We start from the raw sequence: 57671 nt of genomic DNA on the forward strand, positions 1-57671 counted from the left end.
TCTCCGCAATTTTTGTAATCGGCTCCATTGTACATTCCTGTGCAATTTCAATGTCAGTTTTAAATCCCATTCTAAAACCTCCCTTAATGTTTTATTTCACATGGCTCTGCGGCATCTGCCTCTCCTGTATAATTCCCATAGACATGCTCTTTTTAAGATAAGCGGTCAAAGGGCTTTTATAGAGTAACAGTACCAGAACCGTATTGACTGCTGTCAGCAAAACTGTCTGGATGATACGAGTGCTGTAAAGTACCACCCAAGGGGTTCCGTAATAAAAGTGAAGACCGATGCAGGTGAATCCCAGAGACCCCACAAGTCCATTTAAAATCGTAATGCCCAATATCTGGGGCAGACCTATGGATTTCTTAAATAACCACGCTGCAATTCCCGGAAGCGCTCCCGTCAGAATCGCAGAAATGGAAATGAACGGGTTTGGCGCATAGCCCTGCAGCAGACTTCCAATCAAGTCACCCAGGAATCCGCAAAGGCCACCTACAACAGGTCCAAACCAGAAACCAGCCAGATACATCGGTGTCTGAGAAACCGTGATTCTCAGCGTTGGGCCGATGGATATGGACAGTATTCTGGACAATACAATATTCATGGCAATCAAAACAGCCGCAAATACCATGATTTTTACTTTACTTACTCTTTTCATTTGTAATAAATCCTCCTCTTTTGCTGTCCGAAACAGCATTTACAGCAATGATACGGCATAGTAGTTTACTACACCAAAGAGAAGAATTTATCAAATCCTTAATGTAGTAGCGGACGCAATATTACATCGTGGCGAATCCAAAGATAACCAGATTACCTTCGTTCATGGACAACTTCCCATCCCATGACACTTAACGCGCAATATCTACTCTACTAATACTTCACATTCTTAAGACAGCTTTTTTTCCAGTGCTTTCATCATATTGATGGAAATATCTCCCACCACAGCTAAATCTTCTGCTGCAAAGCTTGCCGCAAAATTATCAGAGAACAAAATCTGCGAAGACGGTGGAAACTCGTCGTCTCCGGCCCAGAGGATAAATTTAATAAAAAGGTTGTCCATAAACTCAAGTTTATAGGAACAATCTCCCTCCTCTGATTTCTCTGCTCCCAGATGTTCCATTACTTTCGCAAACATTTCCAGTTTATTTCCGTAGGAAAAAGCAAAACGCATGAGACATCTGCCCTGGAATTGCCTGAAATACACCTCACCCCATGGAACCTCATGATAAGTGATAAACTTACCGGAGAAAGGTGTCTGAAAACGTTCCGCCATATACCGGATAATCAGAATTTTTACATTCATGGCCTCTGTAAGAGGATACACACCAATCGTATCTTCTACAGGCTGAATCTCATAGTCCGGGAATGAAACCAGATAAGTGCTTCCCATGAGACGGACAGTAAAATTGCCGGTTTCCTCGTCATAGGGAAAGCCCGTTCTCTCACTGATTTCCTTTGGGTCCATACTTTTATAGGCACTTAAATAATGCTCATAGGGGCGCTGTTCCTTACTGTCTTTTGCATAATCAAAATTCATATTTTCACCTCGGATAATTTTAGTCAAAACTCATGATTCCTGTACACTGGACGGAAACAGAGCGGTATCTGTGTGCGGAATAAAACAGCACGCCACAAATTCGTCCATGTAGGACGGCACTGTGGACAGTTCCAGATACGTCATGTTCGATGCCAAATCATAGCATTTTCTTTCTGCGTCTCTTGAAAGAAGCATGGTATAAGCCCCCGCAAGAGAAGAATTTCCAATATAGTGGAATTTTTCAATAGGAATATCCGGGAACATACCAATTCGCACAGCATTCTCCATATTGATTCCACTGCCAATGCCGCCTGCCACATAGACATCATCAATCATTTCCACTTCAAAATCTATGGAAGCCAGCATGGTGCGGATAGCAGAGAAAATTGCTCCTTTTGCACGAATAAAGTTATCAATATCCACTTCATTGATTTCTACGTCCTTGACAGAACCTGCTTCTTCTTCAAAAGCCAGAACATAACTGCCCATGCCGTATTCATCGTGACGGATACGTTTTCCTTCCCGGACAAACTTTCCTTTCGGATTGATAATTCCGGTGCGGAACAGTTCTGCAATGACATCAATAATACCGGAACCGCATAAACCAATGGGTTTTTCACCTTCTCTTCCAATAACGCTGTAGGAAGGTTCCATGGTTTCTTTATCAATGGTACATGCCTCAATGGCCCCATCTGTAGCACGCATACCGCAACTGATATCACCGCCCTCAAAAGCAGGACCTGCAGAACATGCACAGCTCATCATAAAGTCTGAGTTGCCGAATACAAGTTCGCCATTTGTACCAAGGTCAATAAACAGGGAAAACTCCGGCCGGTTCCAAAGCATACTTACCAGAGTACCTGCTGTAATATCTCCGCCTACATAGCTTCCAATATTGGGCGCTACAATGATATGGGCATCCCGGTTAATGCAAATCCCAATATCTGAGGCAAAGAGGGAATTGGTTTTATAAAAAGTAGGAATATAAGGCTCCATACGGATGGGGTCGCCTTCCATTCCTGCCATGAGATGATTCATGGTTGTATTGGCTGCTACTGCCATGCGGTAAATGTGTTCCGGCAGAAAACCGCTGGCTCTGCACATCTGCTCAATCAGCGGATTGATGGTTTCTCCAATAATGGCGTCCTGCAGTTTTTTACTGCCTCCCGGTTTCATAGATTCAATAATACGGTTGATAACATCTGCACCGTAGCGAATCTGTCCATTTCCGGCAGACGCTTTTCCGATAATTTCACCCGTCAGCATATCAATCAAAAGCGCAGATACTGTGGTTGTACCAATGTCCACAGCCAGTCCTCCGATTACTACTTCGGCATCTTTTGGATACACATCATAAACAAAAATGTTTCCGGCAGAAGAAGTCCGCACCACACAGCGCACCTGAAAGCCGCTTTCCCGGAACACTCTGGCTATCTTCGTCAGCACCTGGAAGGGCAGACGCACAGATGAGGCACCTGTCTGTTTCTTAATGGCCCGAACCAGACGTTCATTATCCGGCATGGTGTCGTCCAGGGTAGGAATCTCCATGGACACATCCAGAATCTCCATACTGTTTTTTAAGGCAAGACCTGCCGTTTCCAAATCGTTTTTTGCGTTTTCAAAAATGGCAATCTCTTCTTTGGAACTTAAATCTGCAACTTTCATTCGGCTGCGGTAAGCAGATGCTATATCGGGTACTTCTACCGCAACGTCACCCGTAATCTTACTTACACATGCCAATCTCCAGCCGCTTTCATACTCCTCATCTGAAATATGCCGTGTTTTGGGAGAATCCAGTTCCCCGTTCACAAATTTTACCTTGCATTTCCCGCAAGATGCATTTCCACCGCAGGGAGCGTCAATCGCTACATTGGTTTTGCGTGCTACGTCTAAAAGGTTCTCACCTTCCTGGGCAAAGGTCGTGACATCCTCGCCGCTTCCGAATTTAAAAGTCACTTTAAACATAGAAACTCTGCCTTTCTCTTTCTTGTACACAGGGGCTGTCACATCAAACAATCCTCGCTTAATGCGACACCCCCTGTATAGGAATCTTATTTCGTCTGTCTGCAGATATTAGATTTCCAGATAAGAATCTGCATATAAAGTATTGTTTTTGAATACATCACAGGATTTGATAGTTTCCATTAATCTTAAATCACATGGATTTACGATAGCGGAAGTCAGACCCTGCATCATACACATCGCTACTAAAGCGGAATCCATGATTGGACGGATGTGTTTTGGCATACCGTTGGAGTTATTGGAAAGACCACCTGTAGAGTTCAGACCCATATCGCTGAACATTTTAATTGCTTCCAGAACTTCCATCTGTTTGTCCTGCATACCTTTTACAACCAGGAATAATGGGTCGAACCATAAATCGGTTGGTTCCATACCTAACATCATACCTCTTTCCAGCATGTTCTGGCAGTGCATCATACGCTCGTCGTTGTCTGCTGCAATACCTTCTGCTGAACAAAGTGCGATAACGATAGCATCGTTTGCTGCAGCCAGGTCGATATTCTCGATTCTTCCGCCTGCATCAGCAGAGTTTACGATTGGTTTTCCTTTGCTTCTGTTGTATACAGAAATACCAGCTTCAATCGCTTTTTTATTAGCTGTATCCAGAGCCAGAGGAACGTTGTCGAAGTTAGACTGAATCAACTGAACAGCCCATTTCATTAAGTCTTCACCGTCGTTTTCAGCAGGTCCAATGTTTACGTCCAGGTATGTAGCACCTGCATCTAACTGCTCTTTCGCACGTTTTAAAATTGGTTCAGGGTCACGCTCAGCCATTGCTTTGCGGATAGATGGGGAAATACAGTGAATTCTTTCACCAATTGTAACAAATTTAGCCATAATACTTCTCCTTTTATATAAATTAATATTTTAAGCTCATTGTTTTCTATCTATTCAACTCCTATTTCCCCTTTTTGAAAACAACTTCAAAAAGAAACGGGGAATACAGAAGAGAATTCAGATTTACAGAGGCGGGACAGTTCCCAAAAGGAACTGCCGCCTCTTAAGAAATGGAAGGTGCTTTCCTTCCTTTCAGACAGTCTGCCAAAGCTGTCCTATGCAAACATTAAGCTGTTAAATCTTTCAGGAATTTTACTAACTGTACAGCTTCCAGAGGAGCTACGATGATTTCCCAGCCTGGAAGTTTTGCTTCGATGTCGCCCTTTAATACAGCAACCTTACCCGGGATAACCAGTTTTCTGGATTTTACTTTACCTTCTACATTTTCCTGAATGTAGTTTGCTACAGATGTAGAAGATAATTTACCTGCAGCCCATGCAGTTAATACGGAGAGTCCGCCTGCATCGGAGATAATCAGGTTACATGGCACACCAGAACGTTCCAGTTCACCGGATACCACGAAGTATGTAAGAGCAAAGTCTACGGTTGTCAGGCAAATAGAGTTTTCATCTGCACCATTTAATGGGTAGATGCCCGGCTCTACTTTCATTGGTTTCTGCGGGTCTGTAAATACGTTCTGTCTTAAACCGAATAATGGAAGTGCTTCTGCATAGTCCAGAGTTTCCATAACAACGATAGAACCGTATTTTACAGTAAACAGAGAAGCCAGAGCCTGCTGTAATGTTCTGTCACCGTGAGCCAGTGCAGCAACATTTACGATAGTCGGGTAACCGAATGTTCTATCCTGGTCTTTTACAGATGCACGACGAATCTGTACTGCATTTGCATATGCTTCTTTTACAGATGTGCCGGTTGCGTCGATAACCAGGTTTTTGTTGCCTGCTTTTTCTAAAGCTGCAACCGTATCATAAGTCTCATTTAAGTCTGCACCTGCAACACCAAGTACCACGCCTGCTGCTGTAGCAACTTCGCTCATTGCTGCGTAGTTTGCTGCTGTAGCGCCGTTTAATACCGGTTTGCCGTCTTTGCATACTTCCAGAGCTGCTTTTGCAACTTCAACATCTTTACATCCAAGGATTAAAGTTCTGCCAAGAGCTGCTGCTTTTTTCACCATTTCCACATAACGGTCTTTGTCTGCTCCGTCTTCATAATTTACATAAATCATTTCAACGTGCATTCTTTCACCGATACGGTCGTAGTCTACTTTCTGGATTTCTGCCAGCTTTGCATCTACTGCTGCGTCATCCATGCATGTGCAAAGAGAAACAGCGTATCTTGTTTTGCTTACAAATGTTTTTTCATGTCTGAATAAAACAGTTTCACCGCCCAGGCTGTATTCGTTTTCGCCTGCACCTACTTTGATTGTTTTCATTGGCGGTGCTGTAGCTTCTGATAATTCAGCTAAAGCTTCGTCAGACATATGCGGACATTTGGAAATTTCCAGAGCACCCTGAGCCACTTTCATGGCAAACGCCATACAAGTAGGACAGCCGCATTCTTTACAGTTTTTCTTTGGTGTCATTTTAAAGATTTGAATACCTGTTAATGCCATTTCTATTTATCCTCCTGTTTTACGATTACATTAATTCTTTAATCATTTTTGAGATTGCTGCAACAGACTGAGGATGTTTCAGAATAACAGCGTCAGAGCCAGATGCTAATACAGCAGCTGCTGTCTGCACTTCCATACTGATACCTCTGTCTTCCAATGGACCCCATTCAGGCATATCTTCTTCAGATGCCATAGCTTCTTTTACACTCCAGGATTCATCAGCTACAGTTGTGATAATCGGCATCTGTAACATGTTATCGTTCTGAGATAATGCAGCGCCTTTGATACGGTCCATAGTAGATACTACGTATTCAAATCCGTAACCAACAGCAGCAGAACCAACGTTCATAACAATATCCTGTGCCTTAACACCTAACTGTGTCATTACAACGTTTAACTGTTTTGCAAGGTTGATATCTACAGCAGATTCAGCGCCAACCTTCTGGTTGTAAGCAAGTCCTGCAGCAGCACCAACTGCTTTGTAGTTTTCTTCTCTCGCAGAAAGAACCAGAGCATTTTTGCCCTGTAATACTTCGGCAACTTTAGGAAGTAATTCAGAATCTTTTTCGACATTTTTGCAGCCTTCTACCACTAACGGGCCTGTAACTGCTTCCGCAACTTCTTTTACTACTGCGACTAATTCATCAACAGATTTGTCTGCTCCGTTTGGGTCTCCGCCTTCCAGACGTAAGCATACGAAATCAGCGCCTTCCATAGCTTCTGCTTTTTTAGCGATTTCAGCCATTGTAGAAGCGCCTTCATAAAATTTCTGAATACCAGGGATTTCAGATAATCCCATATCTGAGATTTCCACACCTACTTTTGGTGCATTTTCAAGAGGAGCATCAAAAGTATAGAAAGGAAAAGTACATTCTCCTCCTAATTTGATTGCTTTGTCCCCGTAGCCAATTTCAACTGTGTTAATGTTTGCATTGAATTTCTGTGGTTTCTGATTAAACGGCATTTCCATTAGCCTCCTTCATATTTTTTATAACCGGCAAATGCTTATGGCAATCCGCATTTACCGCCTACATTATACTACAATTCAGGTAATATTGACAAGTTTCCCCGGTAATATTTGGCGAAAACTTTCATCAAAATCTCTGAAAATCACCTGCGTTTTTTGTAGAAATTTAGAGTATTTTTATCAACTTTCTCTAATGTGGGAAACGGGAGTTTTCCTCTTTTGGACAAACTCCCATTTCCTGTATACAAAACATACATTTATGTTTTTGTTTCTCAATTACATCATTGGCTCCATAGAAAGTGCCGGATGGTTCTTTTCTGTCAGAAATGCAACCAGTGTTTCCGGATCAGTTGCGATTGTTTCATCACCAATCATGTCTGTGAAATTGTCAATTCCGTAGAGTTCTTTTGCTGTAGCGTTAACTCTTTCAGCAACGGTGTCTTTCAGCTCTTTCGGCATCCATACGATACGTTCAATACCGCCTTCTGCTTTCATGAACTTCTTGGAACCGATAAAATGTTTACCATGTCCCATGAAACCAGGAGTCTGTACACCGCCGCCTGTCATGGAAGCCAGTTCCGGGAAGGTCATTCCAAGAGGAGTCATACCTGCATACTCACGGTTTGTGATAACAACACCGTTGGAGAATGGCTCAATACCACAGATGCATTCAAAACATCCACAGGAGGTCATTGGTTTTTCCATGATGGAGTACAGAGATACATCCTGCAGAGCGCCCTGGGAGAATTTCTGTACTGCTTCGTTTACGTCTTCGTACTCACCGATTCTTTCGTCGATTGGTCTTTCTTTTGTGATAACCTGACAAGGACCGTTCGGGTCAAGTTCATTCGTCGCTTTTGCATCTAACCATGAAACCGCACCGCAGAGTCCCAGACGTTCCGGTGTAACCACACATACATGAGATGGTGAGAAAGCCTGGCACAGAATACAGCTGTAGTATACGTCTACAGATTCATCTGTCAGAGATTTCAGACGGTCATCACGTTTGTCAAAAGTAGGAATAGCCACTTCGTGACGGATTCTTGTACATTCAGCCGGGTCTGTGTAAATAACAACTTCACATTTATCAACAACAGCGTCAAATTCATTCTTAACAGACGCATATAATACTTCACCGATATGTTTGATACGGAATCCTGCATTAAAAGCGTCTTTGCTGATACGGATACGCTGCATATCACGCTGTCCTGTATGGTAAACACCTTCGATACAGTTGATGTAGTTGTGGAATTTACGCTCAATAACCGGCTCAAAGTCTGGCTGCATATTCTTTCCTGCAACTTTTACAACGTATGCAATGCTGTTCTTGCTTCCCAGTTCCATTTCATCTGCTTCCGGACCAACCACTGTAATCTTGTGATCTTCGATTTCGGATGCATCTACAGTCTGTACTAATTCTGCACAGTCTACACGGGAACCATCGAACTCTACCTGCATATCGCCGCGACGGATAATTTCGCCTTCAAATGCAGAAGCGAAAGCAACCGGAATGTCGATGTTTGTAATTTTGATTTTGATATCGCGTGCTTCCAGAGAAGTAGCGTTGAATTTGCTTACGTCTGTCTGAACGATTAAGCTCTTCGGTACTTCGGATACGCCTTCCTGGTTTGTGATAACCGGGAATCCAAGAGCGATAGCACCTGCGCCGCATGCAACGATAACATCGTTTAATGGTGCAAATGCATTTACGAATGCAGGAACACGTTCCATGGTGTATTTCATTAAGCTGCCTGCATCACCTGGTGTGATGTTACCAAAGATAAGAGCTGCTCTTAATGCAACAGATACAACGTGGATAACTGCGGTTACGTCTTTTCCTAACGGAATCACACGAACGTTAGCGCCTGTCTTCATACCTGCTTCTGCAAGCTGATCAATTACATCGCCCACCAAGGTTACCAGAATACCCTGTGCCTGGTAGCTCTTAACCAGTGCAACAGCATCTTCTGTTGTAGGAGCTTTTCCAAGGATAACAGCAACACCTGGGATGTCGCCTGTTACAAGAGGAACACCAAGTTCACGAATAACCGCGTCAGCCAGATGTCCGTAGCATGGTTCTTCGTATGGAGCAGCTCCGTCAATGTATTTTAATACTTCGATAAATTCAGCGCAAAGAGCAGTTGCAACACCGGACATAAAGATGTCATGTGTTCTCATTTCTCTTGTCATAAGAGTTTTTACAACGCCTAATGCTTCTTTTAATTCTCCTAAAGTACCAACCTTTACACCTGTTACAGCGTAGTAGCATGGTAAGCTGTATGCTGTATTGGGAAAGCTGATAGCTTTGTCAGCGCCGTGCTGTTCAATAGCAGCGTTGATAGCGCCTTCTGTCAAACCATAGACAGCGTCATTTCCACTAAATACTGTTTCAAATAATGTCAATGTCTTTTCCTCCTAACATTCTCATAATCCTTTATCGATTATGTCTTTGATTTTTGTGATTTCTTCTTTTACTGTATTGCTGAAATCGTAAGGGGATTTTCCCTGACGGTCAGCGTCCATAACCTCGGTGTTATAGTGAATGAAGCCCAGAAGGTCTTCCACTGGAATCCGGCTTCTCACAAAGTCTTCATCTTCCTGGTTTCGCACCTTATTTGCCACTACACGAACCTGCTTCACGCCCAAATCCTCTGCCAGACGTTTTACATTTTTATAAGTCTGTACGCTTCTCGCACCTGGTTCAATCACCACAATAAACTGATCCACAGACTCTGTGGTTCCTCTTCCCAAGTGTTCCAATCCGGCTTCCATATCCAGGATTACTACATCATCTCTGTGCAGAACCAGATTATTGATGATTCTTCTCAGCATTACATGTTCCGGGCAGACACAGCCGCCGCCGCCTGTTTCCACGGTGCCAAGAACCAGAAGCCGCACACCGTTTACCATTTTGGAATAGGTATCCGGGATATCGCTTACCTGAGGGTTCAGTTTATAAAACTGATTGTCCTCTCCGCTGCCGGTTCTCTCTTCAATGAGTTTTCTCATCTTTGTAATGGGAACAATGGAATCCAGGGTTTCCTCGTCGAAGCCCAGCGCCAGTCCCAGATTTGCGTCCGGGTCCACATCTGCTGCCAGCACATGCTTTCCTTCTTCCGCATACAGACGAGCCAGGGTTGCCGCAAAAGTGGTTTTCCCTACGCCGCCTTTTCCTGTAACTGCAATTTTCATGTCATTCACCTTTCCTAGTCATGTTTTCGGAAAGCTTCCCCTAAAACAAGAAGCTTTTCCGATTTTGACGCTCTTAGATACCAAGGGCAGCTCTCTTCTCTTCGATTCTTGCCATCATGGCATCGCCTAATTTTTCAATATCTTTTTCTACAGTAAATGCTGCTTCACACCACTGTCTTGTGCCGTTTGTGAGGATTTCAACCATTTCGCTGGAACCTGAAGCATATGGGTCAACACCCAGGAAAGTATCCAGACCGGAACCAATTACATAGTTACCGATAGATACTGCTTTTTCAGACATCCATTCAGGTGCACATCCTACAACCGGAAGCTGGGAAATACGCAGGCCTGCATCTTTTGCAAGAGTTGCAGCCAGAACCAGCATACGGGAGATATCCACGCAGGAGCCCATGTGCAGTACCGGAGGAATGTCAGCCAATTCACAGACTCTCTTCAAACCGTCGCCGCAGATATCTTTGGCAGCTTTATCCATAAGACCTGCTTTCGCAGCAGCCTGTGCAGAACATCCGGAAGCGATAACGATGATATCGTTTGCCAGCATTTTCTTCATCAGTTCGATATGAGCCAGGTCAGGACGAACTCTTGGGTTGTTACATCCAACCATAGCAACAGCACCGCGAAGTACACCGGAGGTAATACACTGTAACAATGGTTTTGTAGTTCCCAGTTCATCAACCTGTGAGTTGGTAACACCATCCAGAACTTTTACGATAGCTTCTGTAGAATAACCTACGGTAGCTTTCTGTTTCATCTGTGGAATGTATACCAATTCCGGCTTTCTGTTTTTGAAGTTCTCGATTGCCAGTTTTACAATCTGTGTAGCTTTTTCCAATGCTGTATGTGCATCAAAACGGATGAAATCAGAATCCGGCATCTGAGCGATTGGAGAAGTTGTGATAAACTTTGTATGGAAACATTTGCTTAAAGGTCCAAGTGCCGGGAAGATACACTGTACGTCTACGACGATAGCTTCACAAGCCCCTGTCAGAACCACGTTTTCCTGCTGTAAGAAGTTACCGGCCATTGGAATACCGCGGCGCATTGCAACTTCGTTGGAAGTACAGCACACACCGGAAATTGTAATTCCCTTTGCGCCCATTTCTTTTGCATATGCAACCATTTCCGGGCTGTCTGCAACTTCGCAAATCATCTCAGAAAGACTTGGGTCATGTCCGTGAACAACGATGTTTACGTTTTCTTCTACCATAACACCAAGGTTTGCTTCTGTTTCGATTGGCTTTGGAGTTCCAAATAAAATATCAGAGAACTCTGTTCCCATCATGGAACCGCCCCATCCATCGGAAAGTCCGGCACGGATAGACTGTTTTACCAGCGCTTCCGGTTTGGAAGAACATCCCATATGAGCCATATGTAAAGAACGGGAAACTTCTCTGTCGATTGCGTGAGGAGCCAGTTCATTTTCTTCCCACAGTTTCTGCTGTGATTCCGGAGCTCTCTTTAAGAATCTCTGTGTTCCAAACGGTTTACCATATTCCATCAGACCTTCCAGAGCCACTTCGTGTGCCAAATCATAGATATCTTTGCCTTCTGTTTCGATATCCCATTCTTTTGCAATACGAACCAGTTTTTCAGGGTCTTTTACTTTATAGCAGCCATCTGCTGATGATTCATATAAGGTATGGCAGATTTCACGACCATGGTCTGAATGGGTAGCGGAACCGCCTGCTGTAAATTTCAGGTAGTTACGTCCTACAATACCGTGTACGTCGCAGCCGCAGATTCCTCTTGGCGCTTTCTTTGTAATACGGCATGGTCCCATTGTACAGATACGGCAGCAAATGCCCTCTTCACCAAATTTACAATGTGGTGTCTGATTTTTCACACGAGCCTGCCAGGAATCAGCGCCGACTTTTGCGCCTGTTTCCAGAAGTCTCGCAGTAGCAGCTTCAAATTCTTCTACTGTAGTTAATCTGAATTCACTCATGAATATCCTCCTTTTATTGTCGCCTCTTTTTCAAATATTTTAAAGTGGCTTGCCTCGTTCAAGCAGGCGGATTCTGTACCCCTATCCGCCCCAGGGGGTTATCAGCTTTATAAAAAATCCTCTCTCCCCAGTGCAGTTGCCCCAGACAGAGAGGCCAAAGCTTGCGCTTTTAAAGTCCCAGTTTGTCAACAATCTCCCGTACTGCTTTTTTCACCGGAGAATTCTCCGGAAGCGTCACAGTTGGAGTTCCTTCACAGTCATATTCAAACACGGTTTCATCCTGAGGCACAACACCCAGAAGTTCCAATCCCTGTTTTTCAATCTCTTCTCTGGTTCCTTCGTTTAATACGCCGCCAGGTGCGCGGTTAATAATCAAACCTATTTTCTGAGGGTGCATATCGCACTCTTCAATCAGCTTGGCAATCCTTCCTACAGCCTGTACGCCTCTGCGTGAACAATCACTGACTAAAATCGCTGTCTGCATGCTGGGCAGCACGCCCCTGCTGATGTGTTCCATACCTGCCTCATTATCCACGATAATATACGGATAATGTCTCTGAAGTTTTTGTAACTGCGCCTGTAAAAGTCCATTTACAAAACAATAGCAGCCTTTCCCCTGTGTCCGTCCCATAACCAGCAAGTCGAAATCATCATCTTCTACCAGCGCATCATCAAACTTAAATTCCATATAATCCGCTTTGGTCATTCCTGCCGGAATCGGATTGTCCTTTGCCATTTCTGACCTGGCCACCTCTTCACGAACTTCTCCCAGCGTAGCTTCTACTTCTACACCGAGAACCTCGTTCAGATTTGAGTTTGCATCTGCGTCTACTGCAAGAATCGGACCTTTTCCCTTTTCACCAAGATACTGAATGATAAGTCCGGTCAATGTTGTCTTACCTACGCCGCCTTTTCCGGCAACCGCAATTACATGCGCCATAAAGGGCACCTCCCAAATTCTATACTATACTGTTTCAAATTACACTAATGTACGAAGACCGGAACGGTCAATGATTTCAGATACGTCTTTCCATTTGTTCAGAGCGTACAGGTGGATACCTTCGATACCGCATGCACGATATTCATCAATCTGACGGATTGTGTATTCAATGCCGGCTTCTCTGAATCTTTCTTTCTTGCCTTCTACATCTGCATCGAATGGATCTTTTACGAATGGGTTCGGGAAAATCCAGTTTCTGGAGATGATTTCGCAAAGTTCACGAGGCATTACGCACGCGTTACGGGACAGAGCCATGTTAATGGTAGCAGCCTGATCTAAGATAGGCATGATACCAACATCTACAGGCATTGTGATTCCTGCACAGCGGATAGCGTCTAACCAGTATTTGAACTGTTCCATATCCCAGCAAAGCTGTGTCATGATGTAGTCAGCGCCGTTGTCCTGTTTCTGTTTCAAAACAGCGATATCAGCTTCCAGGCTGCGGCAGGAAATATGTCCTTCCGGTGAACCTGCTACTGCGATTTCGATTTTATCACCAAACTCTTTACGAACATATGCCACCAGGTCTGTTGCATAAGCGAAATCGCCGCCGGTACCTGTCCATCCGAAAGGAAGGTCGCCGCGCAGAGCCAGCATATGGTCCACACCGTTGTCCAGGTAATTCTGCAGCTGTTCTTTAATTCCTTCTGCAGTGTTTCCGATACAGGTAAAGTGTGTTACCGGAATCGTTCCTGCGTCTTTAATCATCTTACAGACATCCATGTTCTTTCCAACGTTTGTACCGCCGGCACCGTATGTACAAGAAATATATTCCGGTTTGTACTTGCAAAGATGTTCGATTGTACCTGGAAGATTTTCCATTCCTTTGTCTGTTTTTGGCGGGAAAAGCTCAAAGGAAAGGAGCATTTTCTCTCTCATTGCATCTGATAATTTCATAATTTCTACCTCCGCATATTGTAATATATTATTTTAAGGTTTTACCCTTTAAAATCATTACTCGCAATCCAGCTTTACAAGGCTGTTTGCCAAATCTACCATCAGGATTTTTCCTTCAATCACTTTGGTTTCGCCCATAATATCCCGGAGTATTACTTTATCTCCGTCCACATCAATACGGCTTACCATTTTACAGATTACGGTATTGTCACTTTCTTTCTGAACAGTTGCAAGACACATATTTTAAGCCTCCTTTAAATGTTCTTTTACCAGTGTCAAAGCCAGTCCCAGACGCATATTTCCTTTTTGGAAGTCTGCCACGCCTTCTTTGATTGTCTTTGCCGCATCCTCCATACCCATCTTTTTCAGATTTTCAGCCATCTGGTCCAATTCCTCTGCATGGTGTTCGTTGTGAGACAGCATATAATTCAGCAATGCCACAACTTCGTCTGTGCAGTTTCCGGAACAGCCGTCTTCACAGCTGCCGCAATGCTCATGGTTATGACTATGGTCGTGATGATGTTCATCTCCTCCATGAGGAATCACATTTCCATTTTCATCTTTAATTAAATGCATATTCCTATCCTTTCTGCGCCCGTTTTTTGGCTTTGGACGCAATGAATGACAATAATTTATCAATTGTTCTCATTATACCTGTTTTCCATATTTTTATCAAGATATTTTATGTTTTTTTCTGTGTCCAACCCGTAAATTTTTTCAAAAATTCCCTCTTGACATCTTGCATTTTGTGCATTTCCCCAAAACTGTTTTTTCTTCTCCCGTTCTCTCTTTGTTTTGTCTGCCCTCCCTCTCCTTTGTATTTCCACCGCCATACGGCAGTTTTCCCTTATTTTCCCCACGAATTCTGTATATTTTTGAACAATCTTTTTTTCATAAAGGAATTTAATAAAATCGTATCACATTTTTCACATTTTCGTGGTATACTAAACAGGAGTTTTTAAGGAGGGTTCGTTTATGTCTTTTGACAACCATGTAATTCAGTTAAACGATACGAAAGAAATGCCCATGCTTGGACTTGGGGTTTATAAAGCAACCGATGACGGAGAATTGAAACAGGCTGTCAGCTCTGCTGCAGCTTTGGGATACCGCTTAATCGACACAGCTTCTTTCTATAAGAACGAAGAGGGCGTTGGAAAAGCCATAAAAGCCCTGGACATTCCCCGTGAAGAATTATTCGTCACTACAAAAATCTGGAATACCGCACAGCGCATTGGAGATATCGAAGACAGTTTCAACCGGAGCCTGGAACGGCTGGGGCTGGACTATGTGGATTTATACATGATTCACTGGCCTGTACCCGGATGCTTCTGCGACACCTGGAAAACCATGGAAAAGCTCCAGGCTGCAGGAAAAATAAAATCTCTTGGTGTATCCAACTTTTCCATACAGGATTTAGAACTGTTAAAAACCGTTTCTGATGTGCTTCCTGCCGTAAACCAGATAGAATTTCACCCCCTGTTCAATCACCCGGAACTGCTTGCTTACTGTCAGACAAACGGTATCGCTATGCAGGCCTATGCCCCTTTAGCAAGAGGCGCCTATCTGCAGAGTCCTCTGATGCTGGAAATCGGCAAACGGTATCAGAAATCTCCGGCCCAGGTAGGTTTGCGCTGGCTCGTCCAGCAGGGAATCGCCGTTATCCCCAAATCTGTACATCCGGAACGTTTAAAAGAAAACAGCGAAATTTTCGATTTTTCTCTTTCTAAAGAAGAGATGACTGCTATCGCTGCCATGGATGCCGGTCAGAGAGTTGCCGGAATCCCCGAGGATATGGTTCCGTACATAAAATAAACTCTGCCCCGTCAAAGCACACACCAGGATTTCTTCCCATATGTGCTTTAACGGGGCAGAATTTTTATATTTCTATCCCTATTCCCAGGCGCTTTCCCAGGATTCTATTTTTTTATCTCTTACCATAAGTTCTCTCACTGCTTCTGCAGGATTTTTTCCCTCAAACAGCACTTTGTTTACCTGATGGATAATCGGCATTTCCACCTGGTACTTCTGGGAGAGTTCCAGCCCCGCCTTTGCAGAATAAACGCCTTCTACCACCATGTTTACTTCTGCCATGGCTTCTTCCACGGTCTTTCCCTGTCCCATGAGAAAACCGGCTTTCCGATTGCGGCTGTGGCGGCTGGCGCAGGTTACAATCAAATCCCCGATACCGGACAGCCCGTAAAAGGTATCGGCTCTGGCTCCCATGGCAATTCCCAGACGGGAAATTTCCGCAATCCCCCGGGTGATTAAAGCCGCCTTGGTATTGTCACCGTATCCCAGTCCATCTGCCGTTCCCGCTGCCAGGGCAATGACATTTTTCAGCGCTCCGCCCAGCTCAATACCCAGAATATCAGGACTGATGTATACCCGAAAAATAGGATTCATAAAAATATTCTGCAGATATTCTGCAATTTCCCGTTTCTTTGCACCTACTACACAGGTGGTAGGCAATCCCCGGCTCACTTCTTCTGCGTGGCTGGGTCCGGAGAGAACGCAGGCCTGGGCACCGGGAATCTCTTCTTCTATCATATCCGTCAGCGTGGTGAGTGTATGGGCTTCAATGCCCTTTGCCACATTGACAATGAGTTGTCCCTGTTTGATATAAGGACACATGCGCCGCGCCGTACTCCGCACAGCTACAGAAGGCACAGCAAGCACCAGCACATCCCGGCCTGTCAAAGCCCTCTCAAAATCAGCGGTAATTTCCAGTTCTTCCGGAAGGGTGACTCCCGGGAGTTTTGCCTCATGCTCCCGCTTATTGGCAAGTTCTTCTGCCTGCTCCTGTCTGTGAGACCACAGAATCGTTTCATGACCATTTTGGGTCAGCAAGACAGCAAGGGCTGTCCCCCAGCTTCCTGCTCCAAGTACACTTACTTTTGCCAAAGCATTCACCTCTTTTTTCCAAGAAAAATTTTGTTTTCATTTCCGTGAAGCAGACGCACAATATTCTGTCTGTGTCTCCAGTATGCCAAAAGCATAAGTCCTGCCGCTACAACATACATTTCGTAAAGCGCCCTCTGCGTACAGTCATAAGTTCCCATCTGTCCAAACACAATCAAGGCAATGACAAATCCCAGATAGGCCAGCAGGGAGCCCAGGGACACATAATGGGTCAGGAAAAACGCACCGAAAAACAGCACCGCACAAACCAGAAACAGTCTCCAGTCAAGAGCCAGCAAAAGTCCCACAGAAGCCGCAATTCCTTTCCCCCCTTTAAAGTTCAGATAAAAAGGAAAGTTATGTCCCAGAATACAGCCAGCTCCCGCATACAGCTCCAGCAAAAGCAAATCACTGCCTCCGTGAGAGGCAAAAATCAGACGGATAATCCAGATAGCCGCTACACACTTTAGACAGTCTCCCAGAAGCGTCAGCGCCCCCGCCTTCTTTCCCAGTGTCCGAAGGGCATTGGTGCTTCCCGCATTGCCGCTGCCGTGTTCCCGGATATCAATCCCCTGCTTTTTTCCATAGATATAAGACGTCTGAAACAGTCCGCATACATATCCCACTGCCAGACAAATCATTCGCACCAACATTTCTTTTTATTCTCCTTCTTTGCGCTCGCGAATAATAAATTTCAGGGAAGTTCCTTTAAACCCAAAGGCTTCTCTGATTTTATTTTCCAGATATCTGGTATAAGAAAAATGCATTAATTCTTTGTCATTGACAAAAATAACAAAGGTCGGCGGTTTGACAGCTACCTGTGTGGTATAGAAGATTTTCAGGCGTTTCCCCTTGTCAGACGGCGGCTGCTGCATGGCAATAGCCTCAGTGACGATTTCGTTTAACACGCCTGTCTGAATTCGCAGCGTCTGGTTTTCCAGCACCATATCAATCGTCTCAAATAATTTTGGAATTCTCTGTCCCGTCTGGGCGGAAATAAACATAATTTCTGCATACGGCATATAGGAAAGAGTCTCCCGCACTTTATTTGTAAATTTATAGATGGTTTTGTCATTTTTCTCAATGGCATCCCACTTATTTACGGCAATGACTACACCTTTTCCCCTGTCATGGGCAATGCCGGCAATCTTCGCGTCCTGCTCTGTCACCCCCTCTGTAGCGTCTATCATCATAACCACCACATCGGCCCGTTCTACAGCAGTGACAGTACGGATAATGCTGTAACGCTCCAGTTCTTCCTTAATTTTGTTTTTCCGGCGAAGACCTGCCGTATCAATAAAAGTGTATTCTTTCCCATTGTACTCTACCAGGGTATCAATGGCATCTCTGGTAGTGCCGGCGATGTTGGAAACAATCACGCGGTCCTCTCCCAGAATTTTATTAATCAGGGAAGATTTTCCCACATTGGGTTTTCCCACTACGGCAATTTTCGGAATGTCGCTCTCCTCTTCCTCTCCTGCGTGTTCATCAAAATGGGCCACTACTTTTTCCAGCATATCTCCCAGCCCCAGCATGGAAGCTGCGGAAATCGGCACCGGTTCTCCAATACCCAGATTATAAAATTCATAAGTATCCATCATAAACTTCTGAAAACTGTCCACTTTGTTGACTACCAGCACTACAGGTTTATTGCTTCTTCTGAGCATGTCTGCCACCTTGGCGTCTGCATCTACCAGTCCCTGTTTTACATCTGTCATGAAAACAATCACATCTGCGGTGTCAATGGCAATCTGTGCCTGTTCCCGCATTTGAGATAGAATAACATCCTTGCTTTCCGGCTCAATACCACCGGTATCTATCATGGTAAAAGTCTTGTCCAGCCAGGTCACTTCTGCATAAATCCGGTCTCTGGTCACACCTGGGGTATCCTTTACAATAGAAATCCGCTCTCCTGCCAGTGCATTAAACAGCGTGGATTTTCCTACATTAGGTCTGCCAACAATTGCTACTATCGGTTTGCTCATACATTTGTCTCCTTTTCTGTGTTCTTTCTGTTTCCTGTTCCAAAACTGCGGCCACGAAATCTGCGCCGCTCTCTTCTACAATTTTTACAGGAACTCCCAATTCCTGCTCAATATCCCCTACGGTCTTATCATCCAGAAAAACCTCTTCCCCGCTTCTTAAAAGATTACAGGGCAGAAGCAGATACTCTCCCAGTTCTTTTCCCCTTAGCTGAGCCGTAATGTCCTGTCCCGTAAGAAGACCGGATACCGTAATTTTTTCTCCAAAAAAGTCATTTCGTATTTCATACCCTTTTATCTCCATTCCCGGATACTTTTTCTGAATCTCCCGGGCATACCGCGCGATATAAGGGTAAGCCAGACGTCCTGTGGCAAAAGAAACCGTTCTCTGCCGCCCGTCTCCGTCTCTGGCTTCCAGCGCCTCCTGCACTTCTTCCTCCAGAAGCCTAAGCATGCCCACACCGTTTTCCAGCTGCAGATACCCGTCATAGCGGTCTGCTTCCGGCAGTTCTCTTTCTGCCAGCAGATACCACTCATCACTGGCATGCACAAAGTGCAGCCCATACTGAGGGAAAAGCTTCGTCTGCCACGCTTCAATGGTATCTATCACCTGCTCTGCATCTTCTTTTGTGAAGGGCTCTAAAGGATAGAGTCCGTCTCTGTACTTACTCAGTCCCACAGGGACCACAGAAACGCTCTTTAAATGGGGCAGATATTTCGCAAGGTCCGAAATACTGCGCTCCAGTTCTTCCCCGTCATTTAAGCCCCTGCACAGAACAATCTGTCCATTCATTTCAATACCTGCTTCAAAAAGCCGCTGCACTTTTGGAAAAATATCTCCCGCAAAGCGATTGTGCAGCATTTTGCAGCGAAGCTGGGGATTGGTGGTTTGAAAAGAAATATTAATAGGAGCCAAATGATAGTGGATAATCCGGTCAATATCATGGTCGCTCATATTGGTCAGCGTCACATAATTTCCCTGAAGAAAAGACAGGCGGGAATCGTCATCTTTAAAATAGAGAGTTTCCCGCATACCCGGAGGCATCTGGTCAATAAAGCAGAACACACACTTGTTTCTGCAGGAACGGTATTCGTCCATCAGACTGTTTTCAAATTCCAGTCCCAAATCCTCCTCAAACTCTTTCTCTACTTCCAGCTCCCACTCTTCTCCGTCTGGTTTGCGCACCAGAAGTTCTATATATTCGTCATTTACCAGGTAATGGTAATCAAACACATCTTCTATTGTTTCCCCGTTAATGGAGAGCAGCTCATCTCCCGGCTGCAGTTCCAGTTCCCAGGCAATACTTCCTTCCTTTACCCGGCTGATTTTATGTCGGCAATCTTTCATTTTCTTCCTCCTGCAAATGCCCGTTATTTCTTATAATACCAACATTACAGAAAAAAAGCAATAAGTTTTCCTTGACGGTTGTACTTGTCGAATGTTATAACTTATTGTGTAATTGTGTTTTATTCTATCAAATTATGTTAAAAAACCGAAAATGGAGGTCACTATGGTTAATATCAGTTTGCTGGAAAAGTCCATTCCCGTAGCGCCTATTAAGATTGCCGCTTTGGAAAGCTGCTCTCATCTGGCTGCTCAGGTGGATGCTCATCTGGTACAGTTTCGTAAAGAATTAGATTCCCACAATCAGTCAGGTCTGAATTTCCGTGGGTATGCTGAGAACACCTTTTTAGTTGATTGCAAATGCCCGCGTTTTGGCTCTGGAGAAGCCAAGGGTGTGATGAATGAATCCATCCGCGGCGCGGATATGTTCGTTATGGTAGACGTGTGCAACCACAGCTTAACTTACAATATGTGCGGTCATGTAAACCACATGTCACCGGACGACCATTATCAGGATTTAAAGCGAATTATCGCTACGGCAGCAGGAAAAGCTCACCGCATTAATGTGATTATGCCTTTCCTGTATGAGAGCCGCCAGCACAAGAGAAGCAAAAGAGAATCTCTGGACTGTGCTTTAGCTCTGCAGGAACTGGTGGGTATGGGTGTATCCAACATCATCACTTTTGACGCCCATGATCCCCGTATGCAGAATGCGATTCCGCTGTCCGGTTTTGATAACTTTATGCCTACTTACCAGTTCTTAAAGACATTATGTGCTTCTATTGATGACTTTAAGATTGACAATGAACATCTGATGATTATCAGCCCGGATGAAGGCGCCATGCAAAGAGCCGTGTACTTCTCCAATATTCTGGGCGTGGATATGGGTATGTTCTACAAACGCCGGGACTACTCCACGGTAGTAAACGGCAGAAACCCCATTGTTGCTCATGAATTCCTGGGAGATTCTGTGGAGGGCAAAGACGTCATTGTCATCGACGATATGATTTCCTCCGGCGAAAGTATGTTAGACGTAGCCAAAAAGTTAAAAGACCGCAAGGCAAAACGCGTCATTGTATGCACAACTTTCGGATTGTTCACAGACGGTCTGGAAAAATTCGATGAGTATTATGAAAACGAATATATTTATCGTGTTATCACCACCAACTTGAACTACCGGAATCCGGAACTCTTAAAACGTCCGTATTATCTGGAAGCTGACATGAGCAAATATCTGGCAAGTATCATGGATATTTTAAACCATGACCTGTCTGTGGAAAAAGTCCGCAGCACCACTGATAAAATCAACCGTCTGTTAAACAGATATTAAAGTAAAAAAAGAAGGCCATCGGCCTTCTTTTTTTATGTATGATTTTAGTTTATCTGATAAACATCAGCAGAACCCCTTCCGAACTGCAAGGCTTCTTCATGACTGTTGAAGAAAATATCCACATGTCCGTATGGAACTCCCCTGTCCTCAACGGTATACACGTTGCCATTAATCAACAGCTTGGTTCCAAATGGAACACCGCCCATGGCAATCGTTCTTCCCTGTACCGGTGTAGTTCCACTGGCTGTCAGTCCGCTGGAATGACCTCCGCACTTCTCACAGTTACAGTAACCTGTCAGTGTAAATTTCCCCAGATATTTTCCCTGGGAATTGTCCTGCTGGGACTCATTCTGACTGTCTTCCTGCTGGACAGGCGGTGTAGTGCTTTCCTCCTGCTGCGACTGGGAATTCTGATTCTGGCTGTTATCCTGAGATTCCGGCGCGCTTGGCTGTGCTGTCTCTTGTGAGACGCCGGAATTATTCTGGGATGAAGCAGAATTCTGTTCCTGTTTTTCAGCCAGAATCTGTGCAGCCTCTTCATCTTTTTGCTGCTTAATCAGATTATCAATGGTATTTTTCTGACTTTCGATTTTGCTGAGCAGTGCTTTCGCACTGGTCTGTTCTGCGGAAATCTGGCTTTCGTAGGTTTCAATCTGACCTCTGGTGCTTTTTACCACGGCTGTAATTTCATCCTGCTTGTCCAAGCTTTCCTGTTTCAGGTTTTCCAGTTCTTCCTGTTCCTTTTTAATGCTTTCTTCTTTTTCCTTGATTTCTTCTGTGGTTTCTTTGTACTCTTCCAGCATCCTGCGGTCATACTTTGTCATTTCCGTCATATTTTCCGCCTGACTTAAAAAGTCTGTAAAGCTGTCAGCTTCCAACAAAAGTGTCATATAGGAATTGTCTGAGTTTTCATACATGTACTGGATACGAAGCTTCATGCTGTCATACTGCTCTTTTTCTTTTTCCTGAGCCTTTGCCAGTTCCTTCTCGAGCTTTTCCAGTTCTGTCTGTTTCTCCTCTGACTGAGTCTGAATCTCCTGTAAATTCTCCCCTAATTCACTAAGCTGTTGATTCAACTCTTTCAAGTACCCTTCTAAATCGTTTTTCTTGGATTCCAAGCTATCGATTCTCCCCTGGGCATTGTCTAACTGTTTCTGGTTTTCCTGCTGCGTATTCTGTGCTGCTGAAATCTTTTTCTGAGTAGCAGAACCGTAACAAGGGGCCGCAACCAGGCTGGTCGCTAACAGACCCAAAAGCAGGCTTGTACTTGTTTTTTTCTTCATATAATCAAAGCTCCTTTTCACTAACGAAACTGATTATAACACAAAAATTCAAAAAAGAACAGCATTTTTTTAACTTTTCGTAACATTTATGTAATACTACTTTATCTGTCCTGTAAATTTTATGCACTTCTCCTATTGATTTTTTATTCCGAGAAAGGCGCAGAGGTTTCCTCTTTTCCCCTTACTGGCCCGATGGGAAAACAGCAATTCGGGATTGCAGCAGGTGCAAAGGTCAGGAAAACTCAGATTTCGGGGACGTATCCCTGCCTCTGTCAGCACAAGTTCATTGGCACGCCACAGATTCAGCTGGTATTTTCCATTCTCTTTTTTGTAAATCAGGGTTTTGTCCTCCCGGTAAGGAGCAAATTCTGCCAGGAACTGTTCCGCTACATCCCCGCTGACCTCATAACATTTCTGACAGATGGAAGGGCCTATGGCCGCATACACGCTTTCCGGGTTGGTGCCGTACTGCTTCTCCATAACCTCCAGCGTCCTCGCTCCCATACGGCCTACGGTACCCCTCCATCCGGAATGAGACAGCCCTACGGCGCGGTTTACCGGGTCTATGAAAAACAAAGGAACACAGTCCGCATAAAAAGTAGCCAGCGTCACTCCCGGCACATTCGTAACCAGCCCGTCTACCTCTTGATAATCTTTTGGCCTTGTCACCCCTTTTCCCCGGTCTTCCTCCGTTACCACTCGTACCCTGGTGGTATGGGTCTGGTCTGCGCATACAATGCTGTCCGCAGAAAAGCCAATGGCTTCTGCTATTCTCCGGTAATTCTCTCTCACATCCTCTTCCTTGTCTCCTCTGGTAAAACTAAGGTTCATAGAGGCATAAATCCCTTTGCTTACCCCTCCCTTTCTGGTAGAAAAGCCATGATAAAATCCCGGCAGTTCCGAAAAAGCCGGATAAGACAAAAAAAGGACACCATTTTTTTCTTGTAATTCCATACTTCTATCCTCTGAATTCAAATGCATTTTTTATGAGTGTTGTCCCTGTGGGCGTTATCCCCACCACATCAAAGCGGCAGGGTGTCTCTGTCCCATATCCGTGTCTGGCGAGATAATACAGGGCGGTTCTGGATATCCGCTGCTGTTTCCGAAAATCCACTGCAGAGAGGCTGTCTCCCCATCTGGCTGTACCGCGGTATTTCACTTCCACAAAGCACAGATAACAGCCCTCTTTGGCTACAATGTCAATTTCTCCCTGCCTGCAGCTAAAATTCCGGCACAAAATCCGGTATCCCTGGTCTTTCAAGTAGCGGACAGCCTCTTCTTCATACTGAAATCCCAGCTCTCTTTTGGAGCCGTTCTCTTTTTCTCCTGTCATTCTTGTTCTCCCAGCACATTATGGATAAAAGAACGCCTGTGAATAGGGGTGGGACCGTATTTTTGAATGGCTTCTATATGTGCTTGGGAACCATAGCCCTTATTAGAGGCAAAACCATACTGGGGCATGATTTTATCATATTCCCGCATAAGCCGGTCTCTGGTAACCTTTGCCACAATACTGGCCGCTGCTATGGAAATGCTTTTTGCGTCTCCCTTGATAATGGGCACCTGGGGAATGTCAATTCCGGGAATGGTCACCGCGTCGTTTAAGAGAATCTGGGGCTTTACAGGCAGCTTGGAGACAGCTTCCCGCATGGCCTCGTAGGTTGCCTGAAGAATATTGATTTCGTCAATTCTGGCAGGCGAAGCATATCCCACTTCTGCAGCTACCGCCTTCTCCAGAATCTCTTCATACAGTTCTTCTCTTTTCTTCTCCGACAGTTGTTTGGAATCATTGATATAGAGAATCCGGCAGTCCCTGGGCAAAATAACTGCGCCTGCCACCACAGGACCTGCAAAAGGCCCTCTTCCCACTTCGTCAATACCGCAGATATATCCCAGATGACCGTACTGTTCTTCATACGCTCTCATAGCTTCTATACGCTGTTTTTCCCGCTCCAGACGCTCCAGACGTTTCTTCGCCTGCTGCAGAAGGCTCTGAACCCCTTTCCGTCCGTCTTCCTGATAAAGAGCGCAAAGCGCCGGAAGTTCCTCCTCCGGCGCTCTTTTCAGTTCTTCTTTTATTTCCTGAATACTTTTCATTTCCTGTTTCCCCTCTACTGCTCTGGTCTTTCCAAAGTGATTCTTCCGATTTTTCCGTTTCGGAATTCTTCCAGAAATATGTTGGCAGCTTTTAAATAGTCCAGTTCATTTCCCTTCTGAATACACTTCCGGTTCTCCGCAATCTGTGTCAGCATAGATAAACGGTCATCGGATTCTGTCAGTTCATATCTCTTCTCCAAAAGCCCTTTGTAAAATTCATGAAGGCATCCGAGAAGCTCCAGCGAAAGTTCTTCCAGATTCAAAATTTCATCCTTTATAGAGCCCACCATAGCCAGCTTGGCACCTACGCTCTGGTCTTCAAACTTGGGCCAGAGAATTCCGGGCGTATCCAGAAGCTCCACATTTTTATTAATGCGAATCCACTGTTTTCCTTTGGTAACTCCCGGTTTATTTCCGGTTTTTGTGCAGGCCTTTCCTGCAAAGGCATTGATAAACGTAGATTTTCCCACATTTGGAATTCCCACTACCATAGCCCGGACAGGACGGTTTTTAATTCCTCGTTTCCGGTCTCTCTCCAGCTTTTCCTGACAGGATTCCATAATCGCAGGCAGAACGTTTTTAATGCCTGCACCGCTTTTTGCATTGAGTTTTACCGTGTAATAGCCCTTCTCCTGAAAATACTGAGCCCACTTTTCATTTTCTCTTTCGTCCGCTAAATCCGCCTTATTTAAAAGTATGAGTCTGGCCTTATTTTTCCCCAGCTCATCGATATCAGGATTCCTGCTGGAACGAGGAATTCTGGCATCTACCACCTCAATAATCAAATCTATCAGCTTAATATTTTCCTGCATCATACGTTTGGCCTTTGTCATATGGCCGGGATACCATTGATAATTCATACTTATCCTCTCTTTTCTGTCAGTCTTTTAAAAATCCCATAGAATCAAAGGGCGAAATCCGAAACCAGAGTTTCCCTAAGATATATTTTTTCTTTACGTTTTTCACTTCCGCAAAACGGCTGTCCTCGCTGTTATTCCGGTTATCTCCCAGGACGAAATATTCATCCTTTTTCAGCGTCACCCCTTCATCAGCCAGACCGGCATTGCTGATCTGCGACAATTCCTTACTTTCCTCATACAGCTTTCCGTCAATATATACCTGTCCGTCTTTAATCTGTATGGTTTCTCCAGGAAGACCAATCACTCTTTTGATGTGCACTGCCGCATTATCCTTGCCATCCTTGGTAAAAGCAATCACATCTCCCCTTTTGGGGTCTCCCAGCTTATAGACCACCTTGTTGATGAAAAACCGCTCACCGGTCTGGAAGGTTGGCTCCATACTGCTTTCCTGCATACTGATACTCTGGAAAAAGAAAATCGCCACTACAGCCGCAAGAGCAAGGGCCACTGCAATCTGAAACACCCAGCCGAACACCCGGCGTCCCGTTTCGCTTCTGATAAATTCCAGCGCCAAATCTTTTTGTTCTTCTATATTGATATTTTTTTTCTTTCTTTTTCTGCTCAATCCTGTCACCCCGTCCCCGCATAAATTCATCCGCATGATGAACAAACAGAGGGTGCCACTACTGCAACACCCTCTGTCATGCTTACGTTATTATTTTACTAATTCTTTAACCTTAGCTGCTTTACCTACACGCTGTCTTAAGTAGTTCAGTTTCGCACGTCTTACTTTACCGCGTCTGATAACTTCTACTTTTTCTACGTTAGGGGAATGTAATGGCCATGTTTTTTCAACGCCGATTCCGTTGGAAGTTTTTCTTACTGTGAATGTTTCACGGTTGCTTCCGCCCTGTTTCTTTAATACAACACCTTCAAAAATCTGGATTCTTTCACGGTTTCCTTCTTTGATTTTTCCGTGAACTCTTACAGTGTCACCTACGTTGAATTCCGGTGCTTCAGCTTTCATCTGAGCAGCTTCGATGTTTTTAATAATTTCGTTCATGATTTTTCTCCTTTTATCCTGGATGTTCTTAATGCAATCAGCAACAGAGGACCATCTCTTTTTACAACAGGTTTGATTATACTATGCCTGTCTGCTGTTGTCAAGGTTTTTTCCTTGCTGAATTTTTTTACAGGAAATACTCCACTTCTCTCGGCGCAGCATAATTGCTTTCCAGATAGTCCCGCACCTGACCGGCCTCAAAAGTTCTGGCACCTGTGGGACAGACCTTTGTACACCGCATACAGTTTAAACACTTGTCCGGCTGGATCTCCAGCGTTTCCATGGAAATGGCGTTTACCGGACATTTCTGCACGCAGGCCTGACAGCCCGTACACGCTTCCCGCGCAAAGCTTTTTTCCACTGGTTTCATAGCTTTGGGCTCAGGTTTTGGATTTCCCGGTACGTCTGTTTCCAAAAGCACACTATTTTCCGCTTCTTCCAGCTTTTTTTTCACAGCAACGGCAAACTTCCGGAAGATTTCCAGGTCTTTGTCATCCGGTCTTCCCATTCCCAGCTTCGCTGAATAAATGTGCGGAATCACCGGAGCTATGGCGCCAATACAAACAAACCCCTGTCTTGTGAGAATTTCCTTCATCTGAGCCAGTGTATCCTCGTAATGGCGGTTGCCATACGCAGCTGCCAGAATACAGGGCGTCCTGTTTCCCTGCAGAGAAGAGAAAATACCACTCTCTACCTGAGGCAATTGTCCTCCGTATACCGGAGCCGCAGCCACCAGAAGCTCCTGCTCTTTAAATACATGCTTCTGTTTTCGGAATTTCCTTCTGGTCAAGTCCAGATACGCCGGATTCTGGGTCAGACAGCTCATAAGCAGTTCTGTGGCCCTTTTCGTCCCCTCTGTGGGACTGAAATATGCCGCTGTCACGGGTCTGTTTTTAGAAAGCAGGTCCGGACGGCGCTCTTTTGTTCTTTTGACAGACTGCTTAAGCCTCCACGCCTCAATTTTGCTGTGGTCGCCTGTAAGGAGCACTTTTGGCACCTTTTTCCCATTCCACTCTTCCGGGCGGGTATAGTGTGGATATTCCAACAGATTGTCCTGCATGGACTCAAATTGAGAGGATTCCTCATTGTTTAACACACCGGGTACAAAACGGGAAATAGCGTCAATCATAACAGAGGCCGCCAGTTCTCCCCCGGTCAGCACATAATCCCCGATGGACACATAATCTGTCACCACTTCTTCCAGTACCCGCTCATCAATTCCCTCGTAATGACCGCAGAGGAAAATCAGTTCTTCCTCCATAGCCAGTTCCTCTACCATGGTCTGGCGGAATACCTGTCCCTGAGGCGTCAGGTAAATACATCTGGGCTTTTTTCCCTGTCGGGCTGCCTGGGATTCTTTTCGCACAGATTCATAAGCTCTGAAAACCGGTTCGGCCTGCATAACCATACCGGCGCCTCCGCCATAGGGATAATCATCGACCCGCATGTGTTTGTTATCAGCAAAATCCCGGATATTTACCGTATGAAGAGAAATTTTTCCGCTTTTTAAGGCCCTCCCCGTAATGCTGGTATTTACGGTATTTTCAATCATTTCCGGAAACAGCGTCAATACATGATACTTCATGATTTCCCTCCTAGCACAGTCCTTTCAGCAGATGAATGATCATTTTATTCTGCTCTACGTCTACTTCTTTGACACAGTCTTTGATAGCAGGAACCAGTACCTCTTTTTTATCTGTGGTGTGAATCACATACACATCATTGGCCCCGGTCTCCATGACATCTTTTAAAGTACCGAAAAGAGAGCCGTCCTCCAGAAATACGTCCATATCTATTAAGTCTGCAATATAATATTCATTTTCTTCCAAAGGTACGGCAAAATCTCTGGTGACATAAAGACTTTTTCCCTTGTAAGGCTCAATATCGTTAATATTGTCCACATCACGGAATTTCAAAATAACAAATTGTTTGAAATACTTCACCCGCTGGATTTCCAGTTCACACAGTTCTTTTCCTGTATCCAGAAGCACACTTTCCAGATAGTCAAATCTGTGGGCGTCGTCTGTGGTGGGGTATACTTTTACCTCTCCGCGAATACCGTGGGTTGTGGTAATCACGCCTACCTGCAATAAATCTTCCATCTATATTATATACTCCTCTTTCTCCCGGTCTTTGGGCCCGGTATGATAAAAAAGGGGCTGTCACACTGCTGTTCATGCGACAACCCCTTTCATGATTGTTATTACTGTAAAATATCTACGACAACCTTTTTCTCACCTTTGGAAGACGCGGCCTTTACCACAGTACGGATAGCTTTGGCAATGCGGCCCTGGCGGCCAATTACTTTCCCCATATCCGCAGGGGCAACCTTGAGTTCCAAAAGGATAGCGTCGTTTTCTTCTGTTTCTGTCACAACGACTTCTTCAGGAGAATCTACGAGAGATTTTGCAATTACTTCTACTAATTCTTTCATTACAAATTACCTCCCGGATTATTTTTCGATACCAGCCAGTTTGAAGATTTTAGCAACAACCTCTGTTGGCTGAGCACCGTTTGCAAGCCATTTTTTAGCTGCTTCTTCGTCTACTTTGTATACGCTTGGTTCCTGAGTTGGGTCATATGTTCCAATCTCTTCGATGAATCTTCCATCTCTTGGGGATTTGGAATCTGCAACAATGATTCTATAGAAAGGAGCTTTCTTCTGTCCCATTCTTCTTAATCTGATTTTTACTGCCATTTCTTTTCACCTCCTGGTTTTTTCATAAAGTTTCATATATGTTAAAAGGGAAGTTTGAATTTTCCTCTTTTACCACCTTTGCCGCCCATCAGTCCGGGCATCTGTTTCATCATTTTCTTGGCCTGTTCAAACTGTTTGACCATACGGTTGACTTCCGCCACATCCACACCTGCGCCTTTGGCAATCCGGTTCTTTCTGGAAGGGCTTAAAATTTCGGGATGAGAACGTTCTTTTGGGGTCATGGACAGAATAATCGCTTCTTTTCTCGCCATATCCTTTTCATCTACCATGCTGTCAATGTCCTTAATCTGGGAACCCACACCCGGAAGCATATTCAGTACACTGGACAAACCGCCCATGTTTTTCATCTGGTTCATGCTTTCCAGATAGTCGTCAAATCCGAAAGAATTTTTGCGGAACTTCTGCTCCATTTCTTTGGCTTTCTCTTCATCCAGATTGGCCTGTGCCTTTTCAATCAGGCTCATGACATCCCCCATCCCTAAAATACGGGACGCCATACGGTCGGGATAAAACTGTTCCAAATCGGACAGCTTCTCGCCCATACCCACATATAAAATCGGCTTTCCGCTGATGGCCTTAATGGAAAGCGCCGCACCGCCTCGGGTGTCACCATCCATCTTTGTCAAAATGACTCCGTCGATTCCAACTTTTTCTCCAAAGGTCTCTGCCACATTTACCGCATCCTGTCCGGTCATGGCATCTACCACCAGAATGGTCTGGTCTACGTCAATGGCTTCTTTGATTTGGGCAAGTTCCTTCATCATATCTTCATCAATGTGAAGACGTCCTGCCGTATCCAGAATCAGCACATTATACTTCTCATTTTTTGCATGCTCATAAGCTGCTTTTGCAATGTCCACCGGGCTGTTTTTATCTCCCATGGCGAAGACTTCCACACCCTGTTTTTCTCCGTTTACCTGCAGCTGTTTGATTGCAGCCGGACGATAGACGTCGCAGGCAGCCAGGAGAGGCTTTCTTCCTTTGGACTTCAGCTTTCCTGCCAGCTTTGCAGTGGTTGTAGTCTTACCGGCACCCTGAAGTCCCACCATCATCAAAACGGTCACTTCATTGCCGGGCTTTAAGGCAATCTCTGTTGTTTCACTTCCCATTAAGCGGACAAGCTCTTCATTTACAATCTTAATGACCATCTGACCCGGATTCAGACCAGACATAACGTCCTGTCCGATAGCACGCTCCTGCACAGCCTTCATAAACTGCTTTACTACCTTGAAGCTGACGTCCGCTTCCAAAAGCGCCATCTTTACTTCTTTTAAGGCAGCCTTTACATCGGCTTCGGTCAAACGGCCTTTTTTTCTTAAATTCTTAAATACATTCTGAAGTTTGTCTGTTAAGCTCTCAAATGCCATCTGTTATAACTCCTCTAAGATTTCCTGAGAAATACTTTCCACCTGGGAAACCAGTTCCTGTCTGCTAAGATTTTCACATTCTCTGCTCAGCTTGTGAATACGATGGACCTTTTTTTTAATATTCACAAACTTTTCTACCAGATGCAGCTTTGCTTCGTAATCCTGCAAAGCCTTGTTGCAGCGCTTGATATTATCATGCACGCCCTGCCGGCTGATACCCAGCTCGTCGGCCACTTCACTTAAGGAGTAGTCATTTAAAACCACATCTTCGTAGATTCTTCTCTGGTGAGCTGTCAACAACTCTCCGTAGAAATCATACAGCAAAGTCTGTTCTACAAATTTTTCCATTCGTAATCACCTTGGTTATCATACAACAGGATTCTACGGCTGTCAAGTATTTTTTCTTGACAATTTTATATTCTCTATTTTTTCCTTGCACACAACTCCCTCATATGTTTATATAGTAACAGAACACAATTTTTACAGAAAGGATTTTACCATGAAAAAAGCAGTCGGAATCATAGCGGAATATAACCCTTTCCATAAAGGACATGCCTATCACATAGAAAAAGCCAAAGAACTGACCGGAGCAGACTATGCTGTAGTCGTTTTAAGCGGTGATTTCGTCCAGCGGGGCACTCCTGCTGTTTTTTCCAAACATTTGCGGACAAAAATGGCGCTTCTGGGAGGGGCTGATGTGGTGCTGGAACTCCCCTCTTATTACGCCTCCTCCAGTGCAGAATATTTTGCCAAAGGCAGCATAGGAATTCTAAATGCTTTACATGGTATAGATTTTCTCTGCTTTGGCAGCGAAAGCGGAGAACTCTCTCCCTGTATGGCCACGGCTGAAATTTTGTCGAAAGAACCGGAAGCCTTTCAGATTTCTTTAAAAGAAAACCTGAAAAAGGGCCTCTCTTTCCCCTCAGCCCGCAAAGCTGCACTCTTAGAATACGGCGCAAAATTCCTTTCCGGTCCATGGAACAACGAATTTTTAGATACGCCAAACAATATTCTGGGAGTCGAATACTGCAAAGCGCTGCTTTCACTGAAAAGTTCTATACGTCCGGTAACACTGAAACGGGAAGGCAGCGCCTATCACGCCGAAAAACTGGAAAACAGCTATCCCAGCGCCTCCGCTGTCCGCAGAAGCCTTTCCCAATTACAGGATACGGACTCCAGAGAATTTCTCCCGGCTCTTTTATCACTTTTCACCCGGACACAGCCGGAAATGGTAGCCTCTCTGCCCCACAATCTGACAAAAGAAGACATGATGACCGAGGACGATTTCTCCCTGCTGCTAAAATACAAACTGATGCGCAGTACCCCCGACAGCCTTTGTCAGTATGCCGACATGTCCCCGGAACTGGCCAGGCGAATCTGCAACCGTTTGAATGAATTTATGTCCTTTTCCCAGTTTGCAGGACTTTTAAAAACAAAGGAACTGACCCGTACCAGAATTAACCGCGCCCTGCTCCACACGCTCCTGGAAATTCCGGCAGACCTGCCTTCCCATGCTCCCGGTTATGTGCGGCTGCTTGGCTTTCAAAAGAAAAGTTCCGAATTTCTCCGGCTTTTACAGAACAACAGTACGATTCCTGTCCTCACAAAAGCCGCGGACTACAAAAAACGGCTGCCTAAGGAAGAAATTTCTGCTTTTGAGACAGATATTTTTGTCTCCAACCTCTACCAGTCCGTACTGCATATAAAAAAACAGACCGCTTTTGTTCATGATTTGCAAAAGCCGCCTGTTCTTTTGTGAACAACGGTTTTCTTTTGCTCTGCAGGAAGCAGGTTCTGATAGCGGTACACGCTGAGCAGAAGTCCCAGAACCACATAAGATACCAGAAGGTTTGAGCCGCCGGAAGAAAGGAAGGGCAGAAAACTGGTCGTTCCAGGGAAAAATCCGGCAGCTTCCCCTATGTGAAAAAGTGTCATAAAGAGGAAAAATAATGCACCTGCATAACCAATCATCATTCCCAGCTGATTTTTCTGTTTCTTTGCCACATGCAGCCCTTTCATGGCCAGAATCAGCACCATAGCAACCACAACCACAGCGGCTATGACACCATAACTGGCGCTTAAAAACTGAACCACATCATATCTGCCATTTTCTCTTATCACTTCTGTTGAAAATCCAGAAATATGTCCCAGTCGTCCAAGATAATACTGTATTCTGTCTATCTGATAAGGGGCAAACCAATGAAGTTTCACCCCCAACACGGCAATCCCTGCCGGGAGCGCCAGCGTTATTCCCCAGAACATTCCTAGAAAAACTCCCCTTTTCACCTGAAACCAGCCTTTCCATACCGCATAACTCAAGAGAACCCCCTCCACCAGAAACAAAAATCCGGCCTGAAAAAGATGTGGCATACGGTAAGCCAGATAAACCGGAATCAGCAGCCACAGAAGACATTTGCCAATTCCCCGTATTCCCTGTCCATAATACTGATATAAAATTCCTCCATAAAGAGGAATCGCCAGATACAACATGGAAGATATGGAAAACGTTCCGATTCCGGGAAGCGTTATCCAGCTATTGGCGCCATTCACAGATACAGGGAAAAACTCTGCCTGCAGGAAAAGGAAAAGTCCGCCCAGTCCTGCCAGAAATTTTGCATATTTTCCCAGAAAACTGTAGTCCAGGCGGTATACGCCCAGCATCAGGCCAAAGCCCAGCACCACATGAAAAATATAGCGGATAATGTGGCTGTTTCCCAAGGTTCCATCGCTTTTTCCAATCACGGTCTGAATCACAATTCCCAGAAAACTGATAAACCCTATGAGGATAATCATAGACCAACACATCTGTGGTCTGTGAAGGGCATCCAGAGAAATTCCGGTTTCTACAGGGCTTCCCATATCCTCTACCGCCCTTTTCACTGCCTCGTCCCTGTCCATGCCTTCCAGAAGATTGTCTGAAATCTGCTCTTCCAAATGTCCCCGCAGTTCTTCTTCCACCATTTTTCGGGCCTGCTTGCAGCGTATCTGCTCCAGTACTTTTTGTAAATATTCTTCCATTTGTCACCCCTCCAATCCTAAGACACTGGTTACTGCTCCGGCATATTCCCGCCACTCCGCCTCTTTCTCAGAAAGCATTCTGCGGCCTTCTCTGGTAATGCTGTAATATTTCCGCATTTTCCCCTGGATTTCCTGCTCATAAGATTGCAGAAGCTTCTTCTCCTCCATGGTGTGCAGCAAAGGATAGAGGGTTCCCGCTTTCAGCTCAAAAACATTTTGAGAACGCTGCCGTAATGTTGAAATCATTTCATACCCATACATATCTTTTTCCGACAGCAGCTTTAAAAGCAACATCGTCATACTGCCGGAAACCATTGTTTTACTGATTGCCATTTTCTACCTCCTTGTGTCAGACATTTTCAAACAAAAATATAGCATATAGTTTTTCGATATATCGATTAACTATATACTATATCGGTTATCTATATATGTCAAGGATTTTTATTCCCATTCTTCACTGCGGAGAATATCCCGTATCGTCTGCATGGACACATCCACCGAAGCAATTTCATCGGCGCACCGTTTCAGTTCCTGTCGGATGGTGGTTTCATATTTCCCATTTGCGGCAGGCGGCCCAGAGAACTTCTGCCTGGTCTGTCCGCACAGAAACTGCCAAATATGGAAACGGACCTGTAGACAGAGGCTATATTGGCCATAAATCCGCTAAAATGATGAAACGTGCAAAAACGATTGAAGCCCGGCAGAAACAGGCCATAGAAGAAAAATCCGGCCTTTTGAAAAATGCAGAATATACGGAAAATTTAAAGCTTTTCCCTCAGAAATATCATACAGATACTCTGGCTTCCTTTTCCCATATCTGCATTTGTTATGACCGGAAACCTGTCTGCGGCCCGCTTTCCTTTTCTGTACAGCAAGGGGACCGTCTGGTGCTGCATGGAAAAAACGGCAGCGGCAAAAGCAGCCTTTTAAAACTTTTGACCGGGATATCTGTTCCTCATACAGGCACAGTTACCGTAGGTTCCGGGCTTCAAATTTCCTATGTTCCACAGGACACTTCCCACTTAAAAGGCACACTTTCGGACTTTGCGGCCCAGAACCAGATAGAAGAAACCCTGCTGAAAACCCTGCTGCGGAAAATAGACTTTGCCCGTACACAGTTCCTGAAAGATATGCAGGATTTTTCAGAAGGCCAGAAAAAGAAAGTGTTGGTAGCCAAAAGTCTCTGTGAGCAGGCTCATCTCTATGTATGGGATGAACCCCTGAACTTTATTGACATCTATTCCCGTATGCAGATAGAAGAACTCATACTGGAATTTGCACCCACCATGATTTTCGTAGAACATGACCGCACATTCCGCCAGAAAATAGCAACGAAAACCATAGAAATCTAAAATTCCAGCGAAAAAGAGCAGCATCCAGAGATGCCGTACTCTCCAGATTCTGCTCTTTTCACTTTTCTTATATTCTTTTTATTTTCTGGTTCTGTTTATTTCTGTATTTCAGATTGTTCCGAATACGTCCCCCGCAGCCTGCGCAGAACAACAGCACAAACACCATGACTACAACCATAGAAAGCTGCCCTGTTGTCCACGCCGCAACAAATGCATACACATTCAGAAGCAGCAGCAAAACGCCCCAGTACAGGCATACCGTGCCCTCGCCTCTGCACCATGCCCGGTTTTCTTCTTTTTGGGTTTCATCAAATCCCGCGGTGAGAAACTTTTTCTTACGGAACATATACATGCCGCGAATCACATAAAAAATACCAAAAACCCCGGAAAATTGTATGACAATACTCAGTACCGACCAAAGAGATTCCATTTCCTCTTCTCCTTAGTTCTTAAAGCTGTGAATCGGCGCCGGGATTCTTCCGGTTCTGTTCACAAAGTTTTCGCAGGAATAGGGATTCACCGGCATAACCGGCGCATAGCCCAGAAGACCGCCGAATTCCACCGTTTCTCCCACGCCTTTGCCGATAACCGGAATCACACGCACGGCTGTAGTTTTCTGGTTTACCATACCGATGGCACATTCGTCTGCAATAATGCCTGCAATCGTGGTTGCTTTTGTATCTCCGGGAATCGCAATCATATCCAGCCCTACGGAGCAGACACAAGTCATAGCCTCCAGCTTTTCAATGGTCAGGGCATTCGCTACAACTGCGTCAATCATACCCTGGTCTTCGCTGACCGGAATAAAAGCACCGCTCAATCCGCCTACATAAGAGGAAGCCATCACACCGCCTTTTTTCACCTGGTCATTTAAAAGAGCCAGAGCAGCCGTGGTTCCCGGCGCGCCTGCATATTCCACACCGATTTCATGGAGAATATCTGCCACACTGTCTCCAATAGCCGGAGTCGGCGCCAGAGAAAGGTCGATAATACCGAAAGGAATCCCCAGACGTCTGGACGCCTCCTGAGCCACCAACTGTCCCACGCGGGTAATCTTAAAGGCCGTCTTTTTAATCGTTTCGCAGAGCACTTCAAAATTCTTGCCTCTCACCTGTTCCAGCGCCTTTTTCACAACACCCGGACCGGATACGCCTACATTGATAACCGCGTCTGCCTCGGTCACTCCGTGAAAAGCACCTGCCATAAACGGATTGTCGTCAGGAGCATTGCAGAATACCACCAACTTTGCACAGCCCAGAGAATCCTCTTCCTTGGTAGCCTGAGCCGTTTCCAGAACAATACTGCCCATAAGGCGCACGGCATCCATGTTGATTCCTGTTTTGGTAGAACCCAGATTCACAGAACTGCATACCCGCTCCGTAGAAGCCAGCGCTTCAGGAATAGAACGAATCAAAAGCTCGTCTGCCGCTGTCATGCCCTTACACACGGTGGCAGAATAGCCCCCGATAAAGTTGACGCCCACCTCTTTCGCCGCCTTATCCAGCGTCTTTGCCAGACTGACAAAATCCTCCGGTGTCTTGCAGGCTGCACCGCCTACAAGTGCAATAGGGGTTACAGAAATTCTTTTATTGACAACCGGAATTCCGAACTCCTTGGAAATATCATCTCCTGTTTCCACCAGATGTCTGGCCAGTCCCGTAATTTTTTCGTAAACCTTACGGTTCACCTGCTGTAAATCGGAATCAATACAGTCCAGAAGACTGATACCCAGCGTAATGGTGCGCACGTCCAGGTTTTCTTCCTCAATCATTTTATTTGTCTCATTGACTTCATACATGTTAATCATAGGTGATTTTCCGTCCTTTCTGCCTGCTTCTTAAATCCGGTGCATTTTTGTGAAAATGTCTTCTAACTGCACACGAATCACCACGCCGATTCCATTTCCAATCTCTTCCAGTTCTTCGGAAATCACATTGAGTTTTTTTGCAGACATGCTGGTATCTGTAATCATCATCATATTGAAATATCCGTCTACAATCGTCTGAGAAATATTCAGAATGTTAATTTTGTTCTCTGCCAGGTAAGTACATACCTTTGCAATAATTCCTACGGTGTCTTCTCCCACAACGGTAATAATGGTCTTCTTCATGATTAGCTCCTCATTTCTTATTTTATTTGTAAAATGTTTCTTTCTACCTGCTGTCTTTACACAGTTACCAAATCCGACACCTGCTCCCGGTGTGCCACAGCAATTTTAAAATCCGAAGATTTCCAGGGATTTTCCCCCATAGTCACCTCGGAGCAGACCGTTTCATAAGCCAGCGCTTCGTAATTGTTCTCCCGACTTAAATGTCCCAGAAAAACAGCTTTCATCCGCTCATGCAGCAGACGGCACAAAAGGCGGCCTGCCGTTTCATTGGAAAGGTGTCCCCGGTTTCCCAAAATACGCTGCTTCAAATAATAGGGATAACTTCCCACTTGCAGCATATTTACATCATGGTTGGCTTCCAGCAAAAGCACATCTAGTCCGGAGAGATTCTGCACTATGTAATCATCATAATATCCCAAATCCGTGGCAATGCCTGCAGACTTTGTACCATGATTTACCCGGTATCCCACCGGTTCTGCCGCGTCATGAGAAATGGCAAAGGGCTGCACCTGTAAATCCCCGATTTGAAATTTTTTGTCTGCCTCTATGGGACGGAAAAGCCCTTCCGGCATTTTCCCCAGGCTGCTCATGGACTGCATGGCCTCCATGGTTCCCCTGGTGCAGTAAATGGGGATTTTGTGCTTTCTGGAAATCACCCCAAGACCTTTGATATGGTCGGAGTGCTCATGGGTAATCAAAATACCGTCGCAGTCCCCGGTGGTGTGGTCAATGCTTCGCAGTCCCTCTTCAATGCGTTTTCCGCTGATTCCTACATCTACCAGCAGGCTTGTGGTATCACTTCCCACATAGATACAGTTTCCGCTGCTACCGCTGGCTATACTACAAAGATTCATAATATGTCCTCATTTTCCGTTCAATCTGAAGATAAGTATGAGCTACATCTTCATCATTATATAATTGGAAATCACAGCGCTCTTCAAAGACCTCTTCCGGAAGCTGGTTGTCCATCAGCTTTTTGATTTTCTCATCTGAATAGCCTCTGTCTCTGCGCAGTCTTTCCATGCGTACTTCTTTTTCGCAATAAATATACCATATCTCATCACAAATTTCATCATATTTTTCTTCCAGAAGCAAAGCTGCCTCAATAAAAAAAAATTCCGTCTCTTCTTTTCTGGACCGTTCAATTTCCCTTAAAATGTATTTTTTTACTTCCGGATGTACAATATCGTCCAGCTTTTTCAGCATTTCGGGATTATCAAAGACAATGGATGCAATGGCTGCCCGGTCCAAAGAGGTGTCCTCCCTTACCACCCAGTCCCCGAAAAGCTGAATCACCGGTTCATAGCACTCTCTTCCAGGCATCATCAGCATATGCCCCACTTCATCTGCCTTTACCACTCTGGAGTCGAAATGTTCTTCCATATAATTCAATACCGCGCTTTTGCCGCTTCCCACGCCGCCGGTTACTCCTATAATCCTCATAGACACTTCCTCCTTTGTAACGCATTTCTCTATTTATTTTGCCTCATACCAGCTTTTGCCGGTGTGCATATCAATTTCCAGGGATACGGATAACTCCGCCGCTCCCTTCATTTCCTGCTCCAGAATGGCGGAAACCTGTTCCACCTCATCCTCTGCCGTTTCAATCAGCAGCTCATCGTGTATCTGCAGAATCAGTCTGGATTTCAGATTTTCCTCTTTCAGGCGGCGGCTGACCTGAATCATGGCAATTTTAATAATATCTGCTGCCGTGCCCTGAATAGGGGAATTCATGGCTACCCGCTCCCCAAAGGAACGCTGCATAAAGTTGCTGGATTTCAGTTCCGGCACAGGACGGCGGCGTCCGAACATCGTACTGACATATCCCTCGTCCTTGGCCTGCTGTACCAGATTATCCAGAAATCCCTTTATCTTCGGATAAGTCTCAAAATAATTTTTAATGTACTGCTCTGCCTCTTTTCTCGTAATGCTCAAATCCTGGCTAAGTCCGAAAGAGCTGATACCATACACAATACCGAAGTTGACGGCTTTGGCATTCCGTCTCTGCAGAGGAGTTACCTCTTCAAAAGGAATGTGGAACACCTGAGAAGCCGTCATTCTGTGGATATCCTGGGCTTCCCGATAAGCCTGTATCAGCTTTTCGTCCCCGGACATATGAGCCAGAACACGCAGTTCAATCTGGGAGTAGTCTGCGTCCAAGAACACATACCCGTCTTGGGGAATAAATACCTTTCTAAGAAGCCGTCCCAGTTCTGTCCGCACCGGAATATTCTGCAGATTGGGCTCTGTGCTGCTGATACGCCCTGTGGCAGTAATCGTCTGGTTAAAAGTGGAATGAATTCGGCCGCCTTCATCAATATAGCCCGCCAGACCGTCCGCATAGGTGGATTTCAGTTTGGTAAGCTGGCGGTATTCCAGAATATCCGATACAATGGCATAATCTGCAGCCAGCTTTTCCAGTACATCTGCCGCCGTGGAATATCCGGTTTTCGTCTTCTTTCCTCCCGGCATCTGCAGCTTTTCAAAGAGAATCACTCCAAGCTGTTTGGGCGAATTGATATTAAATTCTTCCCCTGCCTGCTGCCAGATACTTTTCTCCAGTTCTGCAATCCGCACCTGCAGCTTTTCTCCATACTCCTTCAATTCTTCTGCATTCACCCGGATTCCCTCTTTCTCCATATCGGAAAGGGTAAACAACAGAGGCATTTCCATATCTGTATACAGCTTTTTCATCCCTGCTGCTTCCAGAGCCTCCAAAAGAGGCTGTCTGGCTTTTAAAGCCGTATAAGCCATATAGCAGACGCTTTTTGCCAGTTCCTCTTCTTTCTCTGCCGCTGCCTTGGAATAAGAAAGTTTTCCCAGCAGGTCTTCCTTTGCAGGGAGCATTTCTCCCAGATATTCTCTGGCAATATCGTCATAAGCATATTCGGATTTCAAGGGATTTAAGAGATAGGCGGCTATCTGGGCGTCAAACATGGCGGTATGATGGTCTAAATCCATATGCCGCAGCATGGCCTTTACATTCAAAGACGCCACCGCATTTCCCTGCTGACAGAGCATTTTTGCTTTATCCAGAAGATATGCTTCCGTCACAAATCCCTGGGGCAGCATGCCGTACACTTGCAAATCCCCTTCTTCCTCATAAGCCAGACCAAGCCCCAGAATCATTCCTTTTTCTTCCAGAAGTTCCAGTCCCACCCGCTCTTTCTTTTGAGCCAGTGCAAAAAGTTCCTCTGCTTTTGCAAAATCCGTAATGGTTGCAAAATGCTCTTCTGCCTTGCTGGTATTTCCGGTCTCTTCAAATCTGGAAAGGAAATTTTTAAATTCCAGTTCCTTAAAAAATTCGTAGGCTTCCTGAGTATATAAATCATGGATTCTGGCAGTTTCCCAGTCATACTCCACCGGACTGTCAATGCGGATAGTTGCCAAATCCTTACTGAGTACCGCTAAATCATAATGCTCTAAAAAAGCATTTTTTGCTTTGTTGGGCTTAATTTCCTCTGCATGGGCATGGGCATTTTCCACACTGCCGTACTCTAAGAGCAGCTTGGTAGCCGTTTTTTCTCCCACTCCGGGAAGCCCCGGAATATTATCCGCCGTATCTCCCATCAGGGCTTTCAGTTCAATAATCTGCAGCGGGCTTAACTGATAAGCCTCCTGCACATCTTTTGCAAAATAATCTTCAATGGTGGTTTTTCCGCCCTTTGTCTTTGGAATACGAATGCAGATATGGTCTGTAGCCAGCTGCAGCAAATCCCTGTCTCCGGAAAGCACGGTGACATCCATGCCCTTTGCCTCGCTCCGTTTGGCAATCGTTCCTAAAAGGTCGTCCGCCTCATACCCCTCCATAGAGAGAATTGGCACCCCCATAGCGCCAAGCACATCCTTCATCACCGGCACCTGCTGGCGCAGTTCCTGGGGCATGGGTCTTCTGGTTCCTTTATAGGCGTCGTACATCTTGTGCCGGAAGGTGGGCGCCGAAAGGTCAAAGGCAACCGTAAGATAATCCGGTTTTTCTTCTTCCATCATTTTGAACAGGATGTTTAAAAAGCCGTAAATGGCATTGGTGTGAAGCCCTTCGGAATTGGTCAAATCCGGCAGGCCGTAAAAGGCTCTGTTTAAAATACTGTGTCCGTCTATCAGCAGGATTTTTTCCCTCATTGTATTCTCCTTATCTGGTTCATTTTTGTCTTACATACGGGATAGCGCAGCCGTCAAAAGCCGCTTGAAATCCGGGGCTTTTTGGTCTGCTATCTCCTGTACCTCTTTATGGTTTAAAGGGGTTTCGCTCATGCCGCAGGCCAGATTGGTAATACAGGAAATTCCGCAGATTTTCATGCCGCAGTGATTGGCCGCCACAGCCTCGCAGGCCGTACTCATACCTACTGCGTCTGCACCCAGAATTCTGCACATACGCACTTCTGCCGGAGATTCGTAATTGGGACCGGTAAGCTGGATATAAACCCCTTTCTGAAGAGGAATCCGCAATTCTTCTGCCGTGCTCTCTAAAAGCTTCTGCAAATCCTTATCATAGATTTCACTCATATCGCTGAACTGCTCTCCCAGTTCTTCCACATTGGAGCCAATCAGCGGCGATGGGACAAAGGAGGAAATCTGGTCTGTAATCATCATAAAATCTCCCGGCCGGAAGTCAAAATTCACTCCTCCCGCCGCATTGGTAAGAAACAGAATCTCGGCTCCCAAAAGCTTCATCAGACGCACCGGAAGCACCACATCTGTAATGGAATACCCCTCATAATAGTGAACTCTGCCCTGCATAATGATAACAGGCACGCCCTTTACATATCCAAGGACGAATCGTCCCTTGTGTCCCGGTACGGTAGACACGGGAAAGCCCTGTATTTCTTCGTATGGTATGATTTGGTGAATTTCTATCTCTTCTGCATAGTCTCCCAGACCGGAGCCTAGAATCAGCGCCACCTTTGGCACAAAGTCTGTCTTCTGCCGGATACTGGCCAGACAGCCCTGGAGTTTTTCGTATACCGGATGCATAACTATCCCTCTTTTCTTTGTTTATCAAGTAGTATAGCATAAAAAAAACAAAAAAGACAGGCAGGACACCTATCTTTTTTGTTTTTCTCTTTAGAATTATAAAGCGTGGATAAAACGCTGGAACGCTTCCCGGCCCTCTTCCGTGCATTTGTAAACCCCTGCGTCTTCCAGCACATGGACAAAGACCTGTCCCACTTCTTCCTGCAGAATGTCCATCACATTGTCCTTGGTAAGGTTTGGATATTTCGGCAAAAATTCTTTTACCCAGTCTGCATGTTTTACCAGCATTTCATGTTGTGCAGGGTCTTTTCCTTCCAGCAGGCAGGAAGCCAGAAGCTCCAGTTCCTCTTTCAGTCTGGCTGGCAGTACTGCCAGACCCATAACTTCAATTAAGCCGATATTCTCTTTCTTGATATGGTGGTAGGCTGCATGAGGGTGATACAGTCCCAGTGGGTGTTCTTCTGTGGTAATATTATTGCGCAGAGTCAGATCCAGTTCAAAAAACTCTCCTCTTTTTCTTGCAATCGGTGTAATCGTGTTGTGAAGTTCTCCTTCTGTCTCAGCAAAGATAAACGCCTCTTCATCGGTGTAGCCTCTCCACACCTCCAGTACATGGCTGGCCAAATCAATCAGCCGTTTTTCATCTTTGCTGCGAATTCTCAGCACAGACAACGGCCATTTTACAATGCCGGCCTCTACATCTTCGTATCCCGAAATGGTGACTTCCTTTTCCATAGGTGCCTTTTCCATAGCAAAGGTATAATGTCCGCCCTGGAAATGGTCGTGGCTTAAAATAGAACCTCCTACAATGGGAAGGTCTGCATTGGAACCCAGAAAATAGTGAGGAAACAGCTTGATAAAGTCAAACAGCTTTACAAAGGTATTTCGCTCAATTTTCATAGGTACATGCTGTCCGTTAAACACAATACAATGCTCATTGTAATACACATAAGGAGAATACTGAAAGCCCCACTGGCAATCATTTATGGTAATGGGAATAATCCGGTGATTCTCTCTGGCCGGGTGATTCAACCGTCCTGCATAACCTTCGTTCTCCATACACAGCAGGCATTTGGGATAGCTGCTCTGCTTTGCGTTCTTTGCTGCAGCAATGGCTTTTGGGTCTTTTTCCGGCTTGGACAGATTGATAGTAATGTCAATAGTACCGTACGGGCTGTCCACGGTCCATTTTCTGTCCTTTTTAATGCGGTAGCGGCGGATATAATCGCTGTCCTGGCTTAATTTGTAAAAATAATCCGTAGCCTCCTGAGGGCTCTTTTCGTATTCTTTCCAGAATTTTTCCTGCACCTGGGACGGACGGGGCATGAGACAGTTCATAATCTTTGTATCAAACAAGTCCCGGTATCCGATGCTGTCTTCGATAATGTTTCTCTTTACCGCCTCATCCAGAAGACTTTTTAAAATCGTCTCCAAATCGGCACAGATTTCTTCCTGCGGCTCTTGGTATTCGTCCTCATGGAACATATCCAGCAGCAGGTTGATGGTATAATTTTTTTCACAGGGCGGCACCAGTCCTGCATCCATTCCATACTGCACCAAATCTCTGATATCTTTATTCAACATATTTGCTTCCTCCCAATTCTGTTGTGTCATCCTGTAAAACAGACCTGCACAATTCCCTTCTCTCATTTAAAACAGTTTTTATGTTTTAATTCATCTTTCTTGTTTATAACGAAATTATAGCACAGAAAAACAAGATGTAAAGCCCTTTTTCAAAGAAATCCCGTCTCCGCCTTAATATTTCAGGCGCATAACCAAATCCTGGGGATAATCTCCGAAACAGTTCCCAAAAATATTCACACCCCCTACATGCTCTGCGTCCTCCTTAATGCCGATGCGCACTGACACATAAGGTCCCTCGGCCAAAGCATACGCTTCAATTCCCCGTCCGCTGACCTGCAGACCGTCCAGGTAAGTACCGGTCTCATCAATGTGCCAGTTTTTCAGATTACCATACTGGCTGTTTTTATCTTCCCACCAGTCCGGATTTAACTTCCCCCTTCTCCCTCCAAAATCCGAAGGGCAAGTCCAGGTTCCCGCCTCTATGCCGTTAATCCAGAGTGTGATATCCGAAGGACAGTCCAGATTGTAATCCGCTGTTTCTGAACATAACTCTGCAGAAAAATCCAGAGACTTTACCGGCTCCTTCTGCATACCCGCATTGGGGAAACGGTATTCCAGATAACCGGAGGAAAACCACACCAGCTTGGCCGTGGTCCGTCTGGGGTCGTAAAAGCAGCGCGGCTCATCCTCTCCGTCAATATACTCTTCTTCATTTACCATACCGCAGGTAGGAGTAATTTTATAATCCACATAATTTCCTACAGGCATGGAAATCACTTCTTCCCTCTGCTCCTTGGATTTTTTCTGTAAATCCAGCACCACACTGGTTTCCTGACGGATACACAGCTTCATGTAGCCCCGAATACCCGGCTTTAGCTCTGTGCGGATAAGTTCCGCCTCCTCCAGCACCCGTACATGAAGCGCTGCGGAAGAAGCAGGAATGTTCAAAAACTCTGCAATTTCATTGACACACAAAGGTCCTTCCTGCAGAAGTCCCAGAATTTTCAGTCTGATTTCCGAAGACAGCGCCTTTCCAAGTGCCATCAATTCCTTTTCCTCTTCCAGATTGATTCGTTTACCCATTTTGCAACACCCTCGCTGTTCTTAAATCTCTTTTCTTCATTGTACCCTCGCCCCTCCCGCCTTGTCAATGACACAAGCAAAAACACCCCGGATTTCTCCGGGGCGCCTGCTATACAAACGGTTAGTCAAAATTCAGATTTTTCAGAATGTCTTCCACACTTTCATCCCCCATAAGATATACATTCGGAGATGCGTATTCTCTGTTTTTCCATAAAATGTTTACCATAATATCATATTCCACACGACTGTCCACACCATAGCGACAGTCCTCATAAGTAAGATGCTCGGAGAGTGTTTCTATCTGGGCATTGTCTTTGATTTCTACAGTCTTCTCCTGCTCTTCGTTCCAGAAACTCAGAGTCAGAGCCTCAACCTGCTCACTATCTATGGTTACCAATACCTCTTCTCCCGCTTCTTTTAAAAGTCCCATGGTCTTTGTAAAGTTCTCATAAATCGGAAGGGAGTAGCTGGTGGTATACGTATCGTTTCCATAATCCTTCCGCTCTTTTTCTGTTATCAAATAACCCACAACCCGGTTTTCGCAGCTTTCCTGAAAACTCATATTTTCCAGTTCTGTCTTATACGTCTTGTAAATTTCTTCCAGCTCGCTTCTGCCCCCGGAAATCTGTTTTCTCGACTCATAAAAAGTATCCAGGTATAAATAATCTATGTCCTCTGCCTTCTGATAGCTGGTGGGCAGCATTTTTTCCCTGTAACTCCAGTCATCATACACGGCTGTTATCTGAGAAATCACTTCTTCGGTTTCCGGAATCATATAAGCCCGGTAAACGGTTCTGCCTGATTTCAGATGATAAGCCACATACACGGAAACAAGGGTTTCTCCCTGACTGTTCTGATTTGTAACATAATCCATAGGAGTTGCATACACAGACTCTCTTAATTCCGGCGCTGTCCCATAATCTATCTTTTTTTCTTCTCTGCTGGCTTCTACTCCCATTTTTGCCAATTCATATATAGGTGCAAAGTCTTTTATCCTGGTTTTTTTCAGGAAATCACCCTCTGCATTTCTGTAATTGGTAAAATAGTCTTCACTATAGGAAAATCTTCCATTGATGCTTGGGAAATACACGGACATAGTTTCTATTTTTTCTTTTTTCGGAAGATAAGAATCATACCCTGTAATATCCATCTTATAGCCCGTCAGCACAAGAAGCACCGCAGCCAGCACCATGCCTGACGAAACACGGGGACGCAGGCTTTTTCTAAGATCCATGGTATACAAAAATTCAAAAGCCACGGACAGAACCAAGCTTACAATCAATACGGCAATCACCAGCCAGACAAAACTGTGTGTCATACCGGAACTGAAAAGCAGGGCCGTCACAAGAGCAATGGGAATGATACAGCAGACCTTAATCAACGGCTGCAACTTCTGAAAAGCAATGGCTTTATGATAGCTTTCCGACGGACGGATTTTATAAATACAGATATCCGCTGCAAGAAGTACCACAGCCAGCACCACATGCAGAATTATCAACTGTTTCTGCAGCTGGGGCGCAATTAGCAGGGTATCCGCAACACCAATATAAGAAATTACAGGACTTAAAAAATATTCCATACTGGAATTTCCGAAATTCCCCATGGTATATAAAAAACGATCATTCAACATCTGATAAGCCATATACACCAGCCAGCCATAACTCATCATGCCCAAAAAGGCCAGAAGCGCTGTAAACAGATTTCCCGTAAGCAAAACAGCAAGTATAGCCGCACTGTAAATCACCACAAAGAATAAAATGTGAATCCCCATGGCTTGAAACAGCGTTGCCGCCGTCTGTTCGCTGAAACCACCGTAAACCGCACCTACCAGGCAGGTCAAAGCCACGGATACCAGATACGGCAGCAGGAAGGTCAAAAATCCACTGGAGAAGGAAATCATAAAAAGTTCCTCTCTCTTTAAGGGCAGGCTGTGGTAAAAGTCAGTCTTCTTTCCTGCATGCAGGTAGGAAAAACCCGTCATAGCCAGCAGCACAGCCGCGCCGATAACCACTATCTGTACACCCGGATTGGTGGAATCCAGGCATTTTAAAAGCATCTCCTGCGAGGAATTCAAAGAACTTCCCATAGCAGGGTACTGCAAAGGTGCCAGTTCCATCTGCATGATTGTGTAAGCAGGAAGCACAGCCAGCATGGACACAGACAGTAAAATCAGCAGATAAAAATTTCTGCGGATGTTTTCTTTTATGCTGTTAAATAAATAATTTCTTGATGTCATATCCAGCTACCTCCGTTTCGCTGATAAAGATTTCTTCTAAAGTAAGAGGAATGGCTTCTGCAAAAAGCGGGTTCTTCTTCTGAATTTTCTCCAGAATTTCTTCCTGCTCCCCCCCGCACAACCATAGTCAGCAGAGACAGCCTTTTCTCATACTGCATGATATCCAGTTCCCTCAGCAGCAGTTCTTCATCCGCGGCTTCAGAAAGCACGCACTGCACTTTATGAATATGCAGCTTCATTTCCTCCACGTCCTTGGAAAGCAGCACACCGCCTCTGTGAAGCAGTCCCACATGGTCGCAGATGTCTTCCAGTTCCCTCAGGTTATGAGAGGCAATAATCGGGGTAAATTCCCTTTCTGATACCTCGTAGGCCAAAATACTCTTGGCAGCCTGGCGCATCACCGGATCCAGACCGTCAAAGGTTTCATCACAGAACAAATATTTCGTTCCTGCACAGACGCCCAGAAGCATGGCGGCCTGACGTTTCATACCCTTGGAAAACGTACTGATTTTCCTCTTTTTTTCCAGTCCCAGTTTGTCTGCCAGCTTTTCCACACGGGCAACATCGTATCTCGGATAGTACATGGAAAAATATCTGGCCATATCGCAGATGCTGCTGTTTTGGAAGAAATAGGAGGAATCCGGCAAAAAGAAAATCTCTCTTTTGCAGGCGGGATTCTCATATACTTCCTGTCCGTCTACCAGAATCTTTCCGCTGTCCTGTCTGAGCACACCGGCCAGTATACGCAGCAGAGTACTTTTTCCAGCGCCGTTAGTGCCTGCCAGACCAAAAATACTATTGTCTGTAATAGTCAGGGAAACTTCGTTCACTGCCTTTATTTCTCCGAATGTTTTGCACAGTTTTTCTGTTTTTATCATGATTTACCCTCCTCATAGAACTCCGCTGCTTTTTCCAGACAAAGTTCTTTTGGTATTTCCAGTTCCCGTCCTTCCCGTATCAGTTTCTTCAATTTTTCAAAAAATACGGTCTTCTGTTCTTCTTTCAATGCTTGATTTCCTGAAACAAAATTCCCCTTTCCCTTTACCGGATAAATGTATCCCTGCTGTTCCAGAATGGTATACGCTTTCTGAATGGTATTGGGATTGATAGAAAGTTCTGTTGCCAAAGAACGAACCGACGGCATCTTGGTATCTGCCTCCATAATTCCTTTTACAATCAGCATCTGAAACCGTTCTACAATCTGCTCGTATATGGGCTTTCGGTTCTGATAATCAATAACAATCAAAATGTTTCCTCCTTTCCCAAAATAGAGTTCCGTATTAAGTGTACTAACATTATTAGTACACTTAATACTTTATAAGAGAAAGAGTGATTTGTCAAGACCAAATTGTACATATAGGAACAAAAGCGAGTAGAAGAAATACATATTTTTAAATACGAAAAAAGTGCAAATCTTTTTTTCATTTGCACTTTTTTCCAATTTACCATTTCCCTTATGAATTTGTTTTGAAAAGTTCGAACCTTTTTCTGTTCTATCTTTTTATGGCTCTCCTATGACATTCTGAGGAGCGCCCTCCTGCCATGCTTTCACATTCTGAAAAGCAATATGCGCCCGTTTTACCATGGCCTCTTTTGTGGCAAAGGCCACATGTGGCGTCACAAGGGTATTTTTTGCATGAAACAGAGGGTGGTCTTTAGACACCGGTGGCTCTGTCTCAAACACATCGACCGCAGCCCCTGCGATTTTCCCCTGGTTTAAGGCTTCGGCCAAAGCCTCGCTGTCCACCACCGGACCTCTTGCCGTATTAATCAGCACAGCACTTTTCTTCATAAGCGCCAGATTTTCCCGGCAAATCAGATGGTGTGTCTCCTTTGTCAAAGGTGTGTGCAGAGATACAATGTCACAGGTGCCCAAAAGTTCCTCTAACGGCATGTAATGTACCCAGTCAATTTCCTTTTCCGTCCTGCTGTAAGCATAGACTTCACAGCCAAAAGCATGAGCAAGCCGCGCCACCCGCAGTCCGATGGCTCCGGTTCCCACTATGCCGAATTTCTTTCCGGCCAATTCAAAGCCTACTAACCCGTCCTTGGTTCCCTCCCGGCGTACCGCCTCATTGCAGGCAGGAATGTTCCGGTAAAGGGAAAGCAGCATGCCAAACACCAAATCTGCCACAGCCACGGTGGAATATCCGGCACAGTTGCAGACCGTCACGCCCTTTTCCCTGCAGGCTTCCAAATCAATATGGTCTACGCCGGTAAAGGCTACTGAAAGCAGTTTCAGCTTCTGAAAACCCCGAATCACCTGCCCGTTTAAGGGAAGATTGGCAACTACTACCACATCTGCGTCCCGCCCTCTTTCAATCAATATCTCCGTATCCGTCACTCTGGTATCGTAACACACCAGCTCTGCGGACTTGGGAAGTTTTTCCTCTGCAATGGACAAAAGCTGTTCTTTTTCCACACCCAGAGGTTCTATCACTACAATTTTCATATTCTATGCCTCTTAAACCTGTGTCTCTACGAAAATATCGTAAATGGCCTTAATCGCCGGTTCAAAATCTTCGTCTTTTACGCCTACAATGACATTCAGCTCACTGGAGCCCTGGTCAATCATACGCACATTGACATTCGCATGGGCAAGAGCCGCGAAAATTCTGGCGGCGGTACCGCGGTTGGAACGCATGCCTCTTCCCACAACGGCAACCAGAGACAAATCCGTTTCCAGTTCCATATAATCCGGCTTCACAGCTCTGTGAATTCCGGCAATCACCTGCTGCTCTTTTTCCGCAAATTCATCCTGATGAATAAAGATAGTCATAGTGTCAATCCCGGAAGGTACATGTTCAAAGGAAATTCCCTGTTCCTCCAACACCTGCAAAACTTTGCGTCCAAAGCCGATTTCCGAATTCATCATGGATTTTTCAATAAACAGCGAACAGAATCCCTTCTTGCCTGCGATACCGGTAATGGTATACGGCGGCTTTTTGCAGGTATCCTCCACAATCATAGTACCGTCTTCTTCCGGCGCATTGGTATTCTTAATATTAATCGGGATTCCGGCTTTTCTGACAGGGAAAATCGCATCTTCGTGAAGTACGGTAGCGCCCATGTAGGAAAGCTCTCTTAATTCTCTGTAGGTAATGGTGTCAATGGATTTGGGATTGTTGATGATTCTGGGGTCTGTCACCATAACCCCGGATACGTCTGTCCAGTTTTCATACAATTCCACATCTAATGCTCCTGCAATAATGGAACCTGTAATGTCCGAGCCGCCTCTGGAAAACGTCTTAATTTCCCCGTTTTCTTTTGCACCGTAAAAACCGGGAACTACGGCTTCTGTCACGTCTTTCAGCCTTTTTGCCACTAAGGCTTCCGTAATCTCTGCGTCAAACTGTCCGTTTCCGTCAAAGCGAATCATTTCTGCCGGATCTACAAAGGTAAAGCCCAGATAATCCGCCATAATTTTACCGTTTAAATATTCTCCTCGGGAAGCCGCGTACTCTTCCCCAATCTGCTGTCTGAAGTTTTCCTCCAGAATTTTAAAATCCTCTTCCAAAGACAGAGACAATTCCAAACCGTCAATAATCTCTTGATAGCGGCTCTTAATTTCTGCCAGTACCTTCTGAAAAATCTCTTCATTGGCGGCGCGGTAACACGCATACAATAAATCCGTTACCTTTGTATCTTCTGAAAAGCGTTTGCCCGGTGCAGAAGGTACCACATATCTTCTGGTTCCGTCTGCGCGGATGATTGCGCCTACTTTTTTAAACTGCTCCGCACTGGCCAGTGAACTTCCTCCGAACTTTACAACTTTCTTCATCTCATATCCTCCTCACATAATGCTGCATAGCATAAATAATATAATTTCTCCCCGCAAATGTCCAGTATTTTCTACAGATTTCCCCTAGAAACATCAATTTGACAAATCCTTCATTTCTATAGTTTATGACAGATATGCCAAGGCGTTATAAAAGAGGGCAGATGACCTGATTTTCTCAAGCATCTGCCCTCTTCTTTGTTGCCTTTGCCTCTTTATTTGTTGCGGTTTCCCCTGTATTTTTCTTCACAATATTTGCAGCGGTATACTTCCTTTTCCGGGTCAGCCAGAATAAACACATGGTCCAACTCCTGCTCAATGGAAGTAATGCAGCGCGGGTTTTTGCATTTGATGACATTTCGGATTTCTTTTGGAAGATGCAGGTCTTTCTTTTCCACAATCTCCCCGTCCTTAATAATATTCACCGTAATGTTATGGTCAATAAATCCCAGAATATCCAAATCCAAGGTATCGATAGGACATTCTACCTTAATAATATCCTTGCGCCCCATTTTTCCGCTTCTGGCATTTTTAATAATGGCCACACAGCAGTCCAGTTTATCCAGCGCTAAATCGTGGTAAATGGTCATACTCTTTCCGGCTTTGATATGGTCTAATACCACACCTTCACTTAAACGTCCTACATTTAACATAAGTCTACCCCCATTCCCAATAAACTCAGCATCAGCGCCATACGAACATAAACACCGTACTGCACCTGTTTGAAATAAGCAGCTCTTGGGTCAGCGTCCACTTCTACGGAAATCTCGTTTACTCTGGGCAGTGGATGAAGCACCAGCATATCCGGTCTTGCCAGTTCCATTTTGGCCTTGTCCAGAATATAGAAATCCTTCATGCGCACATAGTCCTCTTCATTAAAGAAACGCTCTTTCTGTACACGGGTCATATACAGCAAATCAAGAGAAGGCATCGCATCCTCCAGACGCTCTACTTCTACAAATTCGTGACCGCTGGCTCTTAACACATCTTCTCTGATATAGTCCGGAATTTTCAGTTCTTCCGGTGAAATCAGCACAAATTTTACACCTTCGTAACGCACCAGCGCCTCAATGAGCGAATGTACGGTTCTTCCGAATTTTAAATCTCCGCACAATCCTATGGTAATATGATCCAGTCTTCCTTTTAAAGAACGAATGGTAAGTAAATCCGCCAATGTCTGTGTGGGATGCTGATGTCCGCCGTCTCCTGCATTGATAACCGGAATCCGGGAAGCCATAGACGCAACCAAAGGCGCACCTTCCTTTGGATGACGCATGGCGCAGATATCCGCATAACAGGATACAGTCCGAACCGTATCCGCAACACTCTCGCCTTTTGCCGCTGAACTGGAATTGGCGCTGGAAAATCCCAGAACTTTTCCGCCCAGACGCATCATGGCAGATTCAAAACTCAAACGAGTTCTTGTACTCGGTTCATAAAACAATGTTGCTAAAATTTTCCCATCACATTTGTGGGCATATTTTTCCGGATTTTTTTCAATGTCATTGGCAAGGTCCAGTACCTTTGCCAGCTCCTCTACGGATAAATCCAGTGGACTCATTAAATGTCTCATAGATTACCTCCTAATGTGTACTCTCAGGATTTTGAACCCTTGTATCATCATATACCACTTCTTTGTGTATTTCAAGAATTTTCACTTCTTTGCAGACAATAATTTTTCATATATCAGCCCTGTCAAAAACCACACAGGCGCATAATCCAAACGTATGACGCCTTTGTAGTGGTACGGAGTGTTGCTGTAGTCCCAGGGACACATATCATAGTGTTTCAAAAACATACCTGTTCCGAATTCTGCGGCAAAAATTCCAGTCATGTAAATCCCGCCCCGGAAGATAATGGGAATTTTCTTCAAATGCCGTGACAAAGGGCCAATACAGGCGGCCATGCCATAGATGGGAAACATCCAAAGAGAAGACTGCCCCATCATTTTCCACTCCCTGTTGCCCAACGCATGCAGTCCGGTCCAGAGAATTTCCAGACACCAGCCTGCTGCCCCGCATTTGATAAAATCGCTTTTCATAACCAGCTGCTCCTCTTTCTTTTTGTCTTTATTATGGAATTTTCCGGGATATTTTATACAAAACACTTGCACACAGTAAAGTGTCGGTGTATCATAAAGGTTACATTTATCAACAAGAGGAGGCTGCATATGCTGGATTTACAGGAAATGCGAAAAGAAATCGATGTCATTGATGACCAGATTGTAAAACTGTTTGAAAAACGTATGTCTATTGCCGAAGACGTGGCAAAATTTAAAATAGAGACTCAAAAACCGGTTTTTGACCGCACCCGGGAACAGGAAAAGCTGGAAACTCTGGGTCAAAAAACACACAGCGCCTTTAACTGCTGCGGTGTACAGGAACTATATCAGCACATTATGTCCATCAGCCGCAAACGGCAGTACCAGCTTCTCCAGGAAAGCGCCCCGCCGGAAACCGGAGAATTCCGTGTTGTGGAGACTCTGCCAAAGGACAAGGTTTCTGTAGTTTTCCAGGGAGTGGAAGGTGCCTACAGCCACGCTGCCATGCATGCTTTTTTTGGGGAAAACATTCAAAGCTATCATGTGGATACCTGGAAGGACGCCATGGAGGAAATCAAAAAGGGGAATGCTTTTTATGCCGTGCTTCCCATTGAAAATTCCACTGCCGGCATTGTTCAGGACAACTACGACTTATTAAATGAATACAATCATGTCATTGCCGGAGAACAGATTATCCGGTGCCGTCATGTGCTTATGGGTGTGCCGGGAGCAACACTGGAAGATATTCAGAGCGTCTACTCCCACCCTCAGGCTCTCATGCAGTGCCGGGAATTTCTGGACAGCCATGAGACATGGCACTGCCGGGAATTTAGCAATACCGCTGCAGCTGCAAAAAAAGTGGCAAAAGACGGCGACAAGACCCAGGCTGCCATTGCAAGCCCCTATGCGGCAGAATACTTCGGCCTGGTTCCTCTGGCCACGGGAATTTACAGCAATCCGGGAAACTCCACCCGCTTTATTATTGTCACAAAGGAAAAAATATACTGCAAAGACGCAAAGAAAATCAGCGTCAGCTATGAACTTCCTCACGAAAGCGGAAGTCTTTACAACAGTCTTTCCCATTTTATTTACAACGGACTGAACATGACGAAAATCGAGTCCCGTCCCATTGCAGAGCGAAACTGGGAATACCGGTTCTTTGTGGATTTTGAAGGAAATCTAAGCGACAGCGCCGTACAGAACGCCCTGCGTGGCTTAAAGGCAGAGGCGCAGAATCTGCGGGTACACGGAAATTATTAAAGCACACAGCCGTATTTTACTATCAGAGGAGGAATGAATGATGTTTCATGTAGAAGAATGTATTCTGTATCAAAATTTTGAACAGGGAGATATTTTAAACGATATGCTGGAGGCCTTATCCATCTGTTGTCAGGAGCCGGACAATCCCCAAAAATCCGCCCCTCTTTTCTACCGCTGTATGAACGGGTTGGTGGAAATGGCAAATACTTACGGATTTACGGGGAATCTCTGGAACAATTACCTGACCTATCTTCTGGTAAACCACGAAAATGCTTTCAGTACCTCCTGCGAAATCATCGGCCCCGGCCAAGGTTCTTTAAACCACCTTGCCCTTCATGACTTTGGTATTTTTAAAGACTTGTTTCATCTGGATTTTTCTGCTTTTGAAAGCTTTTACGGCACCCGGTCCTGCTGCCGGCTTATCAGCCACTATGAAAATACGCCAGGCAGTGGGAAACAGTTTAATGAACGAATCAAAAACCGTCTCTGTACTTTGAGCCGGCTTCTGGCCAGCGCAGAAACAGCCGAAGAATTTATGGAACACATGACAGGCTTTTATAAAGATTTCGGTGTGGGAAAGCTGGGCCTTCATAAAGCCTTCCGCCTGGAACACAGAAGCACAGACGACCGGGTACGGATTGTCCCGATTACCAGAATAGCTCATGTACATCTGGACGATTTGGTTGGCTACGAAATTGCCAAGAAAAAACTCATTGACAACACAGAGGCCTTCTTAAACAATAAGCCTGCCAACAACTGTCTGCTGTTCGGAGACGCGGGAACGGGAAAATCTTCCAGCATTAAAGCCATTTTAAACCAGTATTATGACCAGGGACTGCGTATTATTGAAGTATACAAGCACCAGTTCGGGGATTTAAACGATGTCATTGCCCAGATAAAGAACCGCCACTATAAATTTATTATTTACATGGACGACTTATCTTTTGAAGATTTTGAAATTGAATACAAGTATTTGAAAGCTGTGATTGAAGGCGGTCTGGAGCGGAAACCGGATAACATTTTGATTTATGCCACTTCTAACCGCAGACATCTGGTTCGGGAGCGCTACAGTGATAAAGAAGACCGCAACGATGACCTGCACACCAATGACACGGTACAGGAAAAACTATCTCTGGTATCCCGCTTCGGTGTTACCATTTATTTCGGTTCTCCTGAGAAAAAAGAATTCCAGGAAATCGTCCTGACCCTGGCCAGACGCCACCACATTGTTATGGAGGAAAACGAACTGCTCCAAAAAGCCAATGCCTGGGAACTCCAGCACGGCGGCCTTTCCGGACGGACAGCCCAGCAATTTATCGATTATCTTCTGGGACAGCAGCAATAAAGAGAGGATATCACATGAAGCCCAAACCTCATGTGATATCCTCTCTTTTCGTGCATAAGCAGAACGATAAGCCGGGTTATGTCGTGAATAATCATCTATCCAGGCCTGCTGTCGCCAGCAGGCTCAAGCGACCCACCTGAAAACGTGACGGGCAGCCACAATGTTTTCTATTCGGTCTTGCTTTGAATGGGGTTTACATGTGCCCTCTCTGTTACCAGAAAGGCGGTAGTCTCTTACACTGCCCTTCCACCCTTACCGGAGAAATCCCCGGCGGTACATTTCTGTTGCACTGTCCTTGGAGTCACCTCCACCAGACGTTATCTGGCATTCTGCCCTGCAAAGCCCGGACTTTCCTCACCTGACCCCTTTCGGTCCTGTCAGCCGCGATTATTTATCCTACTTATGACACTCGGTTATTCTATCACAGAAAAAATGAAAATGCAAACTTTTTCACACATCAAAGCACCCTCCGCCTACAAATTCTCTTAAAATGGAATTGTGGGGAATGGATTCGCTGGGAACCCCTACAAAATAATCCAGGAACTTCAGAAGCCGCTTTGCCTCGTTGTATTCCGGCTCCCCCTGTCTGATAGAAAACAACAGAGGTTCTGCATACAGTTTCAAAACAGCCAGCTCATATATTAGTGCGGAATTAAACATCACATCTGCAGATTCCTGATAGGGAAAAATATTCTCTTCTTCTCCTTTTCGCACAGAATTCCACATGGCAATGGTAGCCTTTGCAGAAGCTCCTCTGGTTCTGGCATCTCTTACAATCCGGCGAATCAGACGGCCGTCCGTGGTGGGTATCCGGTTGTGTTCATCAATATTTAACTGAGTCAGCGCACTGATATATATTTTAAACTTGCTTTCCACCGGAAGGGAATGGCTTAATTTATCATTCAGGCAGTGAATTCCCTCAATCACCAGCACATCCTCTGCTCCAAGCTGAAGAAAATCGCCCCGGTACTCTCTCTGTCCGGTTTTAAAGTTAAACTGGGGCAGCTCCACCCGTTCTCCGCTCAAAAGCCGCAGCATATCTTCGTTAAATTTCTTCACATCAATGGCTTCCAGACATTCAAAATTGTAATTTCCATTGCTGTCTAAAGGGGTATCCTCCCGGTTCACAAAATAATTGTCCACACCAATGGGATGCGGCTTCAGCCCATGAGCCGCCAACTGTATGGAAAGTCTGTGGGAAAAGGTCGTTTTTCCGGAAGAGGAGGGACCTGCTATCATAATAAATTTTTTATTTCCGGCCTTTACAATCTGCTCTGCAATCTGAGAAATTCTGGACTCCTGCAGAGCCTCTGCAATCAGTATCAGTTGATTGGCTCCTTGTCCTGTAATCTGTTCATTCAACTCTCCTACGGTGTCAGACTGTACCATTTCGCCCCATTTTTCCGATTCTCTTTGCACCCGGAAAATCTTAGGTCTCGGAGAAAATTCCGGCACCGTATCCGGACATTCCCTTCTTGGAAGCTGCAGCACCAGTCCTCCTTCATAGGGATAGAGTTCAAAATACTTCAAATAACCAGTATGATTCACCATAAATCCGTAAAAGTAGTCCTCAAAATCTCCCAAACGGTACAAATTCACTCTGGACACTCTGCGGAAACGAAACAGTTTTTCTTTATCATACATACCATATTTATGAAAAATTTCAATAGCTTCCCCTGTGCTGACACTGCGTTTTAAAATGGGCACTTTCTGCTCTGCCAGTTCCAGCATATAGGCTTTCACCGCATCCAGAAATTCTCTGGTAATCTTCACGTTTCCGTCAATGGTGTAATAATAACCGGAACTTACGGAAAAATGCAGCGTGACTTTCCGGATATTTTCGTGCCCTGCCACATGGTAAACCGCTTTTAAAAACAGCAAAGAAGCGCTTCTTTTGTAAGTGCTGTGTCCAATCTCATCTCCTGTTGTAACAAATTCCAGAACACCGTCTTTTT

54 protein-coding genes, 1 other RNA gene, 2 pseudogenes and 1 riboswitch (1 of these 58 running past the window's edge) are annotated in these 57671 nt (G+C 45.0%); of the genes and pseudogenes, 6 read left to right on the top strand and 51 right to left on the bottom strand.

Annotated features, from left to right (window positions below):
• Window positions 1–91 precede the first annotated feature (91 nt).
• From G5A70_RS09725 to G5A70_RS09785, 13 genes are all read right to left on the bottom strand, one after another.
• Entirely contained in the window at window positions 92–658 is a 567-nt protein-coding gene (locus G5A70_RS09725; RefSeq protein WP_173749458.1) for a folate family ECF transporter S component, read from the bottom strand.
• A gap of 105 nt (window positions 659–763) precedes the next feature.
• Window positions 764–872: riboswitch (THF riboswitch) on the bottom strand.
• A 14-nt stretch (window positions 873–886) separates the two neighbouring features.
• Window positions 887–1537, bottom strand: coding sequence for a DUF3786 domain-containing protein (locus tag G5A70_RS09730; protein WP_173749459.1), 651 nt, complete (start codon window positions 1535–1537; stop codon window positions 887–889).
• A gap of 30 nt (window positions 1538–1567) precedes the next feature.
• Entirely contained in the window at window positions 1568–3502 is a 1935-nt protein-coding gene (gene acsV, locus G5A70_RS09735; protein WP_173749460.1) for a corrinoid activation/regeneration protein AcsV, read from the bottom strand.
• 108 nt (window positions 3503–3610) lie between these two features.
• Window positions 3611–4396, bottom strand: coding sequence for a carbon monoxide dehydrogenase/acetyl-CoA synthase methytransferase subunit (acsE, locus tag G5A70_RS09740; RefSeq protein ID WP_111919868.1), 786 nt, complete (start codon window positions 4394–4396; stop codon window positions 3611–3613).
• Window positions 4397–4622: 226 nt separating this feature from the next.
• Window positions 4623–5969: an acetyl-CoA decarbonylase/synthase complex subunit gamma gene (gene acsC / locus G5A70_RS09745; RefSeq protein WP_173749461.1), complete on the bottom strand. Its 1347-nt coding sequence runs from the start codon at window positions 5967–5969 to the stop codon at window positions 4623–4625.
• 25 nt (window positions 5970–5994) lie between these two features.
• Window positions 5995–6933, bottom strand: a complete 939-nt coding sequence (gene acsD / locus G5A70_RS09750) for an acetyl-CoA decarbonylase/synthase complex subunit delta (RefSeq protein ID WP_173749542.1) — start codon at window positions 6931–6933, stop codon at window positions 5995–5997.
• Between the two features lie 279 nt (window positions 6934–7212).
• Window positions 7213–9339: an acetyl-CoA decarbonylase/synthase complex subunit alpha/beta gene (gene acsB, locus G5A70_RS09755; protein WP_173749462.1), complete on the bottom strand. Its 2127-nt coding sequence runs from the start codon at window positions 9337–9339 to the stop codon at window positions 7213–7215.
• Between the two features lie 21 nt (window positions 9340–9360).
• Window positions 9361–10128, bottom strand: coding sequence for an AAA family ATPase (locus G5A70_RS09760; RefSeq protein WP_173749463.1), 768 nt, complete (start codon window positions 10126–10128; stop codon window positions 9361–9363).
• A 73-nt stretch (window positions 10129–10201) separates the two neighbouring features.
• A complete protein-coding gene (gene cooS / locus G5A70_RS09765) occupies window positions 10202–12094 on the bottom strand; it encodes an anaerobic carbon-monoxide dehydrogenase catalytic subunit (RefSeq protein WP_173749464.1) in 1893 nt (630 codons plus the stop codon).
• Window positions 12095–12263: 169 nt separating this feature from the next.
• The gene (locus tag G5A70_RS09770) at window positions 12264–13034 is read right to left on the bottom strand and encodes an AAA family ATPase (protein WP_173749465.1); all 771 of its coding nucleotides are present in this window, start codon (window positions 13032–13034) and stop codon (window positions 12264–12266) included.
• 39 nt (window positions 13035–13073) lie between these two features.
• Window positions 13074–13991, bottom strand: a complete 918-nt coding sequence (locus G5A70_RS09775; protein ID WP_111919874.1) for a methylenetetrahydrofolate reductase — start codon at window positions 13989–13991, stop codon at window positions 13074–13076.
• 57 nt (window positions 13992–14048) lie between these two features.
• Window positions 14049–14231, bottom strand: a complete 183-nt coding sequence (locus G5A70_RS09780; protein ID WP_173749466.1) for a CooT family nickel-binding protein — start codon at window positions 14229–14231, stop codon at window positions 14049–14051.
• Window positions 14232–14234: 3 nt separating this feature from the next.
• On the bottom strand, window positions 14235–14567 hold the full coding sequence (locus G5A70_RS09785) for a cobalt transporter (RefSeq protein WP_173749467.1): 333 nt from the start codon (window positions 14565–14567) through the stop codon (window positions 14235–14237).
• A 399-nt stretch (window positions 14568–14966) separates the two neighbouring features.
• Between G5A70_RS09785 and G5A70_RS09790 the strand changes: the two genes are divergently transcribed.
• The gene (locus G5A70_RS09790; RefSeq protein WP_173749468.1) at window positions 14967–15803 is read left to right on the top strand and encodes an aldo/keto reductase; all 837 of its coding nucleotides are present in this window, start codon (window positions 14967–14969) and stop codon (window positions 15801–15803) included.
• A 78-nt stretch (window positions 15804–15881) separates the two neighbouring features.
• Here G5A70_RS09790 and G5A70_RS09795 read toward each other — a convergent pair whose 3' ends face one another.
• Genes G5A70_RS09795 through G5A70_RS09810 form a run of 4 tightly spaced genes read right to left on the bottom strand, consistent with a single transcriptional unit; the run spans window position 15882 to window position 20219 of the window.
• A complete protein-coding gene (locus G5A70_RS09795) occupies window positions 15882–16892 on the bottom strand; it encodes an NAD(P)H-dependent glycerol-3-phosphate dehydrogenase (protein ID WP_173749469.1) in 1011 nt (336 codons plus the stop codon).
• Window positions 16893–16897: 5 nt separating this feature from the next.
• Window positions 16898–17542: a glycerol-3-phosphate 1-O-acyltransferase PlsY gene (gene plsY, locus G5A70_RS09800; protein WP_173749470.1), complete on the bottom strand. Its 645-nt coding sequence runs from the start codon at window positions 17540–17542 to the stop codon at window positions 16898–16900.
• Window positions 17543–17548: 6 nt separating this feature from the next.
• Window positions 17549–18874, bottom strand: a complete 1326-nt coding sequence (gene der, locus G5A70_RS09805; RefSeq protein WP_173749471.1) for a ribosome biogenesis GTPase Der — start codon at window positions 18872–18874, stop codon at window positions 17549–17551.
• Window positions 18837–20219, bottom strand: a complete 1383-nt coding sequence (locus G5A70_RS09810) for a DUF512 domain-containing protein (protein ID WP_173749472.1) — start codon at window positions 20217–20219, stop codon at window positions 18837–18839. The genes der and G5A70_RS09810 overlap by 38 nt, the downstream gene beginning before the upstream one ends.
• Window positions 20220–20382: 163 nt before the next feature.
• Between G5A70_RS09810 and G5A70_RS09815 the strand changes: the two genes are divergently transcribed.
• Window positions 20383–21546, top strand: coding sequence for a ribose-phosphate pyrophosphokinase (locus G5A70_RS09815; protein WP_173749473.1), 1164 nt, complete (start codon window positions 20383–20385; stop codon window positions 21544–21546).
• 44 nt (window positions 21547–21590) lie between these two features.
• Here the strand turns inward: G5A70_RS09815 and G5A70_RS09820 are convergent, their stop codons facing one another.
• The 13 genes from G5A70_RS09820 to ylxM form a co-directional block, all read right to left on the bottom strand.
• The gene (locus tag G5A70_RS09820) at window positions 21591–22829 is read right to left on the bottom strand and encodes a hypothetical protein (RefSeq protein ID WP_173749474.1); all 1239 of its coding nucleotides are present in this window, start codon (window positions 22827–22829) and stop codon (window positions 21591–21593) included.
• 132 nt (window positions 22830–22961) lie between these two features.
• The gene (pgeF, locus tag G5A70_RS09825; RefSeq protein WP_173749475.1) at window positions 22962–23783 is read right to left on the bottom strand and encodes a peptidoglycan editing factor PgeF; all 822 of its coding nucleotides are present in this window, start codon (window positions 23781–23783) and stop codon (window positions 22962–22964) included.
• Between the two features lie 4 nt (window positions 23784–23787).
• Window positions 23788–24162 carry a YraN family protein gene (locus G5A70_RS09830; RefSeq protein ID WP_173749476.1) on the bottom strand — a complete coding sequence of 125 codons (375 nt, stop codon included), beginning with the start codon at window positions 24160–24162 and terminating at the stop codon, window positions 23788–23790.
• Window positions 24159–24926, bottom strand: coding sequence for a ribonuclease HII (locus G5A70_RS09835; protein ID WP_173749477.1), 768 nt, complete (start codon window positions 24924–24926; stop codon window positions 24159–24161). The genes G5A70_RS09830 and G5A70_RS09835 overlap by 4 nt, the downstream gene beginning before the upstream one ends.
• A 14-nt stretch (window positions 24927–24940) precedes the next feature.
• A complete protein-coding gene (ylqF, locus tag G5A70_RS09840; RefSeq protein WP_173749478.1) occupies window positions 24941–25786 on the bottom strand; it encodes a ribosome biogenesis GTPase YlqF in 846 nt (281 codons plus the stop codon).
• 19 nt (window positions 25787–25805) lie between these two features.
• On the bottom strand, window positions 25806–26420 hold the full coding sequence (gene lepB / locus G5A70_RS09845) for a signal peptidase I (protein WP_370779222.1): 615 nt from the start codon (window positions 26418–26420) through the stop codon (window positions 25806–25808).
• A gap of 81 nt (window positions 26421–26501) precedes the next feature.
• A complete protein-coding gene (gene rplS, locus G5A70_RS09850) occupies window positions 26502–26849 on the bottom strand; it encodes a 50S ribosomal protein L19 (RefSeq protein ID WP_111919885.1) in 348 nt (115 codons plus the stop codon).
• Window positions 26850–26976: 127 nt separating this feature from the next.
• Complete coding sequence (gene trmD / locus G5A70_RS09855; RefSeq protein WP_173749480.1) at window positions 26977–28434, bottom strand: tRNA (guanosine(37)-N1)-methyltransferase TrmD; 1458 nt, start codon at window positions 28432–28434, stop codon at window positions 26977–26979.
• Between the two features lie 10 nt (window positions 28435–28444).
• Window positions 28445–28951, bottom strand: coding sequence for a ribosome maturation factor RimM (gene rimM, locus G5A70_RS09860; protein ID WP_173749481.1), 507 nt, complete (start codon window positions 28949–28951; stop codon window positions 28445–28447).
• A gap of 101 nt (window positions 28952–29052) precedes the next feature.
• Window positions 29053–29283 (bottom strand): KH domain-containing protein, encoded by a 231-nt coding sequence (locus G5A70_RS09865; RefSeq protein WP_173749482.1) that lies wholly within the window; start codon window positions 29281–29283, stop codon window positions 29053–29055.
• A gap of 18 nt (window positions 29284–29301) precedes the next feature.
• The gene (gene rpsP / locus G5A70_RS09870) at window positions 29302–29547 is read right to left on the bottom strand and encodes a 30S ribosomal protein S16 (protein WP_111919888.1); all 246 of its coding nucleotides are present in this window, start codon (window positions 29545–29547) and stop codon (window positions 29302–29304) included.
• Between the two features lie 41 nt (window positions 29548–29588).
• On the bottom strand, window positions 29589–30935 hold the full coding sequence (gene ffh, locus G5A70_RS09875) for a signal recognition particle protein (RefSeq protein ID WP_173749483.1): 1347 nt from the start codon (window positions 30933–30935) through the stop codon (window positions 29589–29591).
• Window positions 30936–30938: 3 nt separating this feature from the next.
• Window positions 30939–31283, bottom strand: a complete 345-nt coding sequence (ylxM, locus tag G5A70_RS09880; protein ID WP_173749484.1) for a YlxM family DNA-binding protein — start codon at window positions 31281–31283, stop codon at window positions 30939–30941.
• A gap of 151 nt (window positions 31284–31434) precedes the next feature.
• On the opposite strand from ylxM, the gene G5A70_RS09885 reads away from it, so the two are divergent.
• Window positions 31435–32694: a nucleotidyltransferase gene (locus G5A70_RS09885; protein WP_173749485.1), complete on the top strand. Its 1260-nt coding sequence runs from the start codon at window positions 31435–31437 to the stop codon at window positions 32692–32694.
• Here the strand turns inward: G5A70_RS09885 and G5A70_RS09890 are convergent.
• Both G5A70_RS09890 and G5A70_RS09895 read right to left on the bottom strand, forming a co-directional pair.
• Complete coding sequence (locus G5A70_RS09890; protein WP_173749486.1) at window positions 32661–33953, bottom strand: FtsW/RodA/SpoVE family cell cycle protein; 1293 nt, start codon at window positions 33951–33953, stop codon at window positions 32661–32663. The genes G5A70_RS09885 and G5A70_RS09890 overlap by 34 nt on opposite strands.
• A 3-nt stretch (window positions 33954–33956) precedes the next feature.
• Complete coding sequence (locus G5A70_RS09895) at window positions 33957–34286, bottom strand: PadR family transcriptional regulator (RefSeq protein WP_173749487.1); 330 nt, start codon at window positions 34284–34286, stop codon at window positions 33957–33959.
• A gap of 218 nt (window positions 34287–34504) precedes the next feature.
• On the opposite strand from G5A70_RS09895, the pseudogene G5A70_RS09900 reads away from it, so the two are divergent.
• Window positions 34505–35305: pseudogene (locus G5A70_RS09900) on the top strand (ATP-binding cassette domain-containing protein); the annotation flags it as partial.
• A 67-nt stretch (window positions 35306–35372) separates the two neighbouring features.
• On the opposite strand, the gene G5A70_RS09905 reads toward G5A70_RS09900, so the two are convergent.
• The 17 genes and pseudogenes from G5A70_RS09905 to G5A70_RS09985 all read right to left on the bottom strand — a co-directional run bounded on the left by G5A70_RS09905 (window position 35373) and on the right by G5A70_RS09985 (window position 53111).
• Window positions 35373–35735, bottom strand: coding sequence for a hypothetical protein (locus G5A70_RS09905; RefSeq protein ID WP_173749489.1), 363 nt, complete (start codon window positions 35733–35735; stop codon window positions 35373–35375).
• 12 nt (window positions 35736–35747) lie between these two features.
• Window positions 35748–37112 carry a PFL family protein gene (locus G5A70_RS09910; protein WP_173749490.1) on the bottom strand — a complete coding sequence of 455 codons (1365 nt, stop codon included), beginning with the start codon at window positions 37110–37112 and terminating at the stop codon, window positions 35748–35750.
• A gap of 30 nt (window positions 37113–37142) precedes the next feature.
• Window positions 37143–37415 carry an ACT domain-containing protein gene (locus tag G5A70_RS09915; protein ID WP_173749491.1) on the bottom strand — a complete coding sequence of 91 codons (273 nt, stop codon included), beginning with the start codon at window positions 37413–37415 and terminating at the stop codon, window positions 37143–37145.
• A 56-nt stretch (window positions 37416–37471) separates the two neighbouring features.
• Window positions 37472–38269 carry an MBL fold metallo-hydrolase gene (locus G5A70_RS09920; RefSeq protein ID WP_173749492.1) on the bottom strand — a complete coding sequence of 266 codons (798 nt, stop codon included), beginning with the start codon at window positions 38267–38269 and terminating at the stop codon, window positions 37472–37474.
• On the bottom strand, window positions 38256–38858 hold the full coding sequence (coaE, locus tag G5A70_RS09925) for a dephospho-CoA kinase (RefSeq protein WP_173749493.1): 603 nt from the start codon (window positions 38856–38858) through the stop codon (window positions 38256–38258). Before coaE ends, G5A70_RS09920 begins: the two co-directional genes overlap by 14 nt.
• 33 nt (window positions 38859–38891) lie before the next feature.
• Complete coding sequence (gene polA / locus G5A70_RS09930; protein WP_173749494.1) at window positions 38892–41537, bottom strand: DNA polymerase I; 2646 nt, start codon at window positions 41535–41537, stop codon at window positions 38892–38894.
• 30 nt (window positions 41538–41567) lie between these two features.
• The gene (locus tag G5A70_RS09935; protein WP_173749495.1) at window positions 41568–42389 is read right to left on the bottom strand and encodes a purine-nucleoside phosphorylase; all 822 of its coding nucleotides are present in this window, start codon (window positions 42387–42389) and stop codon (window positions 41568–41570) included.
• 96 nt (window positions 42390–42485) lie between these two features.
• The gene (gene galT / locus G5A70_RS09940) at window positions 42486–43973 is read right to left on the bottom strand and encodes a UDP-glucose--hexose-1-phosphate uridylyltransferase (RefSeq protein ID WP_173749496.1); all 1488 of its coding nucleotides are present in this window, start codon (window positions 43971–43973) and stop codon (window positions 42486–42488) included.
• Window positions 43974–44144: 171 nt separating this feature from the next.
• Window positions 44145–45056 carry an ArsR/SmtB family transcription factor gene (locus G5A70_RS09945; protein WP_173749497.1) on the bottom strand — a complete coding sequence of 304 codons (912 nt, stop codon included), beginning with the start codon at window positions 45054–45056 and terminating at the stop codon, window positions 44145–44147.
• Window positions 45057–45177: 121 nt separating this feature from the next.
• Window positions 45178–47292 (bottom strand): DUF6449 domain-containing protein, encoded by a 2115-nt coding sequence (locus G5A70_RS09950; protein WP_173749498.1) that lies wholly within the window; start codon window positions 47290–47292, stop codon window positions 45178–45180.
• Window positions 47267–48170: pseudogene (locus G5A70_RS09955) on the bottom strand (ABC transporter ATP-binding protein). The gene G5A70_RS09950 and the pseudogene G5A70_RS09955 overlap by 26 nt, the downstream one beginning before the upstream one ends.
• Entirely contained in the window at window positions 48167–48538 is a 372-nt protein-coding gene (locus G5A70_RS09960; protein WP_173749499.1) for a GntR family transcriptional regulator, read from the bottom strand. Before G5A70_RS09960 ends, G5A70_RS09955 begins: the two are co-directional and overlap by 4 nt.
• 255 nt (window positions 48539–48793) lie before the next feature.
• Entirely contained in the window at window positions 48794–49744 is a 951-nt protein-coding gene (locus tag G5A70_RS09965; protein ID WP_173749500.1) for a 2-hydroxyacid dehydrogenase, read from the bottom strand.
• A 12-nt stretch (window positions 49745–49756) separates the two neighbouring features.
• Window positions 49757–51073 (bottom strand): aspartate kinase, encoded by a 1317-nt coding sequence (locus tag G5A70_RS09970; RefSeq protein ID WP_173749501.1) that lies wholly within the window; start codon window positions 51071–51073, stop codon window positions 49757–49759.
• A gap of 212 nt (window positions 51074–51285) precedes the next feature.
• Entirely contained in the window at window positions 51286–51723 is a 438-nt protein-coding gene (locus tag G5A70_RS09975) for an aspartate carbamoyltransferase regulatory subunit (protein ID WP_111919700.1), read from the bottom strand.
• Window positions 51717–52643: an aspartate carbamoyltransferase gene (gene pyrB, locus G5A70_RS09980; protein ID WP_173749502.1), complete on the bottom strand. Its 927-nt coding sequence runs from the start codon at window positions 52641–52643 to the stop codon at window positions 51717–51719. Before pyrB ends, G5A70_RS09975 begins: the two co-directional genes overlap by 7 nt.
• 81 nt (window positions 52644–52724) lie before the next feature.
• Window positions 52725–53111, bottom strand: coding sequence for a putative ABC transporter permease (locus G5A70_RS09985; RefSeq protein ID WP_173749503.1), 387 nt, complete (start codon window positions 53109–53111; stop codon window positions 52725–52727).
• Between the two features lie 129 nt (window positions 53112–53240).
• On the opposite strand from G5A70_RS09985, the gene pheA reads away from it, so the two are divergent.
• Together pheA and G5A70_RS09995 are read left to right on the top strand one after the other, a co-directional pair.
• Window positions 53241–54371 (top strand): prephenate dehydratase, encoded by a 1131-nt coding sequence (gene pheA, locus G5A70_RS09990; protein WP_173749504.1) that lies wholly within the window; start codon window positions 53241–53243, stop codon window positions 54369–54371.
• Window positions 54372–54411: 40 nt separating this feature from the next.
• Window positions 54412–55716, top strand: coding sequence for an ATP-binding protein (locus G5A70_RS09995; RefSeq protein ID WP_173749543.1), 1305 nt, complete (start codon window positions 54412–54414; stop codon window positions 55714–55716).
• Between the two features lie 51 nt (window positions 55717–55767).
• On the opposite strand, the gene rnpB is transcribed toward G5A70_RS09995, so the two are convergent.
• An RNA gene (gene rnpB / locus G5A70_RS10000) (RNase P RNA component class A) lies at window positions 55768–56119 on the bottom strand.
• Between the two features lie 47 nt (window positions 56120–56166).
• Window positions 56167–57671 carry the 3' portion of a nucleoside kinase gene (locus G5A70_RS10005; protein WP_173749505.1) on the bottom strand. Its footprint extends 163 nt past the window's final position, so 1505 of the gene's 1668 nt are visible here — the last part of the coding sequence; the start codon falls outside the window, past its right edge; the stop codon is at window positions 56167–56169.

This window comes from Blautia hansenii (assembly GCF_013304445.1).
Taxonomy (GTDB): Bacteria; Bacillota; Clostridia; order Lachnospirales; family Lachnospiraceae; genus Blautia.

Excerpts from the sequence above, each read along its gene's own strand:
- G5A70_RS09725 (WP_173749458.1), bottom strand. The coding sequence starts at position 658 with ATGAAAAGAGTAAGTAAAGTAAAAATCATGGTATTTGCGGCTGTTTTG.
- G5A70_RS09730 (WP_173749459.1), bottom strand. The coding sequence starts at position 1,537 with ATGAATTTTGATTATGCAAAAGACAGTAAGGAACAGCGCCCCTATGAG.
- acsV (WP_173749460.1), bottom strand. The coding sequence starts at position 3,502 with ATGTTTAAAGTGACTTTTAAATTCGGAAGCGGCGAGGATGTCACGACC.
- acsE (WP_111919868.1), bottom strand. The coding sequence starts at position 4,396 with ATGGCTAAATTTGTTACAATTGGTGAAAGAATTCACTGTATTTCCCCA.
- acsC (WP_173749461.1), bottom strand. The coding sequence starts at position 5,969 with ATGGCATTAACAGGTATTCAAATCTTTAAAATGACACCAAAGAAAAAC.
- acsD (WP_173749542.1), bottom strand. The coding sequence starts at position 6,933 with ATGCCGTTTAATCAGAAACCACAGAAATTCAATGCAAACATTAACACA.
- G5A70_RS09760 (WP_173749463.1), bottom strand. The coding sequence starts at position 10,128 with ATGAAAATTGCAGTTACAGGAAAAGGCGGCGTAGGGAAAACCACTTTT.
- cooS (WP_173749464.1), bottom strand. The coding sequence starts at position 12,094 with ATGAGTGAATTCAGATTAACTACAGTAGAAGAATTTGAAGCTGCTACT.
- G5A70_RS09770 (WP_173749465.1), bottom strand. The coding sequence starts at position 13,034 with ATGGCGCATGTAATTGCGGTTGCCGGAAAAGGCGGCGTAGGTAAGACA.
- G5A70_RS09775 (WP_111919874.1), bottom strand. The coding sequence starts at position 13,991 with ATGAAATTATCAGATGCAATGAGAGAGAAAATGCTCCTTTCCTTTGAG.
- G5A70_RS09780 (WP_173749466.1), bottom strand. The coding sequence starts at position 14,231 with ATGTGTCTTGCAACTGTTCAGAAAGAAAGTGACAATACCGTAATCTGT.
- G5A70_RS09785 (WP_173749467.1), bottom strand. The coding sequence starts at position 14,567 with ATGCATTTAATTAAAGATGAAAATGGAAATGTGATTCCTCATGGAGGA.
- G5A70_RS09790 (WP_173749468.1), top strand. The coding sequence starts at position 14,967 with ATGTCTTTTGACAACCATGTAATTCAGTTAAACGATACGAAAGAAATG.
- plsY (WP_173749470.1), bottom strand. The coding sequence starts at position 17,542 with ATGTTGGTGCGAATGATTTGTCTGGCAGTGGGATATGTATGCGGACTG.
- der (WP_173749471.1), bottom strand. The coding sequence starts at position 18,874 with ATGAGCAAACCGATAGTAGCAATTGTTGGCAGACCTAATGTAGGAAAA.
- G5A70_RS09810 (WP_173749472.1), bottom strand. The coding sequence starts at position 20,219 with ATGAAAGATTGCCGACATAAAATCAGCCGGGTAAAGGAAGGAAGTATT.
- G5A70_RS09815 (WP_173749473.1), top strand. The coding sequence starts at position 20,383 with ATGGTTAATATCAGTTTGCTGGAAAAGTCCATTCCCGTAGCGCCTATT.
- G5A70_RS09820 (WP_173749474.1), bottom strand. The coding sequence starts at position 22,829 with ATGAAGAAAAAAACAAGTACAAGCCTGCTTTTGGGTCTGTTAGCGACC.
- pgeF (WP_173749475.1), bottom strand. The coding sequence starts at position 23,783 with ATGGAATTACAAGAAAAAAATGGTGTCCTTTTTTTGTCTTATCCGGCT.
- G5A70_RS09830 (WP_173749476.1), bottom strand. The coding sequence starts at position 24,162 with ATGACAGGAGAAAAAGAGAACGGCTCCAAAAGAGAGCTGGGATTTCAG.
- G5A70_RS09835 (WP_173749477.1), bottom strand. The coding sequence starts at position 24,926 with ATGAAAAGTATTCAGGAAATAAAAGAAGAACTGAAAAGAGCGCCGGAG.
- ylqF (WP_173749478.1), bottom strand. The coding sequence starts at position 25,786 with ATGAATTATCAATGGTATCCCGGCCATATGACAAAGGCCAAACGTATG.
- rplS (WP_111919885.1), bottom strand. The coding sequence starts at position 26,849 with ATGAACGAAATTATTAAAAACATCGAAGCTGCTCAGATGAAAGCTGAA.
- trmD (WP_173749480.1), bottom strand. The coding sequence starts at position 28,434 with ATGAAGTATCATGTATTGACGCTGTTTCCGGAAATGATTGAAAATACC.
- rimM (WP_173749481.1), bottom strand. The coding sequence starts at position 28,951 with ATGGAAGATTTATTGCAGGTAGGCGTGATTACCACAACCCACGGTATT.
- G5A70_RS09865 (WP_173749482.1), bottom strand. The coding sequence starts at position 29,283 with ATGAAAGAATTAGTAGAAGTAATTGCAAAATCTCTCGTAGATTCTCCT.
- rpsP (WP_111919888.1), bottom strand. The coding sequence starts at position 29,547 with ATGGCAGTAAAAATCAGATTAAGAAGAATGGGACAGAAGAAAGCTCCT.
- ffh (WP_173749483.1), bottom strand. The coding sequence starts at position 30,935 with ATGGCATTTGAGAGCTTAACAGACAAACTTCAGAATGTATTTAAGAAT.
- ylxM (WP_173749484.1), bottom strand. The coding sequence starts at position 31,283 with ATGGAAAAATTTGTAGAACAGACTTTGCTGTATGATTTCTACGGAGAG.
- G5A70_RS09885 (WP_173749485.1), top strand. The coding sequence starts at position 31,435 with ATGAAAAAAGCAGTCGGAATCATAGCGGAATATAACCCTTTCCATAAA.
- G5A70_RS09890 (WP_173749486.1), bottom strand. The coding sequence starts at position 33,953 with ATGGAAGAATATTTACAAAAAGTACTGGAGCAGATACGCTGCAAGCAG.
- G5A70_RS09895 (WP_173749487.1), bottom strand. The coding sequence starts at position 34,286 with ATGGCAATCAGTAAAACAATGGTTTCCGGCAGTATGACGATGTTGCTT.
- G5A70_RS09905 (WP_173749489.1), bottom strand. The coding sequence starts at position 35,735 with ATGGAATCTCTTTGGTCGGTACTGAGTATTGTCATACAATTTTCCGGG.
- G5A70_RS09910 (WP_173749490.1), bottom strand. The coding sequence starts at position 37,112 with ATGATTAACATGTATGAAGTCAATGAGACAAATAAAATGATTGAGGAA.
- G5A70_RS09915 (WP_173749491.1), bottom strand. The coding sequence starts at position 37,415 with ATGAAGAAGACCATTATTACCGTTGTGGGAGAAGACACCGTAGGAATT.
- G5A70_RS09920 (WP_173749492.1), bottom strand. The coding sequence starts at position 38,269 with ATGAATCTTTGTAGTATAGCCAGCGGTAGCAGCGGAAACTGTATCTAT.
- coaE (WP_173749493.1), bottom strand. The coding sequence starts at position 38,858 with ATGAGGATTATAGGAGTAACCGGCGGCGTGGGAAGCGGCAAAAGCGCG.
- polA (WP_173749494.1), bottom strand. The coding sequence starts at position 41,537 with ATGAGGGAAAAAATCCTGCTGATAGACGGACACAGTATTTTAAACAGA.
- G5A70_RS09935 (WP_173749495.1), bottom strand. The coding sequence starts at position 42,389 with ATGCATCCGGTATACGAAAAACTCCAGGGCTGTCTGGCCAGTATCCGG.
- galT (WP_173749496.1), bottom strand. The coding sequence starts at position 43,973 with ATGTTGAATAAAGATATCAGAGATTTGGTGCAGTATGGAATGGATGCA.
- G5A70_RS09945 (WP_173749497.1), bottom strand. The coding sequence starts at position 45,056 with ATGGGTAAACGAATCAATCTGGAAGAGGAAAAGGAATTGATGGCACTT.
- G5A70_RS09950 (WP_173749498.1), bottom strand. The coding sequence starts at position 47,292 with ATGACATCAAGAAATTATTTATTTAACAGCATAAAAGAAAACATCCGC.
- G5A70_RS09965 (WP_173749500.1), bottom strand. The coding sequence starts at position 49,744 with ATGAAAATTGTAGTGATAGAACCTCTGGGTGTGGAAAAAGAACAGCTT.
- G5A70_RS09970 (WP_173749501.1), bottom strand. The coding sequence starts at position 51,073 with ATGAAGAAAGTTGTAAAGTTCGGAGGAAGTTCACTGGCCAGTGCGGAG.
- G5A70_RS09975 (WP_111919700.1), bottom strand. The coding sequence starts at position 51,723 with ATGTTAAATGTAGGACGTTTAAGTGAAGGTGTGGTATTAGACCATATC.
- pyrB (WP_173749502.1), bottom strand. The coding sequence starts at position 52,643 with ATGAGACATTTAATGAGTCCACTGGATTTATCCGTAGAGGAGCTGGCA.
- G5A70_RS09985 (WP_173749503.1), bottom strand. The coding sequence starts at position 53,111 with ATGAAAAGCGATTTTATCAAATGCGGGGCAGCAGGCTGGTGTCTGGAA.
- pheA (WP_173749504.1), top strand. The coding sequence starts at position 53,241 with ATGCTGGATTTACAGGAAATGCGAAAAGAAATCGATGTCATTGATGAC.
- G5A70_RS09995 (WP_173749543.1), top strand. The coding sequence starts at position 54,412 with ATGTTTCATGTAGAAGAATGTATTCTGTATCAAAATTTTGAACAGGGA.